A 41,667-nucleotide genomic window follows, 5' to 3' on the forward strand; every position below is an offset into this window, starting at 1 on the left:
CTTGCCCCGAGAGGCTCCCGGCTAGACCACCGGGTAGATAGGCCGGATGTGGAAGAGGGGACGAAAGACCCTCGCAGCTGACCGGTACTAATAAGCCGACAACTTCACCACTCATACTTTTTGCTACGCGTCCACTGTGCGGTTCCCGAACCACGAACACGCACCCTCGAACATCGAGGGTGTCCCGTGTTTGAGAAGTTCGACAGAGTTACGGCGGTCATAGCGAAGGGGAAACGCCCGGTCCCATTCCGAACCCGGAAGCTAAGCCCTTCAGCGCCGATGGTACTGCACTCGCCAGGGTGTGGGAGAGTAGGACGCCGCCGGACATCATTCAGAGAAAGCCACTCCTTCGGGGGTGGCTTTCTCTGTTTTCCGGACCCGAACACCGGACGCCGAGGGCACCGGGCGATGCCGCCCAGCGGCACGTCCGCCGCCGAGCGTGCACCACCTGCCGGCTCTCCGGCCCCGCACCCGGCACCGTCCGCCCGCGGCGCGGCGCCCGTCCCAGCGGCCCGCGCCCGCCCCGGGGCAGACCCGCCGGCGCTGCGCGCGTCCCACCCGCCGACTCTGCACCGCGCGTCTGCGTACGGCGCCTCGCCCACAGACCGGAACTGCAGACTCGGCGCTCGGGCAGCCACCGCGCTCGGGCAGCCGCACCGCGCTCGGGCAGCCGCACGGCGCTCGTGCAGCCGCACGGCGCTCGTGCGGCCGCACGGCGCTGGGGCAGCCGCCCCACGCGCGCGCTGCGTGGGCGGGTGTGCGACGCCCAGGGCCGCCCGGCCACCCGCCGGGCCTGCGCGTCGCGTCTGTCTACGGCCTCGTGCTCCCAGACCCGGGACGCCGGCTCGGCGGCTCGCCTCCCGTGCCCGCGCGGGTGCGGCCCCGCCGAGATGGCAACTCTCGGCTGTGCCCGCGTCCCTGCGGACAGCCGAGAGTTGCCATCTCGGCGACCCGCGTGCGGGGCAGCAGGTGCGCGGGCCCGGGCGGGGTGGTCTCAGTCGCGGGGGTTGGTCCCGCGCGCTCGCCAGCTGCGGGCCACGATGCGCTCGAGGGCCTCGCCGTCCACCGCGTCGAGGTCCTTCAGGTACAGGCAGCCCGCGCCCACGGTGTGGGGGCCCAGCACGGCCAGGTCCGCGGCGTGCGCCTCGACGCCGTCCATGAGGTAGAAGGTCAGCGCGGTCGTGCGCGGGGCGAAGGCCACCGGTGGCCAGTCGCCCTCGCGTCCTGACGCGTACCGGTAGTGCGCGGAGCCGAACCCGACGATGGACGGCCCCCAGAGGACCGGCGGCTCCCCGGTGACCCGCTCGCACAGTGCGCGGGCGCGCTCGGCGTCGCGGCGGCGTCGGTCGGGCCGGACGGCGTCGAGGAAGGCGTTGACGTCGGCGTCCGTCGGCACGGTCTTGGGGGAGTCGGCCATGCGTCCCATCATGCCGGGCGTGGCTCGCCGCCCCCGCGGTCCCCGGTGGCGCCGAGATGGAGCCCGGGGGCCGGTGGACGCGGGATCAGTGGCCGGTGGTCCCGGCCGGGTGCGCGTCCGCCCGGGCTCGGTGGGGCGGCCCGTGCGGCCTCAGCGGTGGTTCGCGCCGCGCCGGTCCCCGGGTCGTCCCGTGCGGAGCAGCTCGCCGAGGGCGTGCGTCCCGATGGCGCCGATCACCGGGTCGTCGTCGCCGTGGGTGACCATCGCCGACGCCATGACGAGCGCCCACCCGGCCGCGCGCTGCCAGCGCCCGGGGTCGGCGGGCCCACGGGCGTCGGCGAGCGCGTCCACGCGGGCGCGGAACGCGGCCCGGCCCGCGTCGTCGAAGGTGAGCCACGCGGTCGCGAGGTCGCACGCCGGGTCGCCGGCCGTGACGTCCCCGAAGTCGAGCAGCCCGGCGAGCCGCCCGTCCCGGGCGACGAGGTTCGCCGGGTGCGGGTCGCCGTGCACCCACACCGGTGGTCCCGGCCAGGCGAGGGCGGCGAGGGCGTCGTGCCAGATGCTGCCCACCTGGGCGCGCGCGCCGGGCCCGAAGCCGTCGAGGTGCCCCGCGTCCACCCGGGCGCGCAGCGCCGCGGCGCGCCCGGCGAGCGCGCCACCGCGGACGGGGTTGACCGGCGCGGTGGCCGGCGCGGCGACGTGCAGCGCGTCGAGCGCCTCGGCGAGACCGTCCGCCCAGCGCGCGCGGTCGGCGACCGGCTCGTCCGCGGCGTGCTCGCCGGCGACCCAGGGGACGACGCTCCAGGACCAGCGGAAGCGCTCGCTCGGCCGGCCCACCCGGACGGGGGCGGGCACCGGCACGGGGCACAGCGCCGCGAGGACCGGGAGCCAGCGCTGCTCGTGCTCGAGGAGGTGCGCCGCTGCCTCGCGCCGGGGGAGGCGCACCGCGAGGTCGTCGCCGAGCCGGAAGGTCGCGTTGTCCCAGCCGTGCACGGCCGGCCGGACGGGGAGCGCGGCGAGGTCAGGGTGCTGGTCCGCGAGCAGCCCGCGGACCAGCGCGGTCGTCAGGTCGACCTCGGCGGGTGGCTTCACGGGCACGACGGCGGCTCCTCGGGCTGGTGCGCCGCCAGGGACCGGGCAGCGCTGGCGCGACCGGCCACGCTACACCTCGGCGGCGGCCCGCCGACCTCGGCGGCGGCCCGCCGGGCAGCACCGGCGCGGGCGCCGCGGCACGTGCGGGGGACGGACGTGCGGGAGCTCAGGGGCGGCGAGGCGCGTCCACCGGCGCCGTGGCACCCGGCCCCGTGGCACCCGGCCCGGTAGCACCCGGCCCGGTAGCACCCGGCCCGGTGGCACCGGGCACGGCGGCGCCGGCCCCCGTGGTGCCCGGCGCCCCGGCGCCGGCGGCACCCGCCCGGGCGGTCGCCACCGCCCCCCGCGGCAGCACCGACTGCGCCAGCAGGGTCGACCCGGCCACCGCGGCGGGCATCGTCGCGACCGCACCGCCGGGGACGAGGAAGCACAGCTGGGTCGCCACCCCGAACCCGAGCGCGCGCGCCCGGTGCCCGCGGAGCAGCGCGTTCCGCTCCCGGCGGGACAGGCCCCGGGCGACGAGGGCGCGGGACGACAGCTCGTGCGCGAGGACCCACCCGGTGAGCGTGACGCCGGTGATCCAGCCGAGCGGCGCCCCGACGACCGGGACCAGCCCGAGCAGCCCGGCGGCCGCGGCGGCGACCAGGCCGCGCGCGACCAGCGCCAGGCCGTCGACGGCGCCGCGCCACACGCCGGTCGAGCCGTCGGGGACGGTGCCGGTCGTGTCCTGCTCGACCGCGCGCCAGATCCGGTCGTAGAACGGCTCGCCGACCGTGAGCGTCAGCGCGGTGAACGTCACGACGACCAGGACCACGACGGCCACGAGCACCACGCCCTGCGCGGCGAGCTCCGCGGCCTGCTCCCAGGCCGGCGACCAGCCGTCCGCGAACGGCGTCAGCCGCTCGCCGATCGTGCCGAGGTTCGCCACGAGCGCGGTCAGCGCCGCGAGGACGACGGCCCCCACGATCACCGCGGGGATGAGCCCGCGCGCCATCGCGCCGGGTCGCCGCCGCCACCAGGTCCAGCCGCCGCCGAGCAGGCGGACGCCCGCGAGGAACTCGTGCATGCGGGCAGCCTAGGTCGCGGGCACGTCGTCCCGCCGCCGGAGGGCGTCGTCGGCCCCCGCGGCCGGGGTCGGCACGGCCGGCCCGGGCACGGGGCGCGCGGCGTCGGCCGGGCGGGTGGTGCCCGTGCCGTCGGCGGGCAGCGGCACGACCGCGTCCACGACCATCGACCCGTCCGTCGGGCCCTCCACGGGCACCGGTACCGGCGTGGACCCGACCCGGTCCAGCGGCGCGATCGGCGCGTGCGCGAGCGCCCGGTGCGCGCGCAGGTACGCGGGCACGAGGAGCACCACGGCGCCGGCCCACGCGAGCGGGTTGCCCCACACCACGCCGAGGTAGCCGAACGCCGCCCCGAGCACGACGGCGGCGCCCACCCGCATCGCCAGCTCGATCACGCCGGTGAGCGTGGGGACGCCGGTGCGGCCGAGGCCCTGCAGGGCGCCGCGGAGCACGAACAGCACGCCCAGGACCGCGTACAGGGCGGCGTTGACGTGCAGGAGCTGCGTCGCGAGCCGGACGACCTCGGCCGCGCCGTCGCCGACGAAGAGCCGCACGAGCCAGCCGCCCGAGGCGAACAGCACCACCCCCAGGACCGCCGAGCCCGCCACGGCGAGCCAGGTCGCCTGGACCACGCCCTGCCGGATGCGGTCGGGGCGGCCGCCGCCGAGGTTCTGCGCGACGAACATCGACACCGCGAGCCCCAGCGACTGCAGCAGCGCGACCGCCAGGCCGTCCACCCGGGACGCCGTCGTGTACGCCGCCACCGCGTCCGCGCCCAGGGTGTTCAGCCGCACCTGCACCGCGAGGGTGCCGATCGCGATGATCGACGCCTGGAACCCCATGGGCAGGCCGAGCCGCAGGTGCTCGGCGAGCTCGGCCCGGGGGACGCGCCAGTCCGCGCGGTGCACGTGCAGCACCGGCACCCGGCGGCGCACGTACTCCAGGCACAGCACCACGGACAGCGCCTGGGAGACCACCGTCGCGAGCGCGGCCCCGCCGACCCCGAGGTCCATCGGGCCGACCATGACCATCACCAGGACGACGTTCAGCACGCACGCCAGCGTCAGGAACCACAGCGGGGTCCGGGAGTCCCCGATCGCGCGGATGATCGCCGCGAGGAAGTTGAAGAACATCAGCGCGCCCGCGCCGAGGAAGCTCACCTGGGCGAACGTCGTCGCCTCGGCCATGAGCACGTCGGGCGTGCGCAGCAGGGCCAGCGCCGGGCCGGCGAGCAGGGGAGCCGCCACCGTCAGCAGCACGCTCGTGGCGCCCGTGAGGAGCGTGCCCGCGGCGACCGACCGGCGCACGGCGGCGGCGTCGCGGGCGCCGAACGCCTGCGCCGTCGGGATGGCGAAGCCCGAGGTCATGCCCCAGGCGAACCCGAGCAGCAGGAACAGCAGGCTGCCGGTGGCGCCGACCGCGGCGAGCGCGTCCACGCCGAGGTGGCGGCCGACGACGACGGCGTCGGCGAACTGGTAGAGCTGCTGGACGACGTTGCCCACCAGCAGGGGGACGGCGAACACGAGGATGACGCGCCAGGGACTGCCGGCGGTCAGGACCTTGGCCATGACGAGAGTGCTCCGGGGCAGGGCGGGGGTGGGGGGAGGGGCGGCCGCCGGTCGTGCCGTCGTGCCGCAGGACCGATCGTATCGTTTCGACGCCCGGTGACCAGAGGTTTCTGCGGTGACTCCACCCGTTCGACGGCGCCCTGCGGGCGAGGTCGCACCGGCGCGGGCGGCGTCACGCCTGCGCGGGCGGCGTCACACCGGCGCGGGCACCGTCCGGCCCTCGTCCCACGGGACGGCCCACCCCACCGCGTCGAGCAGCCGGTCGAGGATGAACGCGGTGAAGCCCCACACGAGCACCCCGTCGGCGTCGAACGCCGGCCCGCGCCACTCGTGGCCGCCGCGGCGCAGGACCGTCGTGACGCGCCGCGCGGGGTCCACCAGGTCGGCCACCGGCACCCGGAACACGTCGACGGTCTCGGCGGGGTCGGCCGCCGCCACGGCCGAGGGGCGGTCCCACCACGCCAGCACCGGGGTGACCAGGTTCCGGCTCACCGTGACCGGCAGCAGCGGCAGGGTGCCCAGCACCCGCACGCCGGCAGGGTCGAGGCCGGTCTCCTCGCGGGCCTCGCGCAGCGCCGCCGCCTCCGGCCCGGCGTCGGTCGCGTCGATCCCGCCGCCGGGGAACGACACCTGGCCCGGGTGGTGGCTGAGGGTCGGCGAGCGGCGGGTGAGCAGCACGTCGAGGTCGGCGGCGACGGCCGGGTGGTCGGCGCGCGCGGCCGCGGCGTCGAGGACGCCGAACAGGACCAGCACCGCGGACCGCCGGACGGGTCGGGCGTGCGGCGCCTCGCGGCCGGGGGGTGGTGCGTCGAAGGCGCGCTCGGGGTCGGGCGCCCAGACCGGCCGCCGGGCGCAGAGCGCGACCAGGTCGGCCAGCGCCCCGGCGGCGGCGCCCGACCCCGGCCCGGCCGGAGGCGGCACCGTCACGCCCGCTCCCGGACGGCCGCGGCGAACGACGCCAGACCCAGGTCCGCCCCGGGTCGCAGCGCGGCGAGGTGCTGCCGCGAGCCGAGCCGGATGGCCGCCACCTCGTCGGGCTCGAGGTCGGCGACCATCTGCGGGGTGGACAGCCACAGGTCCAGCACCGTCGCGTCCACCTCGAGGTGGAACTGCGTGCCCACCGCCGAGCCGGCGCGGAACGCCTGCACCGGGGTGACGTCCGTCGACGCGAGCAGCGTGGCCCCGGCGGGCAGGTCGACGGCGTCGGCGTGCCAGTGCAGCACGGTCGGACGCGGCCCGGCCGGCGCGAGGAGCGGGTCGTGCGCGACGACGTCGACGGGCGCGAAGCCGATCTCCGTGCCGTGCCGGCGGTGCAGCGGCGCCCCGAGCGCCAGGGCCAGGAGCTGCATCCCGAGGCACACGCCCAGCGTCGGCAGCCCGGCCTCCACCGCCTCGGCGAGCAGCCGGCGCTCCGCGGCGAGGCCGGGGTGGCCGGCGTCGTCGTCGGCGTCCTGGGGCCCGCCCATGACGACCAGTCCGGCCAGATCGGCCACGGCGGGCAGGCGCGGAGACGGGTCGTCCAGCACGGTGCGCGTCGTGATCGGCAGGCCGTCGAGCGCGCGGGCGACGAGGCCCGGCCCCTCGTGCGCGACGTGCGCGAGGACGAGGACGGGACGCGGCTGGCTCACGACGCGACCCTAACCGGTCGGCGCAGCGGTGCCCGCGGCGCCGACGTCGCGCCGGGGCCGGAGTACGTGCGCCCCGGGCCCCGGCGGCCCGCCGGTCACCACCCGTCGGGCAGCGGCCGGCCCTCGTCGTACCCGGCGGCGGACTGGATCCCGACGACCGCCCGCTCGGCGAACTCGTCGAGCGAGGTGGCGCCCACGTAGGTGCAGGAGGACCGCACACCGGAGGTGATCCGGTCGATCAGGTCCTCGACGCCGGGGCGCTCGGGGTCGAGGTACATCCGCGAGGAGGAGATGCCCTCCTCGTAGAGCGCCTTGCGGGCCCGGTCGAACGCGGACCCGCCGCGGGTGCGCGCGGCGACGGCGCGGGCCGAGGCCATGCCGAAGCTCTCCTTGTAGAGCCGGCCGTCCCCGTCGGCGTGCAGGTCCCCGGGGGACTCGTGCGTGCCGGCGAACCAGGACCCGACCATGACCTGCGAGGCGCCGGCGGCCAGGGCCAGGGCGACGTCGCGCGGGTGCCGCACGCCGCCGTCGGCCCAGACGTGCTTGCCGAGCTCGCGCGCGGCCGCGGCGCACTCGAGCACCGCGGAGAACTGCGGCCGCCCGACGGCGGTCATCATGCGCGTGGTGCACATGGCGCCGGGGCCGACGCCGACCTTGACGATGTCGGCGCCCGCGGCGATGAGGTCGCGGGTGCCCTCGGCGGTGACGACGTTGCCGGCGACGACCGGGATCCGCGGGTCGAGCGAGCGCACGGCCTCGAGGGCGTCGAGCATCTTGCGCTGGTGGCCGTGCGCGGTGTCGACGACGAGCACGTCGACCTCGGCGTCGAGCAGCGCGGCGGCCTTGCCCTTGACGTCCCCGTTCACGCCGACGGCCGCGGCGACCCGCAGGCGGCCCTGCGCGTCGAGCGCCGGGGTGTAGATCGACGACCGCAGGGCGCCGACCTGGGTCAGCACGCCGACCAGGCGGCCGTCGCGGACGACGGGGGAGAACTTGCGGCGCGAGCCGTGCAGCCGCTCGAAGGCGGCCTCCAGCCCGGCGGTGCCGCCGGACTCGACGACGGACAGCTCGACGGTGGTCGGGTCGCCGGACATGACGTCGGCGATCTGGGTGAACCGGTCGACGCCCTCGCAGTCGGCGGGGGTGACCACGCCGACGGGCCGGTCGCCCTCGACGACGACCGCGGCGCCGTGGGCGCGCTTGCCGATGAGGGTGAGCGCGGTGTGCACGGTGTCCTGCGGGGACACGACCACGGCGCTCTCGACGACGGTGTGCTTGGCCTTGACGGAGGCGACCACGTCGGCGACGACGTCGGTCGGCACGTCCTGCGGCAGGACCGCGAGGCCGCCGCGGCGCGCCACGGTCTCGGCCATCCGGCGGCCGGCGACGGCGGTCATGTTGGCGACGACGACCGGGATCGTGGTGCCGGTGCCGTCGGTGGACGACAGGTCGACGTCGAAGCGGGAGGCGACCTCGGACCGGGACGGGACGAGGAAGACGTCGCCGTAGGTGAGGTCGGAGGAGGGCTGGTGCCCGGGCAGGAAGCGCATAGGTGTGTTCCCCTTTCCGCCCGATGCTACCGGGCGCCGTGCGGCCCCCACCCGGGACCGCGGGACCCCGCACCGGGGCCCCGCGGGACGGGCACTACTCCTTCACAGCACCGGCGCTCTGGTTCATGATCCGCTTCTGGAAGAGGAAGAACAGCACGGCGACGGGGATCGTCATGATCGCCGCGGCGGCCAGCTTGAGCGGGTACTGCGTGCCTTGGGACAGCTGTCCGGACGCCAGCTGGGCGACGCCCTTGGTGAGCGTGACCAGCTGCGGGTCCTGGGACGCGACGATGAAGTGCGACAGCTCGTTCCAGGAGCCCTGGAACGACAGGATGACGATGGTGACCAGCGCGGGCCGGGCCATCGGCAGCACGACGGACCAGAACACCCGGAACGTGCCGGCGCCGTCCATCCGGGCGGCCTCCTCGACCGACGGCGGGATCGACTCGAAGAAGTTCTTCATGATGAAGATGCCGGCGGCGTCCGCGAGCAGCGGGATGATCAGGCCGGCGAACGAGTTGTAGATGCCGACCTGCTTGATCACGAGGAACTTCGGGATGAGCAGCACGACGTTCGGCACGGCCATGACCGCGACCAGGCCGGCGAACACGAGCCCGCGGCCCCGGAACCGCAGCCGCGCCAGCGCGTACCCGGCGAGCGAGTTGATGAACACCCGACCGATCGTGACGACGACCGTGACGATCACCGAGTTCCGGAACCACAGCGGGAAGTCGGAGCGCAGGAACAGCCGCTCGTAGGCCGCGGTGGACCAGGTCTGGGGGATCAGCGAGATCGCGTTCTGCGCGGCCTCGGCGTCGGTCTTGAACGACGTCGCCACCTGGATGAGGAACGGGTAGACGTACAGCAGCGCCAGGACGACGAGCACGGCGTAGGTGAAGGACGTCGCGAGCAGGCGGCGCCGGCTGCGGCGCGCCCGCGGGACGGCGCCGCCCGCGGGGCCGGACGCGCCGCGGGCACCGCCCCGGGTGCCGCTGCTGACGGTGGCGGCGGTCATCGGTCGCTCCCGGTCGTCGAGGTGGAGGTCGTGGCGCCGGCGCCCGGGCCGCCGGTCGTCGCGGCCGTCCCGGCGACGGCGGCCGGGGGAGCGGGCGGGTCGCGGTGGAACCGCTTGCGCCGGGGGACGTCGCGCTCGCGCAGGACGACCCGCTGCAGGACGGTGAGCAGGACGATGATCCCGAACAGCACGAACGCGATGGCGGCGCCGCGGCCCCACTCGTTGTTCTGGAACGCCGCGGTGTACGACAGGTACGCCGGGGTGAGGGTGGTCTTCGCGGGTCCGCCCTGCGTGCCGGTGTAGATCTGGTCGAAGACCTGCCAGGTGCCGATGAGGCCGAGGGTCACGACGGTGAACACGGTGGGCTTCAGCATGGGCAGCGTGACCCGGAAGAACCGCTGCCGGGCGTTGGCCCCGTCCATCAGCGCGGCCTCCTCGACCTCGGCGGAGACGGCCTGCAGCGCCGCGAGGAACAGCAGCATGAACGTGCCGGAGGTGGTGAAGATCGCCAGCAGGATGAACGCGGTCATCGCGACGGACGGCCCCGCGGCCCACTCCCACAGCGAGATGCCGAGGAACCCGTGCTGGGCGAGCGCGACCGGCGCGGTGTCGACGCCGAGGGTGCCGAGCAGCAGGTGGATCACGCCCTGCGGGTCGTTGAACCAGTTGGGGCCGGTGATGGACAGCTTCGCGAGGATCGCGTTGATGGTGCCCGACGCCGAGAACAGGAACAGCCAGAGCACCGTGATGGCGACCGACGACGTCACGGACGGGAAGTAGAACGCCGTCCGGAAGAAGCCCTTCCCGCGCAGCGCCGCGCGGTTGACCATCGTCGCGAGGAACAGGGCGAGCGCGGTCTGCAGCGGGACGACGAGCAGGACGTAGTACGCGTTGTTGCGCATCGCCGTGCCGAAGTCCTGGGTGGCGAGGCCGCCGCCGAGCAGCAGGCGCTCGTAGTTGTCGAGCCCGACGAAGCCGACGTCGGACGCCAGCGGGCTGCCCCGGCCGGTCCAGTCGGACAGGCTGACCCAGAGCGCCATGAGCACGGGCACGACCAGGAACAGCCCCAGGATGACGAGCATCGGGGTGAGGAACAGCCACCCCGACGCGGCCTCGCGGCCCCGGGCGGACCCGGGGCCGCGCGACCGGCGGCGGAGCGGCACCGCCGCCTGCGTGGTCATGGTGTCAGGACGCGTTCTCGTCGAGGACGGCCTGCAGGTTCGTCTGCACCGAGCCGAGGATCGCGGCCGGGTCGCCGGTCTTCAGGCCCTCGAGCTGGGCGTTGAAGTCGGTGATGACGTCCGCGGCGCCGCGGGCGTTGACGACGTTCTGCGCGAAGTCGGCCGAGTCGATGAACGCGGTCATCTCCGGGAACAGCTCCTTCCAGCCGTCGGCCGCGGACTGCACGGACGGCATGACGCCGAACGCCTCGGAGAACGCGAGCTGCTGGTCGGTGGCGGTCAGGTACTGCACCAGGTCGACGGCGTCGGACTGGCTGGAGGAGTCGGCGGCGACGCCCCAGCAGTTGGTGAACTGCAGGGTGCCCTGCCCGGCCGGGCCGGCCGGCAGCTCGACGACGCGGTAGCCGACGTCCGGGTAGTCGTTCTCCATGGCGCCGGTGATCCAGTTGCCCTCGATGGTCATCGCGGCGGCGCCGGTGCCGAACGCCTCGCCGCCCCAGCCGGTGCCGAGGTCGGCGGCGTAGGCCGCGGAGCCGGACGCGAGGAGCTGCTGGACGTAGGTGAGGCCCTCGACGTTCTCGGGGGAGTCGGCGGTGGCCTCGGTGCCGTCCTCGCTGACGAGCGTGCCGCCGGCCTGGGCGAGGAACGCGCCGACGCGGGCGTACTCGCCGGAGAACCCGAGGCCGACCTGGTCGCCGGTGGTGAGCGTCCCGGCGACGTCGGTGAGCTGGTCCCAGGTGGTCGGGACGTCCGCGTCGGTCAGGCCGGCGGCCTCCCACGCGGCGGTGTTGATGATGAGGCCGAGCGTGGAGAAGTCCTTGGGCGCGCAGACGAGCTCGTCGTCGTACGTGAACTGGTCGACGAGGGTCGGGTAGAAGTCGTCGGCGTTGTCCAGCTCCGAGCCGTACGGGTAGAGCGAGCCGTTGGCGGCGTAGGTCTGGAACTGGTCGGCGCTGACGTAGAACACGTCGGCCGGGTCGCCGGACGCGAAGCCCTGGCTGAGCTCCTGCGTGAGGTCGGACGCGACCTGCACGGTGGCGTCGACGCCGGACTCCTCGGACCACGCGGCGACGGCGGCCTTGACCGCGTCGGTCTCGGCGTCGCCGGAGGAGCCGATGAGGATGCTCAGCGAGCCGCCGCCCTCGGTGGACGCGGCGTCGGCGCCGTCGTCCTCGAAGCCGGAGCCACCGCCGCAGGCGGACAGGGCGAGGACGCCGGCCGCGCCGGCTGCGGTGGCGGCGAGGAGGCGCCGCCCTCGGGCGGGGATGCGGTGCTGCATGGGGGTTCTCTCCTTCAGGGGGTGGTGCACGGAGGGTCAGGGCGTGCGGCTGGACGCGCGCTCGACCAGGTGCGGGGCCAGCAGGACCGCGCGGCTGCGGGTGCCGCCGGTGCCGTCGAGCTGGTCGAGCAGGAGGTCGAGGGCGCGGTGCGCGGCCTCGGTGAGCGGCTGGGCCACGGAGGTGAGGCCGACGGCGGCGGCGACGGGGGTGTCGTCGAAGCCGACCACGGCGAGGGTGGTGCCCTGGCTGCGGGCGACGGTGAGCGCGCCGAGGGCGAGGGAGTCGGACGCGCAGACCACGGCGGTGGGCGCGGCGTCCGCGAGGACCCGCTCGGTGGCCTGGGCCCCGGCCGCGACGCCGTCGGGCACACGGGCGTGCAGCCGGCGCAGCAGGCCGCCGTCGTGGCCGGCGTCGACCATCGCAGACGCCCAGCCGGCGGCGCGGTCCTCGCCGACGTCGGACCCGTCGGGCCAGCCGAGGTAGGCGATGCGCTCGTGGCCGAGGCGGCGCAGGTGGTCGACGGCGGCGCGGGTGCCGGCCGAGCCGTCGACGTCGACCCACGGGTGGGCGCCGGCGCCCTCGGGCCGCTCGCCCCACGGCCGGCCGAACGTCACGAACGGCACGTCGCGCTCGGCGAGCCACGCGGCGCGCCGGTCGTCGCGGTGGGTGCTGGTGAGGACGAAGGCGTCGAGGTCGGCGGTGTCCAGCAGCTCGCTGTACTGGGCGATCTCGCGGTCGTCGTCGGGGGCGGTGAACAGCATCACCCGGTAGCCGCGGGCCTGGGCGCTCTCGGTGAGCGCGTGCAGGAACCGGTCGAGCACGGCGCCGTTGATGCCGTCGTGCACGGGCTCGAGGCGCAGGCCGAGGACGCGGGACCGCCCGGTGCGGAGCTGGCGTGCCGCGGAGGAGGGGCGGTAGCCCAGGGCGTCGATGGCCGCGCGGACGCGCTCGGTGGTGTCGGCGCGCACGAGGTGCGGGGCGTTGAGCACGTTGGACACCGTCTGGCGGGACACGCCGGCGCGCAGAGCGACGCTCTCCAGCGTCGGCCGGGTCGTGGCGTCCATGGCGCTCCCTCGCGTCGGTCGGTGGGCATATGATCGTTCCAAGTTGCGATTGGAACGCTCAAACGGATGCCCCTAGAGTTGCCAGCGCCCCCGGGCCTGTCAAGCCGGGCGGGCCCCGGCCGGGTCACGATCCGGTCTCGGCGGACGCCCACCTGACCACCGCACGCCCCTCCCGAACGACGAGGTACCCATGGAGCTCCAGCCCCTGCTGCACGACCTGCTGGTCGCGGTCCACGCCCCCACGCAGGCGTGGTCGGACGCCGACGGCCAGATCGGCCTGGTGGACGGCCGCGGCGCCCAGGGCGTCTACCACGGCGACGTCCGGGTGCTGTCCGGCGCCCGGCTGACCGTCGGCGGTGCGGTGCCCGAGGCGGTCGCGTCGGGGCCGGACGGCGCCGGGCGGGCCCGCACGGTGCTGCTCGCCCGCTCGGTCGACGGCCCGGGCGCGGACCCGACCGCGCGCCTGGAGCGGCTGCGCGAGGTCGTCCCGGGCCGGGTGACGGAGACGCTGACGCTGACCTGCTCGACGGCGGAGCCGGTGGCCGCGCGCCTCGAGGTGGCCGTGCGCCCCGACGGGACGCCGATGGACTGGATCAAGTCGGGCTCGCCGGTCGGCGACGCGCCGGCACCCGAGCGCACGGGCGACGGCGCGCGCTGGCAGGCCGACGCGGACGTGGCGGCGGTGCTGTCCGCGCCGGGCGCGGACGTCGCGATGGACGCGGACGGGACCGTGCGGCTGGCCTGGGACCTGACGGCGACGACCGGGGCGCCGGTCGCGGTCGCCTGGACCCTCGACGTCACGGACGCGGCCGGCCCGGTCACGGCGCCGCGCCGCGCCGAGCCCGAGTGGCAGCCGCTGCACGTCGACGCGGCCGACCGCCGGCTGCCCGCCCTGCTCGACCAGGCGCTCGCCGACCTCGGCACGCTGCGCCTGAGCGCCCGGTTCGCGCCGGACGACGTGTTCCTCGCCGCGGGCGCCCCGTGGTTCTTCACCCTGTTCGGCCGGGACTCGATCTGGGCGGCGCGCATGCTGCTGCCGCTCGGCACCGAGCTCGCGGCGGGGACGCTGCGCACGCTCGCGGCGCTGCAGGGCACGACGGTCGACCCCGCCACCGCCGAGCAGCCCGGCAAGATCCTGCACGAGGTGCGCCGCGCCGAGCTGTCGATGCCCGGCGAGGGCACCGTGCTGCCGCCGGTGTACTACGGCACGGTCGACGCGACGCCGCTGTGGGTCTGCCTGCTGCACGACGCCTGGCGCTGGGGCATGCCGGCGGACGAGGTCGAGGCGCTGCTGCCCGCGATGGAGCGCGCGCTGGCGTGGATGTCCGACCACGGCGACTCGGACGGCGACGGCTTCCTCGAGTACGTCGACGAGACCGGCTCCGGCCTGGCGAACCAGGGCTGGAAGGACTCGGGCGACTCGGTGCAGTGGAAGACCGGCGGGCTGGCGACCGGCCCCATCGCGCTGGCCGAGGTGCAGGGCTACGCCCACGAGGCCGCCGTCGCCGGCGCCGCGCTGCTCGACGCGTTCGGGCGCGGGGGCGGCGACCGGTGGCGCGCGTGGGCGGCGGCGCTGGCCGAGCGGTTCCGCGCCTCGTTCTGGACGTCGGACGAGCGCGGCGCCTACCCCGGGATCGCGCTGGACGCGGACAAGCGCGTCGTCGACACGGTGACGTCGAACATCGGCCACCTGCTGGGGACCGGGATCCTGTCTGCCGAGGAGGAGGCCACGGTCGCCGCGCGGCTCGTCGGACCGGACATGGACTCCGGCTACGGCCTGCGCACGATGTCGACGGAGTCGGCCGGCTACTGGGAGCTGCGCTACCACGGCGGCGCCGTGTGGCCGCACGACACCGCGATCGTCGTGCAGGGCCTGGCGCGCGCCGGGCACGCCCGGGAGGCGGCAGCGCTCGCGGAGGGGCTGCTCGCGGCCGCGCAGGACTTCGACCAGCGGCTGCCCGAGCTCTACGGCGGCGACGCCCGCGGCACCGTCCCGCGCGCCGTGCCGTACCCCGCGGCGTGCCGCCCGCAGGCCTGGTCGGCCGCGGCGGCGGTGTCGGTGCTCGGGGCGGCGCTCGGACTGGCTCCCGACGTGCCCGGCGGCCGGCTGACCGTGGCGCCGCCGGTGCCGTCGCCCCTCGGGGCGGTCGCCGTGCGCGGGCTCCGCCTGGGCGGCGCGCCGCTCGCGGTGCGGGTCGGTGCGGACGGCTCGGTGCAGGTCGAGGCCGAGGCCGACGTGGCGGTGCACCTGCGGTCCTGACGGCGGCGCACGGCGCCGCCGCAGGGTCTCCTCGGGGTCGCACCCGGTCGTGGGCACGTCGCCCGCGCCCGGGGCGACCCCGCCCTTTAGGGTGGGGTCTTCTCGGACGCGAGCCGCGCGGACGACGGCGACGGGCGGTGGGACATGGGGCTGCTGGACGGGATCGGGTCCCCGGCCGACGTGCGCGCGCTGTCCGCGGGGCAGGTGCGGGCGCTGGCCGCCGAGATCCGCGGCTACCTGGTCGACCAGGTGTCCCGCACGGGCGGGCACCTGGGTCCGAACCTGGGCGTCGTCGAGCTGACCATCGCGCTGCACCGGGTGTTCGAGTCGCCGCGGGACACGCTGGTGTTCGACACCGGCCACCAGGCGTACGTCCACAAGCTGCTGACCGGCCGGCAGGACTTCGGCCGGCTGCGCCGGCGCGGCGGGCTGTCCGGCTACCCGAGCCGCGCGGAGTCCGAGCACGACGTGGTGGAGAACTCGCACGCGTCGACGGCGCTGTCCTGGGCCGACGGCATCGCGCGGGCGAACGCGCTGGCCGGCCGGGACGACCGGCACGTGGTGGCGGTGGTCGGCGACGGCGCGCTGACCGGCGGCATGGCCTGGGAGGCGCTGAACAACGTCGCCGACGGCACGGACCGGCGGCTGGTCGTCGTGGTGAACGACAACGGCCGGTCGTACGCGCCGACGATCGGCGGGCTCGCGCTGCACCTGGACGCGCTGCGCACGACCCGCGGCTACGAGACGGTGCTGTCCTGGGGCAAGCAGGCGCTGAAGCGGTCCGGCCCGCCCGGGCGGATCGCGTACGACGCGCTGCACGGCCTGAAGAAGGGGATCAAGGACGTCGTCGCCCCGCAGGGGATGTTCGAGGACCTGGGGCTCAAGTACGTCGGCCCGGTGGACGGCCACGACGAGGCGGCGGTGGAGTTCGCGCTGCGCCGCGCGCGGTCGTTCGGCGGCCCGGTCATCGTGCACGTGATCACCGAGAAGGGCCGGGGGTACACGCCGGCCGAGCAGGACGTCGCGGACCGGTTCCACGCCGTGGGGCAGATCCACCCCGAGACCGGGCTGCCGGTCGCGCCGTCGCGGTTCGGCTGGACGGGGGTGTTCGCCGACGAGATCGTGCGGATCGGGCGCCGCCGCCCCGACGTCGTCGCGATCACGGCCGCGATGCTGCAGCCGGTCGGGCTCGCGCCGTTCGCCGAGGCGTTCCCGGGCCGGACGTTCGACGTCGGGATCGCGGAGCAGCACGCCGTGACGACGGCCGCGGGCATGGCGTTCGCGGGGCTGCACCCGGTGGTGGCGGTGTACGCGACGTTCCTGAACCGCGCGTTCGACCAGGTGCTCATGGACGTGGGCCTGCACCGCGCGGGCGTGACGTTCGTGCTGGACCGCGCCGGGCTCACCGGGGACGACGGCGCCTCGCACAACGGCGTGTGGGACCTGGCGGTGCTGGGCGTCGTCCCCGGGCTGCGGCTCGCGGCTCCCCGCGACGAGGAGACGCTGCGGGCGGCGCTGCGCGCGGCCGTCGACGTGGACGACGCGCCCACGGTGGTGCGCTACCCGAAGGGGGCGCTGACCGAGGGGCTGCCCGCGGTCGACGACGTGGACGGCGTCGACGTGCTGGCGCGGCACGGCGGCGCGGCGGACGGCCCGCACGGGGCGCGGTCCGTGCTGGTGTGCGGCGTCGGCGCGATGGCGCGCACGGCGCTGGCGCTGGGGGAGCTGCTGGCCCAGCACGGGCTCCGGGTCACGGTCGTCGACCCCCGGTGGGTGCTGCCGGTGCCGGCGGCGCTGGTGAAGCTGGTGGGGGAGCACGACCACGCCGTGACGATCGAGGACGGCGTGCGCGAGGGCGGCATCGGCTCGGCGGTCGGGCTCCGGGCGCGGGACGCCGGGATCGCGACGCCGGTGCAGGCGTTCGGGGTGCCGCGCCGTTACCTCGAGCACGCGAGCCGGGACGAGCTCCTGACCGGGCTGCGGCTCACCGCGCCGGACCTCGCGCGCGACGTGCTCGCGGCGCTCGGCGCGGCGTCCTGACGCGGGTCGGGGGCCCGCTCCCGGGCCCTCGGTCCCCGACGTGAGCACCGTCACGCGCCCGTCCCGGGCCCTCGGCGGGGAGGAGGGACCTCGGTCCCAAGACATCCCATGACCTCGTGAATAGCGTCACGAGTACGACGCACTCAGCGAGGGAGCTTCAGATGTCCACCACAGCAACAACCCCCACCGGGACCGACGCCACCGCGCCGGCCTGGGACGGCTTCGTCACCGGACCCTGGTGTGACGGGATCGACGTCCGCGACTTCATCCAGCGCAACTACACGCCGTACACCGGCGAGGCCGACTTCCTCGCCGGCCCCACGGAGCGCACCACCGGCATCTGGGCGAAGCTCAGCGAGATGTTCCCGGCCGAGCGGGCCAAGGGCGTCTACGACATCGACAACCACACCCCGTCGACGATCGTGTCGCACCCGGCCGGCTACATCGACCAGGAGAACGAGCTGATCGTCGGCCTGCAGACCGACGCCCCGCTCAAGCGCGCCATGATCCCCAACGGCGGGTGGCGCATGGTCGAGAAGAGCCTCGAGACCTACGGCTACGAGGTCGACCCCCAGGTCGCCACGATCTTCACCACGTACCGCAAGACGCACAACGACGGCGTCTTCGACGTGTACCCCCCGAACGTCCGGGCCGCGCGCTCCTCGCACCTCATCACCGGCCTGCCGGACGCCTACGGCCGCGGCCGCATCATCGGCGACTACCGCCGCGTGGCGCTGTACGGCGTCGACGCGCTGATCGAGGCCAAGCGCCTCGAGCGGCACGAGATGGACATGGAGCCCTCGGTCGAGGACGTCATCCGCGACCGCGAGGAGAACGCCGAGCAGATCCGCGCGCTCGTCGAGCTCAAGCAGATGGCCGCGTCGTACGGCTACGACATCTCCCGCCCGGCGACCACCGCCCGCGAGGCCGTGCAGTGGCTGTACTTCGCCTACCTGGGCGCCGTGAAGGAGCAGAACGGCGCGGCGATGTCGCTGGGCCGCACCTCCACGTTCCTCGACGTGTACCTGCAGCGCGACCTCGCGTCGGGCGCGATCACCGAGGAGTTCGCGCAGGAGCTGATCGACGACTTCGTCATCAAGCTGCGCATCGTCCGGTTCCTGCGGACCCCGGAGTACGACCAGCTGTTCTCCGGCGACCCGACCTGGGTCACCGAGTCGATCGGCGGCATCGGCGAGGACGGGCGCCCGCTCGTCACCAAGTCGTCGTTCCGGTTCCTGCAGACGCTGTACAACGTCGGCCCGGCCCCCGAGCCGAACCTGACCGTGCTGTGGAGCAACCGCCTGCCCGAGGGCTTCAAGAAGTTCTGCGCCCAGGTCTCGATCGACACCTCCGCGATCCAGTACGAGTCGGACGACCTCATCCGCACCTCCTGGGGCGACGACGCCGCGATCGCCTGCTGCGTGTCCCCGATGCGGGTCGGCAAGCAGATGCAGTTCTTCGGCGCCCGGGTGAACATCGCCAAGGCGCTGCTGTACGCCATCAACGGCGGCCGCGACGAGGTGTCCGGCAAGCAGGTCGCGCCGGTGTCCGCGCCGGTCGAGGGCGACGTCCTGGACTACGAGGACGTGGCGGCGAAGTACGACAAGCTGCTCGACTGGCTGGCCGAGACCTACGTCGACGCGCTGAACTGCGTGCACTACATGCACGACAAGTACGCGTACGAGCGGCTCGAGATGGCGCTGCACGACCGCCAGATCCTGCGGACCATGGCCTGCGGCATCGCCGGCCTGTCGGTCGTCGCGGACTCGCTGTCGGCGATCAAGTACGCCAAGGTCACGCCGGTGCGCGACGAGGACGGCCTGGTCACGGACTACGTGATCGAGGGCGACTTCCCGACGTACGGCAACGACGACGACCGCGCGGACGACATCGCCGTGGGCATCACCAAGGCGTTCATGGAGAAGATCCGGCGGCACAAGACCTACCGGAACGCGCTGCACACCCAGTCGGTGCTGACCATCACCTCGAACGTCGTCTACGGCAAGGCCACGGGCAACACCCCCGACGGCCGCCGCGCCGGCGAGCCGTTCGCCCCGGGCGCCAACCCGATGAACGGGCGCGACTCGCACGGCATGCTCGCCTCCGCGATGTCGGTCGCGAAGCTGCCGTACTCCGAGGCGATGGACGGCATCTCGCTCACCTCGACGGTCGTGCCCTCGGGCCTCGGCCGCACCAAGGAGGAGCAGGTGGCGAACCTGGTCGGCCTCATGGACGCGTACAACGTGTCCTCCGGGTACCACCTGAACGTCAACGTCCTCAACCGGGACACCCTCGAGGACGCCATGGAGCACCCCGAGAAGTACCCGCAGCTCACCATCCGGGTGTCGGGCTACGCCGTGAACTTCGTGCGGCTGACCCGCGAGCAGCAGCTCGACGTGCTGTCCCGGACGTTCCACGGCGGCATCTGACGCCGAGCGGCACCGCTGCCCGGCCCGGGGGAGCAGCCCCGGGCCGGGCGGCCCGCCACCGCACCACCCGCACCACCCAGCAGGACCCCGCGAGGAGGTCGCGACCATGAGCAGCAGCCAGTCCGTCGTCGGCGAGGTCGGCGCCCCGGTGATCGAGCTCGGCCTGCCCGTCACGGGCGGCTCGCACGAGCGCTCGACGGCCGGCACCGCGGGCCTCGCGGTGAGCGACGCCGAGCGCAGCGAGAAGTTCGCGCAGATGCGCGCCGGCGAGCTCGGCTCGCTGCACTCCTGGGAGCTCGTCACCGCGGTCGACGGCCCCGGGACCCGGCTCACCACGTTCCTGGCCGGCTGCCCGCTGCGCTGCCTGTACTGCCACAACCCCGACACCATGGAGATGCGGCGGGGCGAGCCGGTGCTCGCCGAGGAGCTGCTGCGCCGGATCCGGCGGTACGTCCCGGTGTTCGCGGTCACCGGCGGCGGCCTGACGATCTCCGGCGGCGAGCCGCTGATGCAGCCGGCCTTCGTCGCCCGGCTGCTGCGCGGGGCCAAGGAGCTCGGCGTGCACACCGCGATCGACACCTCCGGCTACCTCGGCGCGCACTGCTCGGACGCGATGCTCGCCGACATCGACCTGGTGCTGCTCGACGTGAAGTCGGGCATCCCCGAGACGTACAGGAAGACCACCGGCCGGGACCTGCAGCCGACCCTCGACTTCGGCCGCCGGGTCGCCGCGAGCGGGACCGAGATCTGGATCCGGTTCGTGCTCGTGCCCGGGCTCACCGACGCGCCGGAGAACGTCGACGCGGTCGCCGACTACGTCGCCACGCTGTCCACCGTCAGCCGGGTCGAGGTGCTGCCGTTCCACCAGATGGGGCGGGACAAGTGGCAGAGCCTGGGCATGGCGTACGAGCTGGAGGACACCCAGCCGCCGAGCCCGGAGCTGGTGGCGCGGGTGCGGCAGCAGTTCCGGGACCGCGGGCTGACGGTGTTCTGACCGGTCAGGCCACCGTCGCGCTCGCGTCGGCGACCCCGGGCGGGAGCAGCCGGCGCCCGAGCACGCGCCCGGACCAGCCGGTGCGGTCCAGCCACGGGCAGATGCCGCCGAGGTGCGCGGGCCAGCCGGCGCCGAGCAGCATCGCCAGGTCGACCTGCTCCGCCGACGGCACCACGCCCTCGTCGAGGAGGGAGCCGATCTCCTCGGCCAGCCCCCGCGCGACCCGGTCGAGGACGGCCGCCTCCTGGTCGGCGCGGCTGCCGCCCGCGGTGGGCGCGCCGAACGCGTCCTGGATCGCCGGGTCCACGACGGGCAGCCCGGCGGCGCCCGGCGCGGCGACGGCGCGGCCGTGCTCGACCAGCGCGTCCAGGCCGGGGGACAGCGGGTAGCGGTCCCCGAGCTCGTCGTGCAGCGTGACCAGCACGTGCCGGGCGACCGGGAGGCCGACGAGCTGCAGCAGGGCGAACGGGCTCATCGGCAGGCCGAGGGGGCGCAGCGCGGCGTCCGCGGCCTCGACGGGCGTGCCGTCCTCGACCGCGCCCAGCACGTCGGCGAGCATCCGCAGCAGGACGCGGTTGACCACGAAGCCGGGCCGGTCGGTGGTGCGGACGACGGTCTTGCCCGCGCGCCGCGCCACGTCGACCGCCGTGGCGAGCGACGCGGGGTCCGACGACGCCGTGGCGACGACCTCGACCAGCGGCATCTGGGCCACGGGGTTGAAGAAGTGCAGCCCGACGACCCGCTCCGGGTGCGCGAGGCCCTCGGACATCGCGGTGACGGACAGGGCGGACGTGTTGGTGGCGAGCACGCAGTCCGGGCGGACCAGGGCCTCGACCTCGGCGAACACGGCGCGCTTGACGTCCAGCACCTCGGTGACGGCTTCGATCACCAGGTCCGCGTCGGCGAGGTCCGCGAGGTCGGTGCCGACCCGGATGCCGTCGAGCAGGGCGCGGCCCGCGTCCTCGGGCAGCCGGCCGCGCGACACGGCGGACCCGACGAGGTCCCGCACCCGCTCGCGCCCGGCGGCGGCCCGCTCCTCGTCGACCTCCCGCATCGCCACCGGCACGCGGAGCCGTGACCCGAGCAGGACGGCGAGCTGGGCGGCCATGAGCCCGGCGCCGACGATGCCGACGCTCCGGACCTCGCGGGGCGCGGCGTCCTCCGCCTCGGCGCGGGCGGCGCGGCGCGCGCCCCGACCGGTCAGCTCCGCGGCGTACAGCGCGGCCCGGGCCTCGTCGGACGCGAGCAGCCGGGACAGGGCGTCGTCCTCCGCGCGGAAGCCGGCCTCCCGGTCGCGGGAGCCCGCGCGGGCCAGCAGGTCCAGAACGTGCGCGTACGCCGGGGCGGCGCCGTGCAGCCGTGCGTCCAGGGTGGCAGCGGCGCGCGTGACCGGGTCCGGCTCCCCCGCGGGCACCGGGGGGACGGCGGCCGCGCGGGGGTCGGGGGAGCCGGCCCGCAGCACGCCGGCCGTCCAGGCGAGCGCCGACTGCTCGAAGCCCTCGACCGGCAGCACGGAATCGACCAGGCCGAGCTCCAGGGCCTGCTCGGCGGTGGTGAGCCGGTTGTTCGCGAGCGGGCGCAGCACGGCGAGGTCGACGGCGGCGGGCAGACCGACCAGGCGGGGGAGCAGCCACGACCCGCCCCAGCCCGGCACGATGCCCAGCGACGCCTCGGGGAGCCCGATCGACCGGATCCCCGCGGCCGCGACCCGGTGGTCGCAGTGCAGGGCCAGCTCCAGGCCGCCGCCGAGCGCGTGCCCCGTGATCCAGGCGAACGTCGGCACCGGCAGCTCACCCAGCGGGCGGAGCGCGGCGTGGCCGGCCTCGGCGAGCGCGCGGGTCTGGCCGAGTCCGTCGAGGCGGCGGGCGACGGAGAGGTCGGCGCCCGCGACGAAGCAGCCCGGGCGGCCGGTGACCGCCACGGCGGCGATCTCGCCGGCCTCGGCGCGGACGCGCACCGCGTCCAGGGCCTCGCGGAGGACGGTGAGGCCGCGCGGGCCCAGGGTCGTGGGGCGGCGCTCGTCGGTCGCGGTGAGCGTGAGCAGGGCCAGCACGCCGGCGCCGTCGGGCAGGTCGACGTCCCGGGCGGTCACGCGCAGGACGTGGTCGTCGGCCTCGGCGGGCAGACCGCCCGGCGCGCCGGCGACGGGTGCGCCGGGCGCGGACGCGTGGCCGCCGGGCGTGGCGGGGTCGCGCGGGGCGGACGACGGGGACGGCTCGGTGGCGGCGTGGCGCATGCGGCACTCCCTGGGGACGACGGTGTCCGGTCGGAACACCGCGACCCTAGCCGCGCCGGTGCCCGCTGTCGCGGCGCCCGCGGCGACGGCGCGCCGCGGCCCCGCAGGTCAGCCGCCCGGGCCGCTGCGCCGAGTGGGTACTCGACACGTCGAGTGAGCATCCGCCGACTACTCGCTCGACGTGTCGGTTGCCCACTCGGCGCGGCACCCGGGCCGCTCAGGCCGGGGTCGCCACCGCGGCGAACGCCGCCGCCAGGCGCGGGGCCAGCAGCCCGATCTGCCAGGGCCGCGCGCCGCCGGCGGCCAGCCGCTCGGCCAGGTGCTGCTCGTCGGCCGGGGTCGGCGGGGCCCAGCACACCCGGCGCAGCAGGTCCGGCTGCAGCAGGTTCTCGGCCGGCACGGTGTGCGTCTCGGACAGCTCGGCGACGACGGCGCGCGCCGCGGTGAGCCGGGCGGCGGCCGCGGGATCGCGGTCGGCCCAGGCGCGCGGCGGCGGCGGGGCGTCGGTGCGTGGGCCGCGGCTGCTGGGCAGCTGGTCCTCGGGGAGCTGCAGGCCGGTGTCGATCGCGCGCTGCCAGAGCGCGGCGCGGCGCCGGGTGCCCTTGCCGGAGAACTGCGGCAGCGCGACGAGCTGCGGCACGGACCGCGGCAGCGCCTGCGCGGCCGCGACGATGGCGGCGTCGGGCAGGACGCGGCCGGGGGAGATGTCCCGCTGGCGGGCGTTCTCGTCGCGGGTCTCCCACAGCGAGCGCACGACGGCGAGCCGGCGCGGGTCGCGGATGGCGTGCACGCCGGACACCCGGCGCCACGGCTCGACCCGGGGCGCGGGCGGCGGGGCGAGGCGCACGGCCTCGAACTCCTCGGCGGCCCACTGGGCCTTGCCGGCGAGAGCCAGCCGCTCGGCGAGGACCTCGCGGAGCTCGACCAGCACCTCGACGTCGAGCGCGGCGTACCGGAGCCACTGCTCGGGCAGCGGTCGGGTGGACCAGTCGACCGCGGAGTGCTCCTTGGCCAGGCCGAGACCCAGCAGCTCGGCGACGACGGCGGCGAGGCCGACGCGCTCCAGGCCCAGCAGCCGGGCGCCCAGCTCGGTGTCGAAGACGCGGGAGGGGCGCATGCCCTGCTCGGCGAGGGCGCCGAGGTCCTGGGACGCGGCGTGCAGCACCCACTCGACGCCGACCAGGGCGTCGGACAGCGGGGACAGGTCGGGCACGGCGACCGGGTCGATGAGCGCGGTCCCCGCGCCCTCGCGGCGCACCTGCACCAGGTAGTTGTGCTGGCCGTAGCGGTAGCCGGACGCGCGCTCGGCGTCGACGGCCACGGGGCCGGTGCCGGCGCCGAACGCCTCGACGACCCGGGCGAACGCCTCGGGGGTGTCCACGACCGCGGGCACGCCCTCGGCGGGCTCGGTCAGGGGGACGACGGCGGCGGGCTCGGCGAGCCCCGTCGCGTCGGCGGGCTGCTCGTGGTCGGCGCCGGCCGGGGCGCTCGTCTCCTCGGCCGGGGTACCGGCCGGGTGCGGGACTGACTGCATGGGACAACCGTAGGCCGTCGGCGCGCCGCGCCCGTCCCGGCGCGCAGGCGCGGGGCCGGGTCCGGCGTCCGGCACGGCCCGGGGCCTCAGGCGAGCAGGCCGGTGCGGATGGAGATGGCGACCAGGGCGGCGCGGTCGCCGGTGCCGAGCTTGCGCGAGATGCGCGCGAGGTGGCTCTTGACGGTCAGCGCGGACAGCCCGAGCTCGTCGCCGATGGCGCGGTTGCTGAACCCGTCGGCGACGAGGCGCAGCACGCTGAGCTCGCGCGAGGTGAGGTCGGGGCGGGTGCGCGCGAACGGCGACGGCACGGCGCCGGGGGCGGACCCGGGCGGGCCGACGGTGGCGTTCGGCTCGGTGGCGACGGCGCCGCGCAGGCCGCCGGTGAGCAGCCCGACCAGGTCGCGGCGCCCGGCGCGGCGGGCGAGCAGGATGACGCGCCCGGAGCCGCGGCGGCGCAGGTTCCGCACGAGGGTCTGGCCCTCGCCCTCGGCGAGCTCGGTGACCACGACGCACATCTGGCCGAGGGGGCGGCGGCGCGGGTCGGTGCCGGTGCCCGTGCCCTGCGAACCGGGGCGGCGCGCCTGCGTGGCGACCGCGCCCGCCCGGGCGCCCGGGACGCCCGGTGCCAGGCCGGTGCCTCGTCGAATCGGCTCGATGCTCACTGCGGTGCCCCCTTGACGGTCCAACACTTGCCCCCTCTATCGACCCGTCGCCCCGGTGTCTTGAGCAGAACGGGTGACATCGTGACCCGCTCGTGACCCGGTTGTCACGGGCGAGCTCAGTGCCGCGGCCCCAGCGCGACGACGCCCTCGGGCAGCGGCGGCAGCCCGGCGACCGTGCACAGCAGGGTGCCCCAGGCGCGCAGGTGCGGCGCGAGGTCCTCGTCGCGGGCCGTCCAGGAGGCGCGCAGCTCCAGCTCGCAGAGCTCCGGGCGCTCGTCCAGGGCACCGAAGGACTGGGAGAGCACGCGGGTCACGGTGCCGCCGGCCGCGCGGGCGTCGACGTCGGCGGACGCGAGCGCGTCGGAGAACCAGCTCCACGCCACCTCGGCCAGCAGCGGGTCCTGGCCGACCTCGGGCTCCAGCGTCGCGCGCACGAGGGTGACGAGCCGGAACGCCCCGTCCCACGCCTCCTGGCCCGCGGGGTCGTGCAGCACCACGAAGCGGCCGGAGGCGAGCTCGTCGGCGTCGGGGTCGCGGCGGGTGCTGCGCACGTCGGCGACGAGGGCGGCGGTGTACGGGGCGATCCGCGCGGGACCGGGCGCCTCCTCGAGGGACACCTCGGGTCGCAGCGTCACGCCCCGCAGCGACCGCAGGGCGCGCAGGAACTCCGGTGGCGCGTCGCGGGGGCCGGTGCTCACAGCGCCGAGCGTAGGGGCGACCCTCTCGACCGGTGGGCGCGGCACGCCGGGCGACGACGCCCCGGACTAGGGTGAACCTGCCCTGGCACCGCTTCGAAGGAGCACCTGCGCATGTCTGCACCCGCCGCACAGATCGGCGTCACCGGCCTGGCCGTGATGGGCCGGAACCTCGCCCGCAACCTGGCCCGGCACGGCTACACCGTCGCGGTGCACAACCGCTCGCAGGCGAAGACCGACTCGCTGATCGCCGACCACGGCGACGAGGGCACGTTCGTGCCGTCGGTCACGACCGAGGAGTTCGTGGCGTCGCTGGAGCGGCCCCGCAAGGTGATCATCATGGTCAAGGCCGGCGCCCCGACCGACGCGGTGATCGACGAGCTGGTGCCGCTGCTGGACGAGGGCGACATCGTCGTCGACGCCGGCAACGCGCACTTCCCGGACACCCGTCGCCGCGAGGCAGCGCTGCGCGAGAAGGGCCTGCACTTCGTCGGGACCGGCGTGTCCGGTGGCGAGGAGGGCGCGCTGAACGGCCCGTCGATCATGCCGGGCGGCTCGCGCGAGTCGTACGCGGTCCTGGGTCCGATCCTCGAGGACATCTCCGCGAAGGTCGACGGCACCCCGTGCTGCACCTACGTCGGCCCGGACGGCGCCGGCCACTTCGTCAAGATGGTGCACAACGGCATCGAGTACGCCGACATGCAGCTGATCGCCGAGGCGTACGACCTGCTCAAGCAGGGCCTGGGTGCGTCCGCCGCGGAGATCGCCGACATCTTCCGGACCTGGAACGAGGGCGACCTCGAGTCCTTCCTCATCGAGATCACCGCCGAGGTGCTCTCCCAGGTCGACGCGGAGACCGGGTCGGCGTTCGTGGACGTCGTGCTGGACCAGGCGGAGCAGAAGGGCACCGGCCGCTGGACGGTGCAGAACGGCCTGGACCTGGGCGTCCCGATCACGGGCATCGCGGAGGCGACGTTCGCCCGCGCGCTGTCCGGCTCGGTCCCGCAGCGCACCGCCGCGCGCGGCACGCTCCCCGCGCACGCGGGCACCTTCGAGGTGACCGACCGCGACGCGTTCATCGAGGACGTGCGCCTGGCGCTGTACGCCTCGAAGGTCGTGGCGTACTCGCAGGGCTTCGACCAGATCGCGGCGGCCTCGGCGGAGAACGGCTGGGACATCGACCGCGGCGCCATGGCGCGCATCTGGCGGGGCGGCTGCATCATCCGCGCCCGGTTCCTCAACCGGATCACCGAGGCGTACGAGCGCGACGGGGACCTGCCGCTGCTGCTCGCCGACGAGTACTTCACCGGCGCGGTCGGCAACGGCGTCGCGGCCTGGCGCCGCGTCGTGGCCCAGGCCGCGCTGGCCGGGGTGCCGACCCCGGCGTTCTCCTCGTCGCTGTCGTACTACGACGGGGTGCGGGCCGAGCGGCTGCCGGCGGCGCTGATCCAGGCGCAGCGCGACTTCTTCGGCGCGCACACCTACAAGCGCGTCGACAAGGACGGCACCTTCCACACCGAGTGGTCCGGCGACCGCGCCGAGCACGAGGCGTGAGCGCGGCGACGCCGGCGCCGGGCACGGAGGGGCTGCGCGACCTGCAGCCCGTCATGCTCGGCGCCGACATCGGCGTGTACGCGCTGGCGCGCGCGTTCCACGAGGCCTACGGCGTCCGGTCGATCGTCGTGAGCGGGGCCGCCCTCGGGCCGGTCGCCGACTCGCGGATCGTGGACAACCGCCTGGTGGCGGACGGGCACGACCCGCGCCAGCTGGTCGACGCCGTGCTGGAGGTGGCCCGCGAGCAGGCCGGGAAGCGGCTGGTGCTGCTGGCCAACTCGGACTGGCTGGTCCGGGTCGTCGTGCAGCACCGCGCGGAGCTCGAGCCGCACTACGTCGTGCCGTTCCTGTCCGAGGACCTGATGGACCGGCTGTCGGACAAGGCGACGTTCGCCGAGATCGCGACCGACCTCGGCCTGGCGGTGCCGCGGACGATCGTGCAGGACTTCGCGCTCGCCGACGACCCGGCCTGGGCGCCGGTCCCGGTGGACGTCGGCTACCCGCTGATCGCCAAGGCGGCCAGCAGCGCCGACTACCAGGAGGTCGAGTTCGCGGGGAAGAAGAAGGTCTTCGAGATCTCCTCGGCCGACGAGCTCGACGCGCTGTGGGCGTCGCTGAAGGGCGCCGGGTTCCGCGGGCGGTTCGTCGTCCAGGAGCTCGTGCCGGGCGACGACACCCAGATGCGGTCGATCACGGCGTACGTGGACTCCCGCGGCTCGATCACGCTGCTCGCCTCCGCGCACGTGCTGCTCGAGGAGCACACGCCGTCCGGCCTGGGCAACCCGGCCGCGATGGTCGTCACCCGGGAGCAGGGGATGCTCGACCAGGCGGCGGCGTTCCTGCGCGGCGTGGGCTACGTCGGGTTCGCGAACTTCGACGTGAAGGTGGACCCCCGGGACGGGTCCTTCCGGTTCTTCGAGGTCAACCCGCGCATCGGCCGGAACAACTACTACGTGACGGCCGCCGGGGCGAACGTCGCGCGGTTCCTGGTCGAGGACCGGGTGCTGGACCGCGCGGTCGAGCCGGTCGTGGTCGACACCGAGGTGCTGTACTCGATCCTGCCGCACCGGCTGCTGCTGCGGTACGTGCTGGACCCGGCGCTGGCCGGGAAGGTGCGCGGGCTCATCCGGGCCGGGCGGGTGGCGCACCCGCTGCGGTACCGGCGCGACGCCGGGCTCAAGCGGCGCTGGTACGTGCTCGCCGCCGGGCTGAACCAGGTGCGCAAGTTCCGCCGGTACTACCCGGAGCCGACGAGCACGGGGTTCTGACCTCGGCGCCCACGCGTCACGACGAGCGACGGCCGGTGCCCCCGCACGGGGCGCCGGCCGTCGTGCGTGCGGGGGAGGGCGGCCTCAGCCGAGCTCGGACGTCCCCGAGTACAGGTGCAGCACCGGCACGTGCAGCTCCTCGCGGGCGCGGGAAGCCCAGTCGCGGTGGAACGTGTCCTCCAGCGCGTGCGGGTAGGTCACGACGACCACCTCGCGGGCGCCCTCGGACGCCACGGCCGCGCGCAGCGCGGGCAGCGGGTCGTCGTCGACGACGGTGCCGGACGCGCTCACCCCCGCGTCGGCGAACGCGGCCAGGCTGTCGGCGAGCTGCTCGGCGGCGTCGGCGGTCGCCTCCGTCGGCTCCGGCTCCCGGCCCAGGACGGTGTCGAGCGCCTCGCGGAGCTCGCCCAGGCTGAGCTGGTCGACCAGCGAGACGAGCACGTTGCGCTCGGTGTCGGCGGGGACGAGCACGCGGTACTGCAGCTGCTCGCCGTCGTGCAGCGAGACGATGTGCGCGACGTCGGCGGCGGCGAGGGTGTCCTCCGTGAGGACCAGGATCGTGTCGGTCACGGCTCGACCCTAGCGGGCGTCGGCGCTGCTCACCCGCCCGCGCCGCTCACCCGCCCGCGCCGAGGACCCAGCGCCCGAGCAGCATCCCGTCGCTGTGCAGCAGGTGCGCCGGCCGGGCCGGCAGCGGGTCGAGCCACGCGGGGCCCTGCACCGCGCGCAGGCCCGGCCCGCCGACGACCAGCGGGCTCGTCGTCAGGCAGAGCTCTTCCACCAGCCCGGCCCGCACGAGGTCGGTCAGCAGGCGCGGACCGCCCTCGGCGAGCACGCGGGTCAGGCCGCGGTCGGCCAGCGCGGCGAGCGCCGCGGCGAGGTCGACGTCGTGCTCGCCGGCCACCAGGACCCGGTCGTCGCCCAGCTCGGCGCGCAGGTCGGCGAGCCGCGGGTTCGCGGCGACGGTGACGACGTACGGCGGCCGGTCGGTCCCCCGCAGGCCCTCCGGCAGCGCGCCGGACGCCGTCACCAGGGCGAGCTCGAGGTCGGGCGCCTGTCCGCGGGCGGCGCGGGCCGCGCGCAGGTCGGCGGGGACGGACAGCGGCGTGTACCCCTCGGCGCGGGCGGTCCCGGCGCCGACCAGGACCACGTCGGCCACCGCGCGCATGACCCGGAACACCCGCCAGTCCGCGGGGCCGTTGATGCTGCGGGACCGGCCGTCGGGGCCCTGGGCCGAGCCGTCGACCGTGGCGATCATGTTCGCGCGCACCGCGGCGGGCCTGCCGGGCGCGGGCTCCGGGTGGGCGTACAGGTCGTGCAGCGCGGGCTCGCCGGCCTCGGGGGCCAGCGTCGCGCCGGCGCGGTCCAGGGGCAGCAGCACGTCCAGGGGCGGGAGCTCGCGGGGCATGGCGGTCAGGCTAGTCGTAGGCTGTGCGGCCGTGAGCCCGAGCCCCGCCACGCCGACGACGGCCAGCCTGACCTCCCGGCGCCCCGACGTCGGACGCGACCGCCTGCTGGCGGAGCGCGTCCCGCCGCCGCACTTCGCCGGCGAGTCGTTCGACACCTACTGGCCGGACCCGGAGTACCCGAGCCAGGCCGCCGCCGTGGACCGGCTGCGCGAGGTCGCCGCGACGCTGACCGGCGCGGGCGGCTCCGGCGGCCTGCTGGGCCGGCTGCGGCGCAGGCGCGCCGCGGTGCCCGCGGTGTACCTCGACGGCGGGTTCGGCGTCGGCAAGACCCATCTGCTGGCGTCGCTCGCCGCGGCCGTCGGCCCGGAGGCGGCGGCGTACGGCACGTTCGTCGAGTGGACCAACCTGGTCGGCGCCCTCGGGTTCCGGCCGACCGTCGACGCGCTCGCGAGCCGGAAGCTCGTCTGCATCGACGAGTTCGAGCTCGACGACCCCGGCGACACCGTGCTGATGTCCCGCCTGCTGCGCGAGCTGACCGACCGGGGCGTGGCGCTGGCGGCCACGTCCAACACGCTGCCGGAGTCGCTCGGCGAGGGCCGGTTCGCGGCCGACGACTTCCTGCGCGAGATCCAGGACCTGTCCGACCGGTTCGAGGTGCTGCGGATCGACGGCCAGGACTACCGGCGGCGCGAGGCGGTCACCGACGCGCCCGGTCTGGACGACGACGCGGTACGGGCCGCGGTCGCGGGTGCGCCGGGCGCGACGCTCGACGACTTCGGCGACCTGCTGGCGCACCTGTCGACGGTGCACGCCTCGCGGTACGGGGCGCTGCTGGACGGCGTCGAGCTCGTCGGGCTGACCGGGGTGGGGCCCGTGCCGGACCAGGACGTCGCCCTGCGGCTGGTGTCGCTGGTGGACCGGCTGTACGACCGGGACGTGCCGGTGCTGCTGGGCGGCGCGGGGGAGTCCGTGCTGTTCACCGAGCAGATGCGGGCGGGCGGGTACCGGAAGAAGTACTACCGCGCGCTGTCCCGCCTGGGCGCGCTGGCCGAGCGCGGCCGCCAGGAGGCCGCGGCCCGGGCCTGACCGGCCGGCGCCCCACGTCGAGTGGAAGGTCTGGCCCGACACGCCGTCGGCGTGTCGGGCCAGACCTTCCACTCGAGGGGGTCAGGGGGCCAGGACGGCGACCGAGCGCGGGCCCAGGAGCACCTGGGCCTCGTCGCCCTCGTCCGCCGGGACGACCCGGGCCGTGGCCCACGAGGCCAGGACCCGCACGTCAGCCACCGTGCCCAGCGGCACGGTGCGCTCGGTGGCGGCCAGGTTGACCACCACGCGGGCGTCGCCGCGGTGCAGCACGAGCCAGTCCGCCCACGCCCCGTCGACCGGCGCGGCGCCCTCGGCCCAGGTCAGGTCCGTGCGCGACCGGTCGCCCGAGGCCAGGTCCGGGACCTCCCGGCGCAGCCGCGCGAGCGCCCGGTACCAGTCGAGCATCCGCTCGCCGCCGGGAAGCGTCGGCTCGTCCCAGTCGAGCCGGCCGGCCTCGAACGTGGCCGCCGCCTGCGGGTCCGGGACCTCGAAGGTGTCCTCGTCCGCCCCGTACATCTCCGCCCAGCCGTGCCCGCCGAACTCCCGCGACCGGCCCTCGCGCACCGCCTGGGCGAGCTCGGGCTCGGGGTGGTCGGTGACGTACATCCACGGGGTGCGGGCGCCCCACTCCTCGCCCATGAACAGCATCGGCGTGAACGGGGACAGCAGCACCAGCGCCGCGGACGCGGCCAGCGCGCCGTCGTCGAGCGCGTCCGACGGCCGGTCGCCCAGCGCGCGGTTGCCGACCTGGTCGTGGTCGGAGCCGAACACGACGAACCGGTGCCCGTCGACCTCGGGCGGCACCGGGGCGCCCCAGTCCCGCTCCCGGAACGTGGAGTACCCGCCGTCGTGCACGAACACGTCGCGGTACGCCTTGCGCAGCGTCTCCGGGGCGCCGAAGTCGACGTAGTAGCCGTGCCGCTCGCCGGTCAGCAGGGCGTGCAGCGCGTGGTGCACGTCGTCCGCCCACTGCGCCGTCATGCCCCAGCCGCCCTCGGACGTGGGGGTGACCGACACCGCGTCGTTCAGGTCGACCTCGGCGATCAGCGACAGGGGCCGGCCGACCTCGGCGGCCAGGGCCGCGACCTCGTCCGACAGCTGCGCGAGCACGTGCCGCGGCGAGTCGTCCACCAGCGCGTGCACCGCGTCCAGGCGCAGGGCGTCCACGTGGAAGTCCCGGAGCCAGCGCAGCGCGCTGTCCACGATCCACCGGCGCACCTCGCCGGCGTCCGGCCCGTCCAGGTTGATCGCCGCGCCCCACGGCGTGTGGTGCGCGTCGGTGAAGTACGGGCCGAACTCGCCCAGGTAGTTGCCGGACGGGCCCAGGTGGTTGTGCACGACGTCCAGGCAGACCGCCAGCCCGGCGGCGTGCGCGGCGTCCACGAACCGCTGCAGGGCGGCCGGCCCGCCGTACGGCTCGTGCACGCCGTACAGGCTGACGCCGTCGTAGCCCCAGCCGCGCTCGCCGTTGAACGGGGCGACCGGCAGCAGCTCGACGACCTCGACGCCCGTGGCGACGAGGTGGTCGAGGCGCCCGGTCGCCGCGTCCAGCGTGCCCTCCGGGGTGAAGGTGCCGACGTGCAGCTCGTAGACGACCGCGCCGCGCACGTCGCGCCCGGCCCAGCCGTCGTCGGACCACGCGTGCCGGGAGGCGTCGAACACCCGGCTCGGGCCGTGCACCCCCGCGGGCGCCCAGGGGCCGCGCGGGTCGGGCCGCGGGTCGCCGCCGTCGAGCACGAACGCGTAGTCGGTACCGTGAGGCAGGTCGCGGTCGCCCGTCCACCAGCCGTCGCCGGCCGCGGTGAGCGGGACGGTCTCGGCCCCGGCGTCGTCGGCCGCGGGCAGGTGCAGGGCGACGGTCGTCGCGCGGGGCGCCCACACGTCGCCGGGCCGGACATCACGGGCGGCGCGGGTCTCGGTCACGCGTCGGTCCTCCTCACGAGCAGGGCGACCGGCAGCCGGTCGAGCAGGTCGGACAGCGGGCGCACGCCGCCCTCGACGGGCCGGTCGGCGAGCACGTCGTGCCAGTCGCCCTCGGGCAGGGCGACGGTGTGCTCGCCCCAGCCGCCGAGCCGGTCGACCATCGCGGCGAGCCGGGTGGCGACCACCGCGACCCGGGGCTCGCCGTCGGCGGTGCGCGCGTAGGTGAGCACGTGGCCGGTCGAGTGCGGCAGGGGCGTGATCCCGGCGCCCGGGCCGGTGAACGCCTCGGGCAGGTCCCGGCGCAGCCGGAGCGCGCGCGAGGTGACCAGCAGCTTCTCGTCCGCCAGGTCGCGAGCGCCCGCGCCCTCGTCGAGCCGGGCGAGCCGGGCCGCGATGGCCGCGTGGTCCACCGGGCGGCGGTTGTCCGGGTCGACCAGCGCGACGGCGGGCACCTCGGTGCCCTGGTAGACGTCGGCGACGCCCGGCAGCGTGAGCTGCACCAGCTTCTGCCCGAGCACGGCCGCCCGCACCGCGTCCCGGGTCCGGTGCTCCCACTCGGTGAGCAGGCCGGCGACCCGCTCGTCGCCCAGCGCCTGGACGGCGACGTCGAGCACCGCGCGCTCGTACGCCTCGTCCGGGCTGGTCCACGACGTCCGGTCCTTGGCCTCGCGGACGGCCTTGGTCAGGTACTCGGTCAGCCGCTCGGCGGCGATCGGGCCGTCCGCCGTCCAGGTGCCCGCCAGGGTCTGCCACAGCAGGTTCTCGGCGCGTCCGTCCAGGAGGGTGCTGCGGTAGGACGCGGTGGCCTCGCGCAGCCGACCGACCAGCTCGGCCCACTCGACCGGCAGCTCGGACAGCACGCCGAGCCGGGCCCGGACGTCCTCGCTGCGCTTGGTGTCGTGCGTCGACAGCGTGGTCATGCCGAGCGGCGTCTGCTGCTGGGCGCGGACCGCCCAGGCCAGCAGCTCGGTGGGGGACAGGGCGAACCGCTCGGGCTCGCCGCCGACCTCGGTGAGGGACACCAGGTGGGTCCACCGGTAGAACGCGGTGTCCTCGACGCCCTTGGCCATCACCGCGCCGCACGTCTGCTGGAACCGCACGACGAGCTCGTCGCGCTGCGGCTCGCGGGTGCGGCCCGCGCTGCCGACCTCGCGGCCGAGCAGCAGGTCGACCAGGACGTCCATCGTCGCGGCGCGCTCGGGCGACAGCCGGGCGCGGGCGATCCGGGCGGCGTGCTCGAGCACCTCGACGTCCGCGGGGTGCGGCGTCCGGCCGGGCACGACGTACGCCCGGTACCGGTCCATCGCGACCAGCAGCTCCACCAGGCAGTCGTGCAGCGACCGCCAGGTGTGGTCCCGCAGCCGCAGGTCGCCGCGGCACACCTCGGCGGCGAGCTCGGTCAGCCGGTACACCTCGGCGTACAGCGCGCGGTCGACGATCTCGCGCTTGGCGGTGTCGACCACCTCGGGCAGGGCGTCGGACGCCTCGCCGGTGAGCCGGTGCATGAGCGCGCCGAGCCGGGCGCCGCCGCCGGGGTCCACGAACGCCTGCTGGATCCGCCACAGCGCCTCGTAGCCGGTGGTGCCGGCGGTGTCCCAGTCGGCGGGCAGCTCCTCGTCGCCCTGCAGGATCTTCTCCACCACCACCCACGCGCCGCCCGAGCGGTCGCGCAGCCGCTCCAGGTAGCCGCCCGGGTCGGCCAAGCCGTCCGGGTGGTCGATCCGCAGGCCGTCGAGCACGCCCTCGTCCAGCAGGCGCAGCACCAGGGCGTGCGTCGCGTCGAACACGGCGGGGTCCTCGACGCGGATCGCGGCGAGGGTGCCGACGTCGAAGAACCGCCGGTAGTTCAGCTCCTCGTCGGCGACCCGCCAGTACGCCAGCCGGTAGTGCTGCCGCTCCAGCAGCTCGGCCAGCGGCAGCGCCTCGGTCCCCGGCCGGACCGGGAACGTGTGGTCGTAGTAGCGCAGCACCGGCTGCGGCTCGTCGCCCTGGCCGGGGACGACCTCGTGCTCGAGGTGCAGCTCGCCCGAGGCCAGGACGGTGCCGATCCGGTCGCCGAGCACCGGCATGAGCACGTCGCCCTCGCCCGCGGACCAGTCGACGTCGAACCAGGAGGCGTACGGCGACGCGGGGCCCTCGGCGAGCACCGACCACAGCGCCTTGTTGTGCCACGCGGGCGTGGGCACGGCCATGTGGTTCGGGACGATGTCCAGCACCAGCCCGAGCCCGGCGGCGTGCGCCCGGTCGGCGAGCCGGCGCAGCGCCGGCTCGCCGCCGAGCACCGGCGACACCTCGTCGTGGTCGACGACGTCGTAGCCGTGCGTCGAGCCGGGCGCCGCGGTGAGGACGGGCGACAGGTACACGTGCGTCACCCCGAGGTCGGCCAGGTACGGCACCAGGTCCGCGGCGTCGTCCAGGGTGAGGTCGGCCCCCAGCTGGAGCCGGTAGGTGGATGTCGGCACCGGGCGGCCGGGAGCGGGGAGGCGCCGGGTGGGGGTGCGGGGCTCCGTCCCGCGGTCCGCGGTCACTTCTTGTGCCGCGGCTCGGCGGGCTGGTCGCCGGCGTCGCCGTCGGCGGTCGGCGCGGCGGGCGCCCTCGTGGTGTGCGACGGCACGTCCGTGGAGGCGGTGGACGGGGCGCCGCTGGCCATCGACGTGGTCGCCGGCGCCTGGGTGACCGGGTCGACCTGCTGGACCGGGGGCCGGGAGAGCACGACAGTCGACCGGTGCGCGATCTCGACCGTGCTGGAGTGCGCGATCTCGTCGCCCGGGGCGAGCTGGTGGTCGCTGTCCAGGACGACGGTCCAGGTCTCGCCGTACTCCGCGTCGGGCAGCGTGAACGACGCCGGCTCCGGCTGGGCGTTGAACAGGACCAGGAACGAGTCGTCGACGATCTCCTCGCCGCGCAGGTCGGGCTCGGCGATGGCGTCGCCGTTGAGGAAGACCATGACGGCGCGGGCGAACTCCTCCTGCCACTGCGCGTCGGACATGTGGGTGCCCGCCGGGGACAGCCACGCGATGTCGCGCAGGTCGGACTCGCCCCCGCGCTCCGGCGCGCCCGCGAAGAACCGGCGGCGACGGAACACCGGGTGGTCCTTGCGCAGGTGCACGACCCGTCGCGCGTACTCGAGCAGCTCCGTGTCGTGCTCGTCGAGGTCCCAGTTCTGCCACGAGATCTCATTGTCCTGGCAGTACACGTTGTTGTTGCCCTGCTGGGTCCGGCCCATCTCGTCGCCGTGCAGGATCATCGGAACGCCCTGGGACAGCAGCAGCGTGGTCAGGAAGTTGCGGCGCTGCCGGCCGCGCAGGTCCAGGACGGCGGGGTCGTCCGTGGGGCCCTCGACGCCGCAGTTCCAGGACCGGTTGTGGCTCTCGCCGTCGCGGTTGCCCTCGCCGTTCGCCTCGTTGTGCTTCTCGTTGTAGGCGGTGAGGTCGGCCAGGGTGAAGCCGTCGTGCGCGGTGACGAAGTTGACGCTCGCGATGGGTCGGCGCCCGGTGTGCTCGTACAGGTCGGAGGACCCGGACAGCCGGCTGGCGAACTCGGCCAGCGTCGACGGCTCGCCCCGCCAGAAGTCGCGCACGGTGTCCCGGTACTGCCCGTTCCACTCCGACCACAGGGGCGGGAACCCGCCGACCTGGTAGCCGCCGTCGCCGAGGTCCCACGGCTCGGCGATGAGCTTGACCTGCGAGATGATCGGGTCCTGCTGCACGATGTCGAAGAAGGCGCTCAGCCGGTCGACCTCGTGGAACTGGCGGGCCAGCGTCGCCGCGAGGTCGAACCGGAACCCGTCGACGTGCATGTCCTGCACCCAGTACCGCAGCGAGTCCATGATCAGCTGCAGGACGTGCGGGGATCGCATGAGCAGCGAGTTCCCGGTGCCGGTGGTGTCGAAGTAGTGCGCCGGGTCGTCGTCGACCAGCCGGTAGTACGACGCGTTGTCGATGCCGCGGAACGACAGGGTCGGCCCCAGGTGGTTGCCCTCGGCGGTGTGGTTGTAGACCACGTCGAGGATGACCTCGATGTCGGCGGCGTGCAGCGCCTTGACCATCGCCTTGAACTCCTGCACCTGCTGGCCGGTGCTGCCGAAGGCGGCGTAGGCGTTGTGCGGCGCGAAGAAGCCGATCGTGTTGTAGCCCCAGTAGTTCGACAGCCCGCGGTCCTGCAGGGACGGGTCGTTGACGAACTGGTGCACGGGCATGAGCTCGACCGCGGTCACGCCGAGGCTGGTGAGGTGCTCGATGACCGCCGGGTGGGCGAGCGCGGAGTAGGTGCCGCGCATCTCCTCGGGCACCGCCGGGTGCAGCTGCGTCAGGCCCTTGACGTGCGCCTCGTAGATCACCGAGTCGTGGTACTCGTGCTGCGGCGGACGGTCGTGGCCCCAGTCGAAGTAGGGGTTCACCACGACGGAGGTCATGGTGTGGCCGGCGGAGTCCTCGGTGTTCCGCTCGTCCTCGGCGCCGAACGTGTACGAGTACAGCGACGGGTCGTTGTCGATCTGCCCGTCGATGGCCTTGGCGTACGGGTCGAGCAGGAGCTTGGACGGGTCGCACCGGTGGCCCTGCGCCGGGTCGTACGGGCCGTGCACCCGGAACCCGTACCGCTGGCCGGGCTGGAGCGCGGGGACGTAGCCGTGCCACACGAACGCGTCGACCTCCGGCAGGTCCACCCGCGTCTCGTTCCCCGCCTCGTCGAACAGGCAGAGCTCCACCCGCTCGGCGACCCCCGAGTACAGCGCGAAGTTCGTGCCGCTGCCGTCGTAGGTCGCGCCGAGCGGGTAGGGGCGTCCGGGCCAGATCCTCATGCGCGTCAGTCCTCCGGGGGCAGGTGGGGCGGGCGGCGGGTCGCCGCTCCTGGGCACAGCGTGCCAGGGGACCCCCCAGGTGCGCAGGACGAACGGTCGCCCGGAGGTGCCCGCGGGGCCGCGCGCGGCGGACGGGGCGGCGGGCGACGGGCCGGCCGCGGGGCGGCGGCGGGCCCGCGCTGGGCCGAACGGGCGGCGCCACCGGGGAGTTCACCCGGGGCAGACGCCCTGTTCACCCCGTCGGACTATCGCATAACGGGCAAATCGGACCCATGCTCAGGGTCATGGCGGAACAGGACGACGCGCGGGTGGTGATCACCAACGCGGACATCGCGGCGGCGAAGCGGGACTGGCAGCTCGCCCGCACCCGCGGGGACCTGCCCGCCCGCGTCGACGAGGCGTACGACCTCTACCGGCGGCTGGTGTCCGCCCAGGCGCAGCAGATCGCGGACACGTTCCGGGCGACGGGGGCGCTGCGCGCGGACCAGGGCTGAGCCGCCCGCTGCGAGGGGGCTGCGAGCGCGGTGCGAGGGGACGGGTGCGTCCTGGTGCGGACCCGCCGGCGCCCGGCCGGTGGCCCGACCCGCGAGGGGGACCGCATGTCCACGACCACGCCGACGACGCCCGCGACCACGGCGGGTGCCGCCGCGCCCGGGCCGGCCGCGCCCGTCCGGCCCGGCGACCTGCTCGAGCCCGCCGGCCCGAGCACCGCCGACGTGGCGGGCCGGGTGTTCGCCGCGAGCCTCGGCGCGCAGGAGCTCGCCGCCCTGCACGCCGGCGACCGGCTCGGCTGGTACCGGGCGCTCGCGCAGCACGGGCCGTGCACCGCCGACGAGCTCGCCGGGCTCACCGCCACCCACCCGAGGTACGCGCGCGAGTGGCTGGAGCACCAGGCCGCCGCCGGGTACGTGGTGCCGGCGGGCGGCGCGTTCGCCCTCACGCCGGGGGCCGCCGAGGTGCTGGCCGACCCGGACTCGCCCGACTACCTCGCCCCGCTGGGCCGGATGCACGCCGCGAGCGTGCGCGTCTCGGACGACCTGCACGAGGCGTACCGGTCCGGCGGCGGCGTCCCGTGGGAGCGGCTCGGCGCGGACGCCCGGGAGGCGCAGGCCGCGCTCAACCGGCCGTTCTTCCTGCACGGCCTGGCCCGGCTCGTCGCGGACGCGCTGCCGGACCTGGACGGCCGCCTGCGCGCCGGCGCCCGGGTGGTCGACGTCGGGTGCGGCGAGGGCTGGTCGTCGATCGGGCTGGCGCTCGCGTACGAGGACGCGGAGGTCACCGGCGTCGACCTCGACCCGGCGTCGGTGGCGGCGGCGCGGCGGCACGCGGCGGCGCGGGGCGTGGAGGACCGGGTGCGGTTCGTCGCGGCCGACGCGGCCTCGCTCGCCCGGCCGGGTGCGGCGGGTGGGTACGACGTCGGCACCGCGTTCGAGTGCGTGCACGACCTGGCGGACCCGGTGGCGGTGCTGGCGTCGCTGCGGTCGCTGGTCGCGGACGACGGCTGGGTGCTGGTCGCGGACGAGCGGGTCGCGGAGGAGTTCACCGCCCCGGCCGAGCCGCTCGACCGGTGGTACTACGGGTTCTCGCTCGGGGTGTGCCTGCCGGACGGCCTGTCGCACCCGGGCGGGGTCGGGACCGGGACCGTCATGCGGCCGGCGACGCTGGCCGGGTACGCGCGCGCGGCGGGCTTTGCGGCGACGGAGGTGCTGCCGGTCGAGCACGACCTGTTCCGGTTCTACCGGCTGCGGGGCTGACGCGGGGCCGCGGCGGCGGGCGCGCGGCGGGCCGGGGCGCGGTCCCCGGGGGCGTCGGGCGTCCCGGACGCCGGCGCGGCCAGCCGGTCGACCGCGGCGCCGAGGTCGTCGTCGGCGCCCGCGTCGACCAGCTCCGCGAGCCGCCGGCCGCCCAGCTCGACCCCGAGCCCGGCCCGCGCGGCCGCGAGGGCGTCGGCCTCGACCCCGTAGGTCACCGGCAGGTCCGGGGCGGTCACGGCGCCGAGGAGCAGCGCCGCCTCCTCGGGCCGTTCCAGGCGCAGCAGCAGCGGGACGGCGTTGCGCAGGGCGGTGAGCAGGTGCGTGCGGTTGCCGGCGGGCGCCCAGTCCCGGGCCAGCGCGAGCAGGTCGTCGAGCGCCCCGGCGGGGTCGGGGCGGCGCGCGACGGCGGCCACGGTGGCGGCCCGGGCGACGCCCGACAGGTACCGGTCGCCCACGCCGTCGGCGAGGGCCCGGGCGTCCGCGAGCGCCGCGACCGCCGCGGCCGGGTCCGTGCGGGCCAGCACCTCCCCGGTGGTGAACGCGAGCCAGGCGCGGTCGGACGGGGCGGCGTGCACCGGGTGCACGGCGCGGCGGAGCTGCGCGAGCGCGGCGTCGGCGGCGATCGGCCGGTCCCGGTAGGCCGCGACCAGCGCGGGGTACGTCAGGCCGATGACCCGGTAGTGCGCGTCGGCGGCGTGCTGGGCCTCCGCGGCGATCCGGCCGCCCAGGGCGACCGCGTCCTCGGTGCGCCCCTCGAACAGCGCCAGGTCCGCCAGCACCTCGAGCGCGTGCAGCCGGTCCGCGGCGTCGGTGGCCCCCGCGAGCGCCTGCTGGGCGCGGCGGCCCGCCCCGCCGCGGTGGCCCTGCACGAGCGCGCGGGCCGCGAGCGCGGCGAGCACCGCGGGCGCGTCCTCCCGGCCGGGCACCGGCCAGGCGAGCACGTCGGTGCGCAGGGCGTCGACCGCGTGCCGGTGCAGCGCGCGGGTGAGCCGCACGGCGAGGTCCGGGTCGTGCGTCGCGGCCCAGGCGTGCGCGACGCGCAGGTCCGGCAGCAGCGCCGTGAGCTGCGCGCGGGCCTCGGGCTCGCCGGGGCCGCGCAGCGCCCGGTCGGCGTCCCGGGCGACGTCCAGCAGCACCGCGGCGTGCCGCGCGCGCACCGGCTCCGGGGGCGGCCCCACGACCGCGCGCACGGTCTGCAGCATCCGGTACCGGGTGCGGCCGCGGGCGTCGTCGCGCACCAGCAGCGAGGCCCCGGCGAGCAGCTCGGCGGTCCGGGCCGGGACGTCGAGCACGCGGGCCGCGAGGTCGGGCGCGCACGCGGTGGCGAACACGGGCCAGCCGTCCAGCGCGGTGCGGGCGTCCCGGGTCAGCAGCTCGCGCGACCAGCCGACCAGGGCGGCGAGCGACCGGTGCCGCGCGGGCGCGTCCCGCCGCGGCTGGACGAGGGCGTCCAGGCGCGCGTCGAGCAGGTCCGCGAGGTCCGCGACGGTGAGCGTGGCGGTGCGCGCCGCGGCCATCTCGACCGCGAGCGGCAGGCCGTCCAGCCGAGTGACGATGCGGGTGACGGGGTCGGCGGTGCCGCCCGTCGCGCCGCCGGCACGCGCCCCGGGCGTCGGGGGCGGGGTCGCGCGCCCGGCCGCGGCGCGGGCCCGGTCCCGGAACAGCCGCGCCGCCGGGGAGCCCGGTCCGGCCGTGCCCAGCGGCTCCACCAGGAGCACGTGCTCGCCCGCCACCCCGAGCGGGGTCCGGCTGGTCGCCAGCACCCGCAGGGGGCCGGGCTCGGACAGCAGCAGGTCGACGCACTCCGCCACCGCCCCGGCCACGTGCTCGCAGTTGTCCAGCACCAGGACGGTCGGGCGGGTCCCGGCCCGGGCCAGGACCTGGGCGGGGGCGTCGGCCGGGTCGGCGTCGAGGCCCTGGGCGATCGCGGTGGCGACGGCGGCGGGGTCGCGGATCGCGGCGAGCTCGACGAACCGGGGGACCAGGGGGGCGGTCACCCGCGCGGCGGACTCGAGCGCGAGGCGTGTCTTGCCGACCCCGCCGGGGCCGACGAAGGTGACCAGGGAGCTCTGGTCGAGCAGGGCGCGGGCGGCCCGCAGCTCGGCCTCCCGGCCGACGAAGGACGTGCGGGGCCGCGGGAGCGGCGGGGGTGCGGGCCGCCCG

At 75.9% G+C, this 41,667-nt stretch carries 29 protein-coding genes, 2 rRNA genes and 1 pseudogene; 11 read left to right on the top strand and 21 right to left on the bottom strand.

Features of this window, described 5'->3' with window-relative positions; all coding sequences use genetic code 11:
• Positions 1-111, top strand: a 23S ribosomal RNA gene (locus tag MHY85_RS06175); the annotation flags it as partial.
• Positions 112-209: 98 nt separating this feature from the next.
• Positions 210-326: ribosomal RNA gene (gene rrf, locus MHY85_RS06180) — 5S ribosomal RNA — on the top strand.
• 668 nt (positions 327-994) lie between these two features.
• On the opposite strand, the gene MHY85_RS06185 is transcribed toward rrf, so the two are convergent.
• From MHY85_RS06185 to MHY85_RS06235, 11 genes are all read right to left on the bottom strand, one after another.
• Complete coding sequence (locus tag MHY85_RS06185; protein WP_239194231.1) at positions 995-1,417, bottom strand: DUF1801 domain-containing protein; 423 nt, start codon at positions 1,415-1,417, stop codon at positions 995-997.
• Between the two features lie 150 nt (positions 1,418-1,567).
• On the bottom strand, positions 1,568-2,515 hold the full coding sequence (locus MHY85_RS06190; protein WP_239194233.1) for an aminoglycoside phosphotransferase family protein: 948 nt from the start codon (positions 2,513-2,515) through the stop codon (positions 1,568-1,570).
• A 160-nt stretch (positions 2,516-2,675) separates the two neighbouring features.
• The gene (locus MHY85_RS06195; protein ID WP_304518912.1) at positions 2,676-3,575 is read right to left on the bottom strand and encodes an EI24 domain-containing protein; all 900 of its coding nucleotides are present in this window, start codon (positions 3,573-3,575) and stop codon (positions 2,676-2,678) included.
• A 9-nt stretch (positions 3,576-3,584) separates the two neighbouring features.
• Positions 3,585-5,141 (bottom strand): MATE family efflux transporter, encoded by a 1,557-nt coding sequence (locus tag MHY85_RS06200; RefSeq protein ID WP_239194235.1) that lies wholly within the window; start codon positions 5,139-5,141, stop codon positions 3,585-3,587.
• A 192-nt stretch (positions 5,142-5,333) separates the two neighbouring features.
• On the bottom strand, positions 5,334-6,068 hold the full coding sequence (locus MHY85_RS06205; RefSeq protein WP_239194237.1) for a CoA pyrophosphatase: 735 nt from the start codon (positions 6,066-6,068) through the stop codon (positions 5,334-5,336).
• A complete protein-coding gene (locus MHY85_RS06210; protein WP_239194239.1) occupies positions 6,065-6,769 on the bottom strand; it encodes a type 1 glutamine amidotransferase in 705 nt (234 codons plus the stop codon). The genes MHY85_RS06205 and MHY85_RS06210 overlap by 4 nt, the downstream gene beginning before the upstream one ends.
• A 95-nt stretch (positions 6,770-6,864) precedes the next feature.
• Positions 6,865-8,319, bottom strand: coding sequence for a GuaB1 family IMP dehydrogenase-related protein (locus MHY85_RS06215; protein ID WP_239194241.1), 1,455 nt, complete (start codon positions 8,317-8,319; stop codon positions 6,865-6,867).
• Between the two features lie 94 nt (positions 8,320-8,413).
• Entirely contained in the window at positions 8,414-9,334 is a 921-nt protein-coding gene (locus tag MHY85_RS06220) for a carbohydrate ABC transporter permease (protein WP_239194243.1), read from the bottom strand.
• Positions 9,331-10,515: a carbohydrate ABC transporter permease gene (locus tag MHY85_RS06225; RefSeq protein WP_239194245.1), complete on the bottom strand. Its 1,185-nt coding sequence runs from the start codon at positions 10,513-10,515 to the stop codon at positions 9,331-9,333. The genes MHY85_RS06220 and MHY85_RS06225 overlap by 4 nt, the downstream gene beginning before the upstream one ends.
• Before the next feature lie 4 nt (positions 10,516-10,519).
• The gene (locus MHY85_RS06230; protein ID WP_239194247.1) at positions 10,520-11,794 is read right to left on the bottom strand and encodes an extracellular solute-binding protein; all 1,275 of its coding nucleotides are present in this window, start codon (positions 11,792-11,794) and stop codon (positions 10,520-10,522) included.
• A gap of 36 nt (positions 11,795-11,830) precedes the next feature.
• Positions 11,831-12,859, bottom strand: a complete 1,029-nt coding sequence (locus MHY85_RS06235; protein ID WP_239194249.1) for a LacI family DNA-binding transcriptional regulator — start codon at positions 12,857-12,859, stop codon at positions 11,831-11,833.
• Positions 12,860-13,049: 190 nt separating this feature from the next.
• Between MHY85_RS06235 and MHY85_RS06240 the strand changes: the two genes are divergently transcribed.
• From MHY85_RS06240 to pflA, 4 genes are all read left to right on the top strand, one after another.
• Positions 13,050-15,119, top strand: coding sequence for a glycogen debranching N-terminal domain-containing protein (locus tag MHY85_RS06240; protein ID WP_239194251.1), 2,070 nt, complete (start codon positions 13,050-13,052; stop codon positions 15,117-15,119).
• 144 nt (positions 15,120-15,263) lie between these two features.
• A complete protein-coding gene (gene dxs, locus MHY85_RS06245; protein WP_239194253.1) occupies positions 15,264-17,159 on the top strand; it encodes a 1-deoxy-D-xylulose-5-phosphate synthase in 1,896 nt (631 codons plus the stop codon).
• A gap of 161 nt (positions 17,160-17,320) precedes the next feature.
• A complete protein-coding gene (gene pflB, locus MHY85_RS06250) occupies positions 17,321-19,588 on the top strand; it encodes a formate C-acetyltransferase (RefSeq protein ID WP_239194255.1) in 2,268 nt (755 codons plus the stop codon).
• A 106-nt stretch (positions 19,589-19,694) separates the two neighbouring features.
• Entirely contained in the window at positions 19,695-20,582 is an 888-nt protein-coding gene (gene pflA / locus MHY85_RS06255; protein ID WP_239194257.1) for a pyruvate formate-lyase-activating protein, read from the top strand.
• Positions 20,583-20,586: 4 nt separating this feature from the next.
• On the opposite strand, the gene MHY85_RS06260 is transcribed toward pflA, so the two are convergent.
• The 4 genes from MHY85_RS06260 to MHY85_RS06275 all read right to left on the bottom strand — a co-directional run bounded on the left by MHY85_RS06260 (position 20,587) and on the right by MHY85_RS06275 (position 25,712).
• Positions 20,587-22,818: a 3-hydroxyacyl-CoA dehydrogenase NAD-binding domain-containing protein gene (locus MHY85_RS06260; RefSeq protein ID WP_239194259.1), complete on the bottom strand. Its 2,232-nt coding sequence runs from the start codon at positions 22,816-22,818 to the stop codon at positions 20,587-20,589.
• Between the two features lie 217 nt (positions 22,819-23,035).
• Positions 23,036-24,352, bottom strand: a complete 1,317-nt coding sequence (locus tag MHY85_RS06265) for an HRDC domain-containing protein (protein WP_239194261.1) — start codon at positions 24,350-24,352, stop codon at positions 23,036-23,038.
• 86 nt (positions 24,353-24,438) lie between these two features.
• Complete coding sequence (locus tag MHY85_RS21755) at positions 24,439-25,014, bottom strand: LuxR C-terminal-related transcriptional regulator (protein WP_308191326.1); 576 nt, start codon at positions 25,012-25,014, stop codon at positions 24,439-24,441.
• 116 nt (positions 25,015-25,130) lie between these two features.
• A complete protein-coding gene (locus tag MHY85_RS06275) occupies positions 25,131-25,712 on the bottom strand; it encodes a DUF3000 domain-containing protein (protein WP_239194263.1) in 582 nt (193 codons plus the stop codon).
• Between the two features lie 111 nt (positions 25,713-25,823).
• Here MHY85_RS06275 and gndA point away from each other — a divergent pair, with 111 nt between their 5' ends.
• Together gndA and MHY85_RS06285 are read left to right on the top strand one after the other, a co-directional pair.
• On the top strand, positions 25,824-27,263 hold the full coding sequence (gene gndA, locus MHY85_RS06280) for an NADP-dependent phosphogluconate dehydrogenase (protein ID WP_239194264.1): 1,440 nt from the start codon (positions 25,824-25,826) through the stop codon (positions 27,261-27,263).
• Positions 27,260-28,531, top strand: a complete 1,272-nt coding sequence (locus MHY85_RS06285) for a hypothetical protein (RefSeq protein ID WP_308191327.1) — start codon at positions 27,260-27,262, stop codon at positions 28,529-28,531. The genes gndA and MHY85_RS06285 overlap by 4 nt, the downstream gene beginning before the upstream one ends.
• Before the next feature lie 84 nt (positions 28,532-28,615).
• Here MHY85_RS06285 and MHY85_RS06290 read toward each other — a convergent pair whose 3' ends face one another.
• Together MHY85_RS06290 and MHY85_RS06295 are read right to left on the bottom strand one after the other, a co-directional pair.
• Positions 28,616-29,101 carry a hypothetical protein gene (locus tag MHY85_RS06290; protein WP_239194266.1) on the bottom strand — a complete coding sequence of 162 codons (486 nt, stop codon included), beginning with the start codon at positions 29,099-29,101 and terminating at the stop codon, positions 28,616-28,618.
• A 46-nt stretch (positions 29,102-29,147) separates the two neighbouring features.
• Positions 29,148-29,939, bottom strand: a complete 792-nt coding sequence (locus MHY85_RS06295) for a dihydrofolate reductase family protein (protein ID WP_239194268.1) — start codon at positions 29,937-29,939, stop codon at positions 29,148-29,150.
• 31 nt (positions 29,940-29,970) lie between these two features.
• On the opposite strand from MHY85_RS06295, the gene zapE reads away from it, so the two are divergent.
• Complete coding sequence (gene zapE / locus MHY85_RS06300) at positions 29,971-31,026, top strand: cell division protein ZapE (RefSeq protein ID WP_239194270.1); 1,056 nt, start codon at positions 29,971-29,973, stop codon at positions 31,024-31,026.
• An 81-nt stretch (positions 31,027-31,107) separates the two neighbouring features.
• Here the strand turns inward: zapE and treZ are convergent, their stop codons facing one another.
• The 3 genes from treZ to glgX all read right to left on the bottom strand — a co-directional run bounded on the left by treZ (position 31,108) and on the right by glgX (position 37,750).
• Entirely contained in the window at positions 31,108-32,949 is a 1,842-nt protein-coding gene (gene treZ / locus MHY85_RS06305) for a malto-oligosyltrehalose trehalohydrolase (protein ID WP_239194272.1), read from the bottom strand.
• A complete protein-coding gene (gene treY / locus MHY85_RS06310; protein WP_239194274.1) occupies positions 32,946-35,411 on the bottom strand; it encodes a malto-oligosyltrehalose synthase in 2,466 nt (821 codons plus the stop codon). Before treY ends, treZ begins: the two co-directional genes overlap by 4 nt.
• A 62-nt stretch (positions 35,412-35,473) precedes the next feature.
• The gene (glgX, locus tag MHY85_RS06315; protein ID WP_239194276.1) at positions 35,474-37,750 is read right to left on the bottom strand and encodes a glycogen debranching protein GlgX; all 2,277 of its coding nucleotides are present in this window, start codon (positions 37,748-37,750) and stop codon (positions 35,474-35,476) included.
• Between the two features lie 284 nt (positions 37,751-38,034).
• Here glgX and MHY85_RS06320 point away from each other — a divergent pair, with 284 nt between their 5' ends.
• Together MHY85_RS06320 and MHY85_RS06325 are read left to right on the top strand one after the other, a co-directional pair.
• On the top strand, positions 38,035-38,244 hold the full coding sequence (locus tag MHY85_RS06320; protein WP_154729113.1) for a hypothetical protein: 210 nt from the start codon (positions 38,035-38,037) through the stop codon (positions 38,242-38,244).
• Between the two features lie 105 nt (positions 38,245-38,349).
• Positions 38,350-39,504, top strand: coding sequence for a bifunctional 2-polyprenyl-6-hydroxyphenol methylase/3-demethylubiquinol 3-O-methyltransferase UbiG (locus tag MHY85_RS06325; RefSeq protein WP_239194278.1), 1,155 nt, complete (start codon positions 38,350-38,352; stop codon positions 39,502-39,504).
• On the opposite strand, the pseudogene MHY85_RS06330 reads toward MHY85_RS06325, so the two are convergent.
• A pseudogene (locus MHY85_RS06330) lies at positions 39,486-41,667 on the bottom strand (hypothetical protein); the annotation flags it as partial. The gene MHY85_RS06325 and the pseudogene MHY85_RS06330 sit on opposite strands and share 19 nt — an antisense overlap.

The sequence above is a fragment of the Cellulomonas sp. ACRRI genome (assembly GCF_022346185.1).
In the GTDB taxonomy this organism is placed as follows: domain Bacteria; phylum Actinomycetota; class Actinomycetes; order Actinomycetales; family Cellulomonadaceae; genus Cellulomonas.

Bases quoted from the DNA above. Each gene is read 5' to 3' on its own strand.
- MHY85_RS06185 (WP_239194231.1), bottom strand. From the start codon at position 1,417: ATGGCCGACTCCCCCAAGACCGTGCCGACGGACGCCGACGTCAACGCC.
- MHY85_RS06195 (WP_304518912.1), bottom strand. From the start codon at position 3,575: ATGCACGAGTTCCTCGCGGGCGTCCGCCTGCTCGGCGGCGGCTGGACC.
- MHY85_RS06200 (WP_239194235.1), bottom strand. From the start codon at position 5,141: ATGGCCAAGGTCCTGACCGCCGGCAGTCCCTGGCGCGTCATCCTCGTG.
- MHY85_RS06215 (WP_239194241.1), bottom strand. From the start codon at position 8,319: ATGCGCTTCCTGCCCGGGCACCAGCCCTCCTCCGACCTCACCTACGGC.
- MHY85_RS06220 (WP_239194243.1), bottom strand. From the start codon at position 9,334: ATGACCGCCGCCACCGTCAGCAGCGGCACCCGGGGCGGTGCCCGCGGC.
- MHY85_RS06225 (WP_239194245.1), bottom strand. From the start codon at position 10,515: ATGACCACGCAGGCGGCGGTGCCGCTCCGCCGCCGGTCGCGCGGCCCC.
- MHY85_RS06230 (WP_239194247.1), bottom strand. From the start codon at position 11,794: ATGCAGCACCGCATCCCCGCCCGAGGGCGGCGCCTCCTCGCCGCCACC.
- MHY85_RS06235 (WP_239194249.1), bottom strand. From the start codon at position 12,859: ATGGACGCCACGACCCGGCCGACGCTGGAGAGCGTCGCTCTGCGCGCC.
- MHY85_RS06240 (WP_239194251.1), top strand. From the start codon at position 13,050: ATGGAGCTCCAGCCCCTGCTGCACGACCTGCTGGTCGCGGTCCACGCC.
- dxs (WP_239194253.1), top strand. From the start codon at position 15,264: ATGGGGCTGCTGGACGGGATCGGGTCCCCGGCCGACGTGCGCGCGCTG.
- pflB (WP_239194255.1), top strand. From the start codon at position 17,321: ATGTCCACCACAGCAACAACCCCCACCGGGACCGACGCCACCGCGCCG.
- pflA (WP_239194257.1), top strand. From the start codon at position 19,695: ATGAGCAGCAGCCAGTCCGTCGTCGGCGAGGTCGGCGCCCCGGTGATC.
- MHY85_RS06260 (WP_239194259.1), bottom strand. From the start codon at position 22,818: ATGCGCCACGCCGCCACCGAGCCGTCCCCGTCGTCCGCCCCGCGCGAC.
- MHY85_RS06265 (WP_239194261.1), bottom strand. From the start codon at position 24,352: ATGCAGTCAGTCCCGCACCCGGCCGGTACCCCGGCCGAGGAGACGAGC.
- gndA (WP_239194264.1), top strand. From the start codon at position 25,824: ATGTCTGCACCCGCCGCACAGATCGGCGTCACCGGCCTGGCCGTGATG.
- MHY85_RS06295 (WP_239194268.1), bottom strand. From the start codon at position 29,939: ATGCCCCGCGAGCTCCCGCCCCTGGACGTGCTGCTGCCCCTGGACCGC.
- glgX (WP_239194276.1), bottom strand. From the start codon at position 37,750: ATGAGGATCTGGCCCGGACGCCCCTACCCGCTCGGCGCGACCTACGAC.
- MHY85_RS06320 (WP_154729113.1), top strand. From the start codon at position 38,035: ATGGCGGAACAGGACGACGCGCGGGTGGTGATCACCAACGCGGACATC.
- MHY85_RS06325 (WP_239194278.1), top strand. From the start codon at position 38,350: ATGTCCACGACCACGCCGACGACGCCCGCGACCACGGCGGGTGCCGCC.